Source organism: Hydrogeniiclostridium mannosilyticum (genome assembly GCF_003268275.1).
Taxonomy (GTDB): domain Bacteria; phylum Bacillota; class Clostridia; order Oscillospirales; family Acutalibacteraceae; genus Hydrogeniiclostridium; species Hydrogeniiclostridium mannosilyticum.
The window spans coordinates 115,155-172,825 of sequence record NZ_QLYR01000001.1 but is presented as its reverse complement, the minus strand read 5'-3'; the positions used below and the strand labels follow the sequence as shown (position 1 = coordinate 172,825).

Genomic DNA, 57,671 nt, shown 5'->3' with positions numbered 1-57,671 from the left:
TCCGATAATCACCGTTGTCGGCGGTAAAGTCAGCCTGCTTTTTTCGGGCAAATATCTTGACAAGGGTACGACCGGCTGGAATTGGTATCGGGACATGGACCGGCGGGAGTACATTGCCTTTGATTTGGAACTGTCCGAGCTTGCCGGCGAAGCACCGATCCGGCTGTTTAATCGGAACATTCTGATGACCAATTGTGCCTTTTATGAGATCGTGTATGCCTCGGAGCCTTTGGACGACAGCGACACAAAAGCGCAGCTTGCGCCGGACGCCTCGGTGTCTCCCTACTATCCCGCAGCGCAGCATCTCAACTGCAATGTAAAGCTAAGAAAGCTTGATCTGCTTACCGCTTTTTACAGCGATGTGCGCAACATCAGCACAAGCCACGTGATCACCGAGGACTATACGATGCTCCCCATCGCCGAGGTACTTACAGACGGATACGGTGCGTATCAAAAATACGATCCCTGCCGTTTCTATTGGGACTATGATCAGAAATAAGGAAAAGGAGAGAAACACGATGAATGCAAAACGAATCACGGCGCTTGCGCTGGCTTTGGTCATGATCTTGCTTCTTGCCGCATGCGGCAGCAAAACCGTTGTGAACGATGACGGCACAAAAACCGAACAAACAGAACGCGGAGTCAAGGTGACGCAAACGGCGGCAAAAGCCGTGCAGACCGAAAAATACGAAACCGCCGATTTCAGCATGACCATCCCGAAGGGCTGGACGGTAACGACCGGCGGAACAAATATCTACCACAGTATTCGGGTAAGCGACCCGAACGAACCGCTCAATCAGATGTTTGTGCTGCTCAAAGCAGAGGTGTTGCTACACAGTCAGGCAGGTAAAGATGCATGGCAGCAAAGCTACAGTATGGGAAATACACAGGCGGTGCTTTTTGCAAAGGCTCCCGTGCTTGAAAACCCCTCAACCGAAGGCTTTTACAAAATTTTCCCGCAGTGTGCGGCGTTTGTATCTGAGGTTGACCCCGATTATTCCGGATATACTTTCCCACAGTTTAATGACTTCACCGTCACCGACCGCTATCCCTCCGCCAGCCCATTGAAGTCCTCCGCCCTGGGCGATGAGCAGCTCCGCGCCACCTTTACGGATAACGGCAAAGAGGGCGAGGGCCTATTTGCCGCCAGTGTGGTGGACTTTGGCAGCTTTGCCATCTCCAACGGCAATGTGGTAGGCTATCAGCTCCAGGCGGTGGACGGCGGCTACTATATGGCTTACAACATCGTTGCTGTTACCGCCGCAAAGGACACCTTTATCGAGTGGGAAGGTGTGCTGACCGATTGCTTCAAAACCCTGCAGTATTCCGACAGCTTTGTCAGTGCCACCAATCAGGCAAGCAATGAAAAGGTTGCCCTTGCTCAGCAGATCAGCCAGAACTTTAATGCGACTATGGACGGCTTTATGTCATCATGGGAAAGCCGCAACAGGAGTCAGGACATTATGAGCCAGAAGCAGAGCGACGCCACCCTCGGTTACGAGCGCGTGTACGATACCGAAACCGGTGAAATTTACAAGGCCACCAACGGCTTTACCGATGTCTATGACGGCAAGCGGTACAAGGCTGTGACCGATGACAATATGTATGCCGAACCGATAAGCGGCTATATTGAAAAGCGATAAGAGAGCAAGAACGGTTTACCAATAAAACGAGAATAATAAGGAGGTTTCAGACGATGAATGTAGTGCCGCATTCCGTTCCGCCGGACAGTAATACGATGAAAACCACGCTTCCGTACAACCGGAAATATGTGATCTTTGCCGTCTATGAAGTGCTGGATAAAAACGGTGCCGAATATGAAAAAACAGACGCATCCACCATTTTAGCAGAGATGTCGGTATACGGTAATTTAAGCCGGTTTTCCGTCTCCGTAAATGAACAGGAAACGGGAACGGAAATCACCGTAACGATGATACATCCTTGCGAGGGACTCTCCGCCTCCGGCGTTCAGAGATCTGTAACCGCTGTCGCCGACAGCATTTTGCAATATCTGGAAAACGATCTGGAGATAAACAGGCTGAAGGCTTGATTTGTAATTATAAACGAAAGCCTGAAGCAAAGAAAAATCGGAGGAAATGTCTATGAGAAAATTCGGAGAATATGTCAGAGCGGCATATGGGTGTTTCTCGGCAAAATGGATTTTCGGTGCGCTTGCAGCACTTAGCATTTTGCCTAACTTAATAAAAACAATACTGTTGTGTATAACAAAAGAATCGCTTGGTACCGGCGCAGTATTTTTTGCAGATCTGCTTTGTGTTGTCTGTGCTTCTGCATTTGCTTTTTTTGCAATCCGTTCGGCAAACGGGCAGACAAAGCAAGCCGCTGTCATATGGGTGAAGGGCTACCTTCCCTGTATTGCGGCTTTGTACGGGGGCGAAATTCTGATAGAGCTTCTGGGCGGGCATTTCGGACTGACCGGAAAAATTATAGGGTGCGCTGCTGCCGGCATATTGCTTGGACTGTCTTTTCATCTGCTTAGATTTGCTATGAACGGTAAAGTCAAAAGAAAAGCAGGTCGGGAAATCGTCCGAATCGGAGCCACCATATTGCTTGCGATTGTCTGCTGGTACCTGCTTCCGTACCTTTTCGGTCTCGGCGTGCGAGCCGTCTTCTCCGGAAACAAGGTATGGAGCGCAAAGCTCGTGGCAGGACTTTTGAACACGATCTTCCGTTGGACACTCCTTATGCCTGTACTGAAATTCGTGTGCGGCAAAGAAAGACAGCCGGAATCAAACGAAGAAACTTTACAGACGGAAAACAAAAAATCCTTTTTGGCCTACATTCCGGTATGTGCCAGCGTTGCCGTATTGTTGATCTCCGCCGTACTGCTCTTTCCGCAAACGGTTTCGCCTGCCGACAGACTGAAGGATGAATATTATTCCCGCACGAACATGGCGTGCTATAACCTGCTGGGTGGCAACATCATAACGGCGGTCAACGAATACAGCGATATTCAGCGGGAGCTGGAGGTGTGGAAAAGCGTTGCCGACGGCGGCTGGAATGATATCAGCGAGCAGGAAATTGCTTCAAATCCGATGCTTGCCTATCTTGATACCTATACCAACCACACCGAAGACAGGCTGGAAGCAATGGAGAAGAATTACACGGCAGGCTACATTAAGGACACCGATTACTGCTTTGAAATGTTGTCCGAATATAAAAAAGCCGACACCCTGACGGCGGAACAGAAAAACCGGCGGACGGAGATACTGACGAATCTGGCGGCAAACGGACTGTTTGTCGGCGGACTTCCGGATGTGAAAGAAAAGGCCGCAGCAATGGCGGATGTTATAGAGAATGCGGCTTCTTATCGGAACAGTTTTGAATATGCCGAGCTGCTCGCAAAAATGCGTGTCGGCGTCCGAAACGGTACCAACATTGCCGATTCCGTCGGCACAGGTATTACCTATTCTATCGTGGACAACGCGATTGAAAAGGCGCTGAAAAATCCGGAGGACTTCGTGTGGAATTACATAGCGGTCATGCTGTATAACAATCAGGACCGTCATACCCTGTACCTTACTTCGGAATACTCAGCTGACTTTCAGATTCTCACTGTCGTTGAAAACTTTGAAAAGCAGTTTGAAAAACAGCTCGGAAATGATATTACCAAGGAAGAACAGCTTGGAATCAAGAAACTGGTCATGCAGACCTATCTGCGGGCGTTGGCGCTGGATAAATGCGCGGATTACGGATTGGAAGCGCTGAAAAGCCTTGATAATTCCTATATCCGGGAAAACACCATGTATGCGCTTTTGAAAACCGGTCGGTACGATGAGTGCTTAAAGCTTGCTAAGGAGACGGAAACCGGAACCAATCCTGCGCCTATCTACTATGCGGCGGCGGCTACGCTTGAAAGTGAAGACTTCGATGCTTCCGTAGAATATGCGCTGGAGCTTGCAAAGCAGGCAAAGCTGAGCGAATATCCTAAAAAGGCAGATGAGTTGCTACATTCCTGGCTTGCATTGCTGATCGTAGATACAGAAACCACAAAAGCGAAGTACGGTCAATTGAGCGAGGTACAGATAAGCAGGCTTGAAAGCGATGCGTTTTTGAAAAACTATCTTGAAGCATATGCGAATGCCTACTATTCGACCTACGGCGGGCACTCCGTTTACGGCGATTCCTATACAGCGGCACTCGACAAGGCGATTGCCGCTGCGGACCGGGTCCTGTCCGAGTGCGGCGAATTGTGCTATCCGTATTACCTCAAAGGTGTAGCGCTTGCACAGCAGGAAAAATTTGAGGATGCCGTGAGCGCTTACAAAAAAGCGATTGAGTATAAGAGCGATGATCCGATGATATGGTATGCACTATATTCTGCGTATGCAGAGCTGGAGGACTGGGAGAATGCATATACCGCCGCCGAAATTGCCATCGGTCAAAGCCCGTGGTTCAATTATTACAATGATTACGAGGGCATCGGTATTCATATGTATTCCTACCGTGATCGTGCAAAAGCAGAAATAGAAAAGCAGCATGAAGCGTCACAGAAGGGAGGAAACGAATAATGTTGATTATACTTTCATCTATCGTCTTTATTATTCTGTTCCTGCAAACCTTCTTTCTCGGCGGTACTGTCTGGCTTGGAATTATCGGAATGCTGCTTTGTGCGGCAGGAATTGTACTGTCAATTTTGCTGAAACAGAAAGAAAAACAACGCCTTGCCGCGATATCCGTTTCAGCGGGACTGATACTTTCGGTTTTATGTTCCGTATGGATTACGGCAGGCGGCGGTGCAGGAACGCTGGAACAAAAATCAGCACTTTTGAAGGAAATCGCATCTGCTGAAACTGTGCAGGTCGCTGAAGAAAAATATGATACTTACATTGAAGTTTACGGTGAAGATGACACTGCTGTGCTCTGCCTTGTAAAATACTACATCAAGGCGGATGAGGCGGATAAAAGCGAGTCTCCGCTTTGGAAACTTAAAGACGAAACAAGCACAGAGTATTATCTGACGAAAGTAGACTGGTACAACAAATTCAGCAATGACAGATACTATGTGATCGATACTCTGCTTGACGCTGTTGCCGAGCATCCTACCTGGGCCAAGGGACATCTGATGTTGGGTCTATCTTATTACGAAAGAGAAGACAATACATCTGCAATTTACTATTTGAAAAAGGCGCAGCTTCTTGATCCATCGGACGGCTATTCCCTGTGCTATCTCGGTGTGATTTCCTATGACAGAGGAAGCTATAAGGCAGCGGCGGAATATCTGAACAGTGCTGAGAAACTTGCGGGAAACGACAACTATTTACGGAAGATCATTGATACCTATCGGGAATGCGTAGCAAGGGAGGCGAAATAAATGAAAAAACAGATTTTATCTCTTCTGCTGTGCTGTTGTCTGCTTATAACGGTCTTGCCAATCACTGCTTCGGCAGAGGGAGAAACGCCGACAGGAGGAGCGATCACAAGACCGTCCATAAAAGACATAATCGGCCATATCGGTTCTTCCGCCTACGACGCCTACGACGCCTCACTTAATTTCTGGAATGACTACGGCAACAATATTTCCGGCGGATTCAGCCAGGCAGGGGAGAGATGGAACATTATAAAAAACACGCCTGACTTTGCATCCGATTACGGTGATGCGGTAAAGGTCGGCGACGGGATATTCACGGCAGCGGGTGCGGCGACCAATATCATGGATTCCGTTTCCGCGGCGCATCAGCTCACCCATCCGCAGGATAATCCCTACGCCGCTCATCCGGCTCTCTCCACCGCCTACGACACGCTGACCGCATGGCAGGCGATGATGAACTGGGCGGAGATGGCGGTCGGCGATAAAGACCCGACCGGAGGGGTGAAGTTTACGAACTATCTGCTTGGAGAGGCGGTGAAGGAATGGTCAAATACCGCCACGCAGACGGCTTTGCTGGATTACGCCGATCACAGCACATTGATCGGAACGTTTGATATCACCATACAGAATGTCAACGATTACTATACACATTTATTCCAGGATATGTTTTACCCATCGAGGGACGCGGAATGGTCATTGGAGGACTGGTGGAAAAAGAGCTATTACGACAAGCTGAATTTTTATGCGCAGATGGTAAAGGAAGGTCGCGAGAAGGAATTTGAATGGCTGCGTGATCAGCTACTGAACATGGCGCCGCATACCGGAGGCACAGTTCTTCCAAACAACACCGAGGCAAAAAAGCCGAATATTTATCTCTACCCCGAAACGGAAACCGAGATAACGGTCACCTTTGAAAAGCCGGAATATCTCACCTCGTCCATTCCGGACTATACGGGAGCGTGGACGGTAACGGCATCTCCCGACGGCAAGCTCACCAATGCCGTGGGCAACAGCTACAGCTATCTGTTCTATGAAGCTCTTGTGAAAAAGAAGGCGTTCCAAACCGAAGAGGGTTTCCTTGTTCCGGCAGACAAACGGGATGAAGTATTCCGCCGGGTTCTTACGGATTACGGATTCAATGAGCAGGAAACAGCCGACTTCATTGAGTATTGGTCGGATTATCTGACAAGCGGTGAGGACTACGTCATGTATCCGATACTGACGGACGGTGTTGACACCGCCATGCCGGTATCCTTCTCCGTTAAACCGGACAGCATAACCCGGATATGGTTCGGCTTTGCTCACTATGACGGAAGTGAAATAAAGAAACCCGAGATCACACCGATCGAACGAAAAGGATTTACTGTTGTTGAATGGGGAGGTGCTGTTCTGGATTGATTGACAGAGCAAAATAAAACCGTTCTAATGAAATGTATAGCAGAAAGAATGGAGGCAATCAAATGAATGAGTCGCGAGTATTTATGTTAAATGGCACGGATGTGCAAAAGATCGTTACCCGCTTAGAGGGTTTCTTTCGCACCGAGAAGGGTATGGAGGTGCAAAGCTCCGAGACTACGGAGGGCTATGTTATGCAGGCGAGCCAGCCGAAGGACGGATGGAAAACTCTTACGGGAATGCGGCTTGCCGTTACCGTGCAGATGACGGTTATGGGAAATCAATTGAATGTGAACATCGGCGAAGGACAGTGGTCGGATAAAATCGGCGCCGGAGCAATCGGTCTGTTTGTTGCATGGCCGCTGGCGATCACCGCCGGAATGGGTGCATTCAAACAGAAAAAGTTACCAGGCGAGGTGTTTCAGGTCATCGAAACTACCATTATGACCGGCGGCCAGCCTGTGGTTGTGACCGGCGCGGGTCAGACGGTGGCTGTGGGAATGATCGTGTGTCCGAGCTGCAAAGCGCAGCTCACCGCCGGCTCTAAGTTCTGCAATCATTGCGGAACAAAGCTCAACACAAAATGCCCGAATTGCGGTGCAGATATTACACAGGGAAGCGCATTCTGCTCCGAATGCGGACAAAAACTTTAAGAAAGGATTATTAAATTATGAAAGAACGCACACTTAAAACAAAATTGCTGACAGTTCTGCTGACTTTGTGCTTGGCACTGTCCATCGTACCGATTACGGCGTTTGCGGATTCCGGAGCGTATGCTGTTAAATTTTACCCCGGAGATTATGGAACCATGACTAAAAACGACCAGATTCCGTTTGTGTATTATGGCATTGACGATGACGTTAACAAGCCTTACTACTACAAGCTGCATGTATCCGAGACAGAGACTTTCGGCTTTGCCGGCAGCATCATGGATACTTTACTTCCAAATCAAGGATATGAGTTCGCCTACTGGACAGCCGATGCTACCGTATACCGGGTCGGCAGTGATACTGCAATTCCTGCCGGCACTGCTCTTTCCTCTGATCAAATACTGAACGGAGTTACCGTGAAAAGTGATGTGACATTCACGGCCCATTTTAGGCAGATTTCTGAATATCCTGAGGATTCAGAAATCACCACCGTTGAAATCATCGGCGCAACCCTTTCCTACAACCCCGGTGATGCGCCCCGGGCCACGGCTGCCGTAGCCGCCGCCGATCAGGGCAAGTACCGGATTGCAGATGAATGCTGGCAGGAGTTAAATGAAAACGATGTGGCCGTGGCTGTATGGCATTCCGACGACGGGGCATACAGCACCTTGCCGACCATTACTGCGTTTGAAAGCGGAAAAAAATATGTATATTCCATTCTGCTGATGCCGGAAAGGGAATATGACTTCGGCAGAGAAGTCGCCGCTACGGTGAACGGAAGCACAGTGACAGCGGTTCCCGCCACAGACGGATACCTGAGTCTTCCCAATGTTAAAACGATGATACCGACCGAGTCGGACAACCCAGCGGCAATTGACTTGATTGAGATAAATGATGTCACCGTCAGCTTTAAGGACGGAGATAAGCCGGTATTTACAGGATCGGTATCTGATGATGCAGCTTACGCATTCAGATGCGAATGGTGGAGCCTTGACAGCGACACAGGTATTCTTTCTACAGAGCCGGAGTGGGGTGGCGACATTTATAACAAAAAGATCACCGCTTTTGAAGCCGGAAAGACCTATCACTACGGTGTATATGTGACTGCCTATACTGCCGACATCTCCCCCGATGCCAAGCTAAAGATCAACGGCCGGGAAGTGGAGTACACTCGCATAGGCGATGAAAGTGACACCCAGAGCTTCTGGGTCGAAACCGACCTTACTATGACGCCTATCTCATACGGACATACACACAGCTACGGTACGGATTGGAAATACGATTCCACCAACCATTGGCACGAGTGCTCCTGCGGCGATAAGTCAGATTTAACTGCACACAGCTTTAAGTGGCTCGTTGACAAGGAAGCAACCGCAGCCGAAAAAGGCTCCAAGCACGAGGAATGCTCCGTCTGCGGCTACAAGAAGGCTGCCGTTGAAATTCCTGCGACCAGCTCCGGAAACGGCTCTGCCGACCGGCCCGCTAAGCCCGGTAATACATCTTCTCCGCAGACCGGCGATAACAGCAGACTTGCCTTGTGGTTTGCCGTTCTGTGCATCAGCGGCGGTGTCCTGACTGTGCTTGGCATTGCAAGCAGGAAGAAAAGTAAAAATGCCTTGAAATAAGGCTTAAATAAAGGAGGAAATCTTATGAAAAAATCAAAAAACCTTAACAAAAACTCAGGAGGGAAAGTCAGTATGAAATTGAAATCGGCACTTTTGTTATTACTCGTAGCAATATTCAGCATTTCAGGCATAATGACGGTCAATGCACTTACAATCAAGGACGACGGAAAATATACCCTGCTTCTTTCCTGTGTACCCAGCAGCGACGGCAAAATTGACGGCGATTATTCAAAAATGATAAAGTTTGACGTTGCAGACGGCGACACAACGGTAAGCTTATCCGAATTGACTGCGGGTGTCCTTCCGTTCAACGGCAAAACGCAATTTGCTTATTGGGCAACGGATTGGACAGGCGAAACAAGAGTCCCGGAGGATATACCCTTGTCCAATTTCAACTCTAAGGGTACCTTTTATGTAGAAGACGACGAGGTGGAATACACCAACGGTTTTGAGATTTACGCAGCATTCTCCGAGGAACCGTTAAAGGGAACAGGCACATATTACCTGACGCTTGACGGCGTCGGCGGCAAAGTAAACGGCAAGTATGAAATGACCCTGACAAGCAGCGCAAACGATTTTCAGACGGTTGATTTAACTCAATATGTTCCCGTAAGAGAGGACTTTACCTTTGTCGGCTGGGCTTTGAACGGCGAGTTTGTAACGGAAATATCGGCTGATTGCTTTAAGGAAAGCGACGCTGTAAAGGTTCTTGCAACTTTTACCGCAAATGCATTTTACGATAGCGATATAGTACTGACCTTAAATGCCAACGGCGGAACGCTTGACGGCAGCGAGGCTAAAAAGTACGACTATACAGGCGGCAGAGACTCGGGTGCAGAAATGTCACTTTTGCCCTATGTTCCCGTTAGAGAGGGCTATACCTTTAACGGCTGGAACACAAAAAGCGATGGCAGCGGAAACAATTATAAGTATCTTCATTGGAGACTTTGGGATAATAGCGAGGTAACAAATAATGAATTCGATAAAGATACTTTGATTAAATATGACGGCGGCTACGAACGATATAAAAATGTAACCTTGTACGCCTCCTGGACGAAAGCCTCCGGAGAGCCGGAAAATCCCGGTAAGGACACGGTGAAGGAACTCCAAAGCACGGGGGAGACAAAGGCAAAAATCGAATTTGCAACAGAGGTCAGCAAGGATTACAAGCTGGATATCAAGTCCATCGAGGTCAAGAAGGAATTGGCAGATAAGAATGTGAAATTCGTTGCGGACATCAATGTGCTGGACGGAAACAACAATGTTGTGAAGATCAGCAACACCAAAATGAAGATCAGAATTGCTCTGCCGGAGGATTTGAAAGGATATAAAAAATACGAGGTCGTTTATATTCTGAATGATGAAATTAAAGAAACCTTGCCTGCTGCAGTAGAAAATGGCTATATTGTATTTGAGACAAATCATTTGAGTCAGTACGGAATCGTTGGGACAAACACCGGCAATGAAACAATAAGCCCGAAAACCGGCGACAACAGCAATATGGCGCTTTGGATTGCCCTGCTGTTCGTATCCTGCGGCGGTGTAATCGGTACAACGGTTTACAGTAAAAGAAAGAAGCAGCAGGCTCGATAACCGATGATTGAGATTTTATCTCATTGACAACATCAGTTACAGGCGGTGACGGCTTAAAAACCGCCGCCGCCTTTTGCTTATCTAATCGCAGCTAACCATTTTTTACAAAAGAAAAAAGCAACTTCAAAGTGCAATGAAGTTGCTTAACGCTGTGCTTTCAGCTGTTCTGCCTGTTGGCACAATGCGATATATTTTTGAATTTCGGCATCAGACTTGCCGGAAAAGAAATCAATGACCAATTTAGAAATGTGCTCCGTAGTCATGTTTGAAAAGACAATGGAATCAAGACTGATATTTAGTTCCCGTGCAATTAGGAAAATGGTCTCCCCTTTGGGATTGCTATAGTTATTTTCCAGAGCAATGATGGTTCGGGTACTCATATTTAGTTTCGTTGCCAACTGTTGCTGTGTCAAATTTAACAGTTTCCGTTTTCTTCGCACTTCAGCGGCGAATTCATCAAGATAATTCGTCATTGTAACTCATCTCACATATATTTTAATGTGAGTTAAAGTTCCTATAAATATACTTGGGGTTCACATAAGATGAGGTTTAATTCATATTGTGTTATGTAGGAGTGTCTAAAATGAAAAAAAATATTGAAAGGGGTATCATATAAACTACAATACAGAATTGACTTCCTGCAAAACAACAATTCAGTTTCATCGTTATTTGCTAAGTTGAGCCGTGCTCATGAATGTGAGTTGCGGCTCATTTTATGTGTATTCCAGCTCTTTATAATACGATATTACTTTCCACCACCAAGAATATTACACTTTGTCTGTAATTATTTTGTAAGCACGCAGAGGGGCTTTTATGTCCTTATGCGTGCTTTTTCTTTTTATGTCCTGCAGAGAGCCCGTCCCCCGCCTCCGTGTTCAGTCTGTCACACGAAAACTCAGATTGAATTTACGGAGGAAAGCTATGTTTAATAAAAATAACGGCTCTAATGAGCATGACATATTACAGAACCAGTTCACATCCTATCTGTCTTTTGCAATCAGTAATGCAAGGATTGATTTCATCCGTGCGAAAATTGCAAGATTGAAACGGGAGCAGGCAACGGATCAGTATGAACTATTGTTTGCACAGGAGGTTTTTGAAATGGAGGTGTTCTTTGAAAATGAATCTCTTTCACAGGCGATCAAAGATATACGAGAAAAGGAACGCTATGTTTTTCTTGCCAGGGTTCTGGAAGAAAAGAAATTCAAGACGATTGCAAAGGAACTGGGTATGGGTGAAAAGGGCGTTGCCGCTATTTATTACCGCACAGTAAAGAAGCTGCGTGATATGCTGGGAGGTGAAGATTGATATGAATTTCAAGGAGTTATTGCTGCAGGCCAAAGCCGGAGACGATAAAGCGTTAACGGAACTCTTGCTGATGTACCGTCCGTTACTCTTAAAAGAATCGATAGTTGACGGTGTATTTGACGAGGATCTGTTTCAGGAACTATGTATAGTCTTTCTGAAATGCGTTCGTAGGTTTCGGGTATAGCCGTATAAAATGAAAAACAGCAGGGGCGGAGTACGCCGATCTGGTGGATATGATTATGGAAAGCACCGACTCGATAGCAAGAACCAATTGAGAAATGAAACGGGCTACTATATTCAGTATCCCCCTGCGGCCTGCAGCGCCCTGTTTTTTCTGTATATGGATATATTTTTCCTGAAACCGTCCTTTTCTCACGACACAGTCGTTTTCAGCATAAGCGAGTGCTTCTCTCGAACCTGTTTCCTGGTAGATATCTATTGTTGCAAAAAACGCGGGAGTATGATATTATAATTTTATATAAGTTTACAGAGTTGATTTTTGGGAAAAGGGCTTGATTTTTATGGCAGAGCAGAACATAATTTTATCAGGCAGGCAGGCAGGCAGGCAGGCAGGCAGGCAGGCAGGCAGGCAGGCAGGCAGGATAGTTTTGCCCATTTTTGCGTCTTTTTTACAATACAGAAACAGATAGGTGTGTTTCGTCCGTGGAATTACCACGGGCGGGATGCGCCTTTTTGCGTTCAGGCGTGAGAAAAATATTCAATGAAAGGAAGTAAAAAACATGAAAGCGAAACACAAATTTTTAAGCGTACTGTTGGTGCTCTGCATGGTTTCCTGTATGGTTCCGGCGGCGGTGTTTGCAGCGGACAATGTTCCTGACAGTGTATGGACGGACTATGCCGCAGCAGAATTTGCAGGCGGTACAGGAACCGAACAGGACCCCTATCAGATTGCGACTGCAGAACAATTAGCGAAGCTTTCGAAAGATGTAAGCGGGGGATCCAATTATCAGGGAAAGTTTTTTAAGCTTACGGAAAGCATTGATTTGAGCAGACATCGCTGGGTTCCCATAGGTATTTATAAATGGGGGTTAAGCGGAACATCTATTAACAAATCGTTTCAGGGTTTTCTTGATGGAAACCATAAGACGATCAGCGGCCTTATTGTAGATGAACGCACAGATAAGTATTCTGCCGGTTTCTTTGGAAACATTAGAAATATTGATGGAGGTACTGTAGGCGCAAAAGATTTAACCATTTCCAGTGCGAACATCTATGCCAATGAAGATGGGCTTGAGCAATTACATGCGGGTATTCTTGCGGGATATGCCCTGGCCAATCCGGATAAACAGATTGTATTTGAAAACATCTCCGTATCCGGTACGGTTGTAGTAGAAAGAACCGATGGCCATAACAATGTCGGCGGAATGATTGGGTATGGCGACCGGATCAAAGCAACAAACTGTAAAGCGGAAAATATATCGGTTACAGGCGCCAGCAACAGCGGCGGATTCATCGGCCTTGGCGGCGGCAGTTCTTTTGAAAATTGCAAGGCATCCGGAACTGTCTCCGGAACATGGGGGTTAGGCGGCTTTGTCGGATATAGCTATTCGACAAGACTAGATGGCACTGAACCATCTGTTTATGAAAAATGTGCCGCAGATGTAAAAATTGAAGGCTCTGACTGGAGGCTGGGCGGCTTCGCCGGTTATGCGGAGAGCGGAGAATTTGACAACTGTGTCGCTTTGGGCGATGTTGCCAGCACGGTCGATGGCTGGGAACCGAAGGTCGGCGGCTTTATCGGAGAGAGTGATAGTGTCGCCGCAACCGCTTGCCATGCAACGGGAACGGTAACCTCCGAATCCTCAACTTATGAAGCGGGCGGTTTTGTGGGCTGTTACACAGACGGCACATTTGAAGGCTGTTCGTTTGACAATGAGAAGAACAGCGGCTTGGCCGCTGCCGGTGATGGAACCATTTCGGCAGGAGTGGCAGGCGGCAACAGCGATGATGTGTTGGCCAATATCTGTAAAGATTACTATGGCGGCCATACCATGCAAAAGACCGACAAGGTGGAGGCTACCTGCACCACGGCCGGTAAGGAAGCATATTACACCTGTGAAGTTTGTCAGAAACACTTTGAGGACGAAGCTGGGAATACAGAGATCACAGACCTTGAAAACTATGGTGTGATAGAGAAAACAGGCCATACCATGAAAAAGACCGATAAGGTGGAAGCCACCTGCACCACGGCCGGCAAGGAAGCATATTACACCTGTGAAGTCTGTCAGAAGCATTTTTCCGATGCGGAAGGTAACAATGAAATTACCAAACTTGAGGAGTATGGTATTATCCCGGCAACCGAACATAAGGCAGGGACAGAGTGGAAACACAATGAAACCAGCCATTGGAATGAATGCATGAATAACTGCGGAGAAAAGCTGAATGAAGCTGCCCATAGTTATGAGTGGGTTGTTGACAAGGAAGCGACCGCCACAGAAGCCGGATCAAAGCATGAAGAATGCACTGTCTGCGGCTATAAGAAAGCGGCGGTGGAAATTCCAGCCACGGGAACGACAGACCCCACCGATCCACCAAAACCGACTGATCCTGATAAGGAAAATTCCGGCACGGGAACAGACAGCCCGCAGACTGGAGACACCAACCATATGATGGTTTGGATTGTGGTTATGCTACTGGCAGGTGCGGGGTTGACCAGTACAGTCCTTTATGGCAGAAAGAAAAAATATAGCAAATAACCTGGTATAAAAGAGCCGGGGAATGGATTTATTCATTCCCCGGCTCTTTTTTTAATATTTCATGTGCTGGGCTCTCATTGCAGCCTGCCGTGCCGTGTATCTTTCGGGATTGTTTTCTTGATTTTTTACCTTTAAAGAAGATATAGTACAATGAAATCGGTAGTGTATCAATATTTGGAGGTTTTAATATGAACGATACGGCGGAAATCAAACGCTTTCAGCAGCTTATGATTGTAGAAGAAAAGAGCGCGGCGACCATTGAAAAATATCTGAGAGATATACGATGTTTCTATGATTTTCTGATGGACAGACCAATCGGGAAAAGGGAAACCATCGCCTACAAAGAGCACCTGACGTCACGGTATGCTCCGGCCAGCGTCAATTCCATGCTGGTCGCACTTAACTGTTTCCTGCGGTTTATCGGACGGCGGGACTGCTGTGTGAAACCGCTTAGAGTCCAGCGGCAGATTTTTAGCAGAGAGGATAAGGAACTTTCTGTGAGGGAATATCAGCAGTTGATAAAGGCGGCGAAAAACACCCGGATATCGCTGGTCATTCAGACCATCTGCGGTACTGGTATCCGTGTGAGCGAGCTGCAATATATCACTGCTGAAGCAGTGCGGGCAGGCAAAGCAGTGGTCAACTGCAAAAATAAGACGCGGGTCATTTTCATCCCCACGTCGATTCAGAAGCTGTTAAAGCCATATATGAAAAAATCCGGCATTACGGCCGGAACAATTTTTGTGACCAAGAGTGGGAAACCATTAAATCGGAAGAACATCTGGAGGGATATGAAAGCCCTTTGCGAACGGGCGGGGGTATCTCCAAACAAGGTGTTCCCACACAATCTGCGCCATCTGTTTGCCCGGGCATTTTATTCGCTCGAAAAGGACATTGTGCGTCTGGCCGATTTGCTGGGCCACAGCAGCGTTGATACCACACGCATTTATACCATGGAAACCGGAAACGAACACAGATGCCGGCTGGAACGAGTCGAAAAATTACTGATGACATAAGACTGATTATGTCGTCAAGTCCACATAACTATACCATTTTATTTTATTCTATCATATCATAATCCGACCTGTTTCGCAATATATATCGTTAAAAAAGCCACGAAAACCAAGCCGGGATTACTTATCTTTTTCTTCCGGCTGTTTTTTCGCGCCCTTTTGATTTACCGAAGATATTTCGGGATCTTTTTTACACATATATAAGTTGATTCATTGTTCGATTTCCATTGCTGTCTGCGACATAATCAGTCTTATGTCGTCAAGCTACAGGAAAATAAAATAAAGGACGGTGATTGTCGGCTATGGGAGTTCCGGAGCAAGCAACGCCGAAATCTTCGCGGCTGAAAATCGTCATTATAATTCTGGCTGTCCTGCTGGTACTCAGCGCGGGCGGCCTTGCGGCGCGTTATATCTATCTTCAATTCTTTGCCCCGGCACAGTCTACGGCAACCGTGCCGGATAACCTGATCGGCCAAGAAGACGCGGAGCCGCAGAAAGATCCGGCAGAAAACAGCAGCCAGCCGGGAACAGCCTCCACGGCCGACGGCGAATCTGCCGCCAGCCGGACAGATACGTCCAATGGCGGTAATGGGGCTGGTGAAAACAACTCCGCCGCGGCGGACAAGCCCGTTGCCGTTAAGCTGGAACTATATGAGGGAAAGCCGGGCGACAACCAGCGGTTTGAAGTAAAAAACATGATGCCCGGCGATACCGAGACAAAGTATTTTTGTATCCGAGCGCACCATAACGCAGACTTAGAGCTGTTTTTTAAGACAGAAGTTACAGAGCAGACCAAAAACCTCGTTGATGTGCTGCATATCAAGGTCACCCATCTGGAAACCGGTAAGGTGCTGTGCGACGCGCCTTTTTCCGAAGTAAACGGCAGCGAGTTCTCCGAACTGCTCAAAAAGAATGCGGAAGGCAAGACGACCGCCTATTATCGGATCGACGTATCGCTGGACACTTCGGTCGGCAACGAGTATCAGGCGGCGGCGCTGAAAGCGGACTTTGAATGGTATGTCAAGGATGAGGGCGGACTGACCCCGCCGCAGACCGGCGACAATACGAATATTGTGCTATGGGTAGTTTTAGCAGGTTCGTCCTTGCTGTTGCTTGTATTGCTTTGGAAACGCAGAAAGGAGGACGGACAGCATGAGCAGGCCTAAAACCGCAAAAAAGCTGACGGCAAGTATTGCCACTGTTATAATCCTTGCTGTCTGTCTTTGCATCACGACTTTTGCGCTTGCCTATTCTATGGTGGCTGTAGACAATAACCTTTTTCAGACAGGCGAGATTAAGGTTAATCTTAATGACGGCAAACCGGTGATTGAAGAAGACGAATTCCTGTTTGAGCCGGGTATGACGGTGGAAAAGGATTTCTTCCTCGAAAATCAGGGAACATGGGATGTGTATTATAAGCTGTACCTCGACAATGTGGAGGGCGGCCTGGCCGATGTGCTGGACGTGAGCATCCGGAATGGAGATACCGTGCTGTACAGCGGTAAAGCTACTGATTTGCAGAAAGAACAGACCACCGCGGCGAACGATATTTTGAAACTGAACGAGCGCCGGGAGCTGACGATCACATTCCATTATCCCGAGGAAGCCGGTAACAGCGGACAGACCCAATATCTCTCTTTCGATTTGAAGGCTGACGCGGTACAGACCAAAAACAATCCGCAGCAATTATTTGACTGAAAATCCGGTGCCAACGGCAATGAGTTGATGACATAATGCCACAAGGCATACCCAATGTGCAAGGAGGAAAAAGCTATGCAAATTGCACAACTGGTGAAATTCACCACGGGGGGGGGTATAACAGCCCCGCTTTAGGCAATATGCTGAACCTTTCGGAAAAGTGGGGAAGAACCAAGACTTAATAGCCTCTCTGATTTTTGGCGGCATTTCTTCGGAGAGCGCTTATCCCGGAAAAAGCCGACAAAATTATATGGGAGTGTTAGAACAATGACACAGAGCAAACATACCAAGCGCGCACTGCTGGCGAGCATCCTGTCCGTCGTGCTGTGTGCGGCCATGCTGATAGGAAGCACCTTTGCATGGTTCACTGATTCCGTGACAAGCGGAAACAACAAGATCGTCGCAGGCAATCTGGACATTGAATTGGAGTACACTACAGATTTTGAGACATGGAACCCTGTACAGGACGCAACAGAGCTCTTTAAGAAAGACGCCCTTTGGGAACCCGGCCATGCGGAGGTTGTCTATCTGCGCATCAAAAATCTGGGAAGCTTGGCGCTTAAGTACAAATTCGCCATGAACATTGATTCCGAAACTGAGGCGACCAATGTAAATGGCGAGACCTTTAAACTATCCCAATACCTGAAATATGGTGTGGTAGAAGATCAGAAAATGGCTTTTGACAATCGTGATGCAGCGGTTAGCGCTGTGAAAAATCCTGCTGCGCTGACAGAGTACAGCAAGGAAGGGACTCTTAACGCGAAAGCGGAAGACGAATATCTTGCGATTGTTGTATATATGCCCACAGAGGTCGGCAACGAAGCTAACTATCGCGGTGATGTGATCCCCTCTGTTGATCTGGGCGTGAACCTTGTTGCTACGCAGACCCCGTACGAAGCGGACGGCTTTGGCAACGATTATGACGCAAATGCGGAATATCCGGTTATAGCCGATGCCCACCATGACGCAGAAACGAGTGAAGAACTCCTGACTGCTTTGTCTGAGGCTAAAGAAGGCGAAACAACCGCTATTCATTTGAAAGATAATATTGTGCTGGATCAAATCGGAAATCCCGGCGATACTTGGAAATATCACTATAAAATCAGCGGTGATAAAGAAGTAATTTTTGACCTTGCGGGGAAAGAAATTACCTTTAAAAAAGGTGTTAATGATTCATATTTTACCGGAGGAATACTGGCTGACGGCAGTGATGTTACGTTCCTGAACGGTACGGTGAATGTAAGCGACTGTACAGCTGTATATACGAAAACATCCAAAAGCAATTCAGTCTTTAGAAATGTCACCTTTAACGTAACGGGAAATTCTTCGAGTTATGGCGTCCAAGGCGTTGGCTTCACTGAATTTGAAAACTGTAAATTCAATGTAAGCGGCGATGGCTATGGGATATTCTGTTCAAGACCAACCTCTGTTGCTGACTGTTCCTTTAAATTGGAGGGCTCTGCGATAGGTATCCAGATGAACAACCATTGTAATGGAAATATTATCAGAAACAGCAAGTTTGAGGTTGCTGGCGGTACCGCTATTTATGTCAACAATCAGTCTGATACGGAGATCAGCGATGTCACGATTGCGCTGAGCGGTACAAAGTCTGCAACAGGCATACGGGTATCAGGAGATTGTTCTGCGGTCATAGGCGAAAATGTTGTTGTTACAAATAGTAATACGGCATCTATTGCGCCGGAGCTGGTTCGCGGAAGTCTGAATTTTGTAAATATCACGATAGCAGACGGCTTTAAGATTGAAACCGACAGTGAACAGGTTGATTATACAAATGGATATTCCCCTGCGTCTGCATACAAAAACGGAACGTATTGGAAAACTACTCCAGCATCCGGCAACTGATGCTATATTTTTAAAGTTGTCAGAGATACAACACGATCGCATGGAATCTGCCCCTCAGGGGTGGAAATATGCGGCATAGGAGTTACATACGTCCCATTGAAAAAGTTCACAAGGAGGATGAATAACAATGACACAGAGCAAACATACGAAGCGCGCACTGCTGGCGAGCATCCTGTCTGTCGTGCTGTGTGCGGCCATGCTGGTGGGTTCCACTTTTGCATGGTTCACTGATTCCGTGACAAGCGGAAACAACAAGATTGTCGCGGGAAATCTGGACGTGAAGCTGGAGTACAGCACAGACCTGCAGAACTGGGAGGATGTTGACACAAACACTAACGTATTCAAGGATGGAACCCTTTGGGAGCCTGGCTATACCGAGGTCGTCTATCTACGGGTATCAAACGCAGGCTCGCTGGCGCTCAAGTACAAGTTCGCTATCCATGTAGCGGATAAGGTGATTGGTCAGACGGCGGACGGTAAGGAGATCGACCTGTCGAACTTTATCAAGTTTGGTGTTGTGGCTGCTCCGGAAACTGCTTATTCTCAGGACGCGGCCGGCCGTGCAGCTGCGAGGGAGGCTGTTGCCACTGACGCCCAGCTTATTTCTGCCGGCTATTCCAAAGAGGGAGCTATGGTGAAAAACGCGGATCCCGAAGTTCTGGCGATGGTCGTTTATATGCCGGAGGACGTCGGCAACGAAGCCAACCATGGTACAGGCAAACAGGCGCCTTCTATTGATATGGGCATCAGCCTGGTTGCAACACAGGATACCGTGGAGAAAGACAGTTTTGGAAACGATTATGACGAGGATGCGGCTTATCCGATAGAGTATGCCGCGACAGAGGCGCAGTTGAAGGACGCCATTGCAAACGTGGAGAATGGCGGTGCTGTGATTCTGACCGATAATATTCAGCTGAGTGAGGCCGCTCCGATTACGGTCGAAGACGGAAAATCCGTTACCGTGGATATGAACGGCAAAACATTGACCAATGCGAAAGATATCTGGAATCAGCAGAAAAACAATTGGTCTGTTTTCTCTGTCAGAGGCGGCGAACTGACCATCACCGGAAACGGGACTGTTCAGGCAAAGGAAAATGATTCTTATGTAGCGGATCTTCAGTATGGCGGCAAGCTGACTATCGAGAGCGGCACGTTCATCGGAAATATTTCCGCCGTATATGTACATACCGGAGAACTGATTATTAATGGCGGAACATTTAACATTCAGCAGCTAGAGGACGGTACGGGTGCAGATCAGTATAGATTCATGCTGAATTGTTACGACCAGAACTATGAAAACGATACGGCCAAAATCACCGTCAACGGTGGCCGCTTCCATGTCTTCAATCCGGCTGACAATGCTGCAGAGGGTAAAGGTACCAACTTTGTGGCTGCTGGTCTTAGCGTAGTCGAGAACGATGGATGGTACACAGTCGGCAAAGCCGCTGCCAACGCCGAAGAACTGGGGGAAGCCGTTGAGCAAGGCGGCACTGTTATCCTGACGGAAAACGTCAGCCTGTCGAGTCCGCTGGCACTGTCGGATGAAAAAGTGCAAATCAACTTGAACGGCAAGGAACTCAAGAGCACGGCAACACTCAATTTAATTAATGCAACCGGCTCGGCGGACGTGACCGTGTCAGGCGGTAAGCTTTCTGTTGATAATAAAAATAAGGCCTCTGTTGTATTCGCACAGGATTCAGCCAAGGTCTGCATTGAGAACTGCGATATCATCTATCCTCAAGGCATGGGCTATGCTGTTTCTACAAACGGCAGTCAATCAAAAGATGCGGCCGTGGTTATGCGGAACACCAATATTACCGCTAATCAGAATTATGCCTGTTATTTTCCGGCAGGTACCATAACAATGGAAAACTGCAATGTGACGGGCGCGGTGATTATTTCCGGCGGCGATGTGACCATTGACGGCGGAACCTATACGGCGGACGGCTACAGCGGTCAGCCGAAAATCTGGCATAAAGACGATACAATCAGTTATATGAAGAACTTTGCCCAAAAAGACGGCTGTGGACATATGGGCGATGCTATTCTGATTATGGACCGCAGAAGCAGCGGCTATGGCGCACCCAATGTGACCATCCGGAATGCGACCTTTAATACGGAGCTGACCCTGAAAGATGGCAGCAAAGCGGCCGCTTATGCCATCAAGTATGTTGACTACAATAATATTCCCGACGCGGAGCGCGGAAGGCTGAATATTACAGGCAACACCTATAATCATAAATTGGCCGGCGGGCAGGAGCCACTTATGTTTATCGGGATTGACGGAACGGATATCGCATATCCTGCTCAGTAGTATGATTGAATTTTTCAGCGGCTTTTCGGAAAGGACGATAAAATCACACAGGAGGGATTACAAATGGCCAACAGCAAACATACGAAACGCGCACTGCTGGCAAGCATCCTGTCCGTCGTGCTGTGTGCGGCCATGCTGGTGGGTTCCACCTTTGCATGGTTCACCGATTCCGTCACCAGCGGCAACAATAAGATTGTGGCGGGCAATCTGGATGTAGAGCTGGAGTACAGGAACCAGGAGGGCAAATGGAACCCCGTTACAGAGACTACCAAGCTGTTTCAGGAAGACGCGCTTTGGGAGCCGGGACACACGGAAGTGGTCTATCTTCGGGTGAAAAATGCCGGAACGCTGGCGCTGAAATATCAGCTTGCGGTGACAGCGGCAAACGAAACCACCTTTACCAACGCGCTCGGCAAGGAGGGCTGCCGCCTTTCCGACTATCTGGTATTCGGGCAGGTAGAAAGCGATACGGAAATTGTCGAATATGCGACCCGCGAGGAAGCATGGGCAGCGGCGGGCGACACGTTGGGACTTTCCGATTATACCAAAGAAAGCGAACTGTATCCAGAGGAAATAGATGGCAAGCCCTCCGAGCAGTACATCGCCCTTGTGGTGTATATGCCCACAGAGGTCGGCAACGAAGCCAACTATCGCGGCGATGCGGTTCCCTCTATCGATCTGGGCGTGAACCTTGTTGCCACGCAGACCCCGTACGAAGCGGACAGCTTTGGCGACAATTATGACAAGGGAGTCGGCTCTGGCAATATTACCATTGCCGCAGGCGGAACCATTACAGACGCGGACGGAACAAAGATTGATATTCCGGCAAACGCTGTAGCCAAGGATATGAGCGCGGTGCTCTCGGTTAAAAAAGTGTCTTCTGCCGCTACGTCTGTTTCCTATGATATTTCCCTGTGTATGCCGGACGGTTCGCCGGTAACGCTGTCTGCTCCCGCCGTTGTCACAAAGACCATTGATAAAAATCTGACCAGCGTGACGGTATCCCATAACGGTACGGCTATGACGAAGGCAGACAGTGCGGAGAATTTGCAGGATCAGCAATTTCATTACGATCCCAACACCGGGCTCCTGACCCTGTCAACCTCTACGTTCAGCCCGTTCGAAATACGTTGGGGAACAATTTACACGGTCAAAAGCGCTAACAATTTATTGTCCCTCCAATATGGAGGCACCTTCCTTTTTGAAAAAAACCTTACCTATCCCAAAGCCCTGACTACTAAAAATGAATGTGTTATCGATCTGCAGGGACATACGCTGTCTATCAGCCATAAAAACGGCCTGACTGTAAGCGGCGGGAAATGCATTATTAAAAACGGTACGATTGTCTGCACAGCCGCAAGCGCATCCAGCGGCCCGATATTGGTAATGGGGGATGCGGATGTTACCATTGAAAACTGTACGCTTTTATCAAAAGCCAGTCAGGCGTTAACGATCTCCACCAATGGTTCGCAATCTCTTAATTCCAAACTGCATATTAAGAATTCTACAATCGGACAAACCGCGGACGCAACCGGGCGTGGCTATGCCGGATATTTCCCTGCCGGAAAGGTTGTTTTGGAAAACTGCGATGTGACCGGACATATCATGGTAGCCGGCGGGAGCTTTACCATTGACGGCGGCCAATACCACGCGACAGGTTTTAATAATCAGGCGAAGGTTTTTGATCAGCAGGCTACTATTGATTTTATAAAAACCAGCGAACAGCTTGGTGCGGCGAACACTTTTGGCGATTGTGTGCTGATCTATGACAGGCGTGACAGCGATAGCTATAAAATCACGGATGTTACCATTAAAAACGCGGTTTTCGATACGGAAATCACGCTCTCTGACGACAGCCGTGCATCCGTATACGCTGTCAAGTACGTCGATCTTGGCAAGAGCAGCGCCGATCCTATATCCTGCGTTTTGGAAAATAATACGTATCGCCACCAGCTGGCGGATGGAAAAACTCCTCTCATGTTTGTGGATCTTGAGGGGAATAATCTCACGGGAAATCAGATAATTCGCTGAAGTTCACAAGGTTAAACGATCGTTTCATCTGGAATGTGAAGGATGAGAAGCCCTCTCTCCATAATGGGGAGAGGCAATCAAAGGGCATAAGCATATGTTTGTGCCTTTTGACTGCCTGAAATTGGGCAGGCGAAAGGAGTGTTGGAATGAAAAAAGCGTTACATATCATTAAAAATATATTTGTCTGGCTGGTAGTGATATTAGCTGTTTGTATGATGATCTTCACTATTGTCTCGGTCAACACCTTTGACCGTGCCGACCGGAGCCTGTTTGGTTTCCACGCCTTTATTGTGCGTTCGGATTCCATGAGCGCGACTGATTTCAGCGCAGGCGACCTGGTGTTGGTAAAAGAGGTTGATCCTTCCACCCTACAGGCAGGGGATATTATTTCCTACCAGTCCACTAACCCCGAAAACTATGGCGAGGTTGTCACCCATAAGATTCGGGAATTGACGACCGACGCGGAGGGCAATCCTGGTTTTACCACCTACGGCACCACCACCGATACCAACGACGAAAGCATTGTAACATACAGCTTTGTGCTCGGAAAATACCAAGGCAGGCTGGCCGGGGTAGGAAACTTTTTCGCCTTTCTTAAAACCGTACCGGGATATATCGTCTGTATTTTTCTTCCCTTCCTTATTCTGATTCTCGTGCAGGGGATCAACAGTATCCGGCTGTTCCGGCAATATAAACGGGAGCAGCTTGCCGAACTGGAGGCCTTACGTGAAAAAGAACGGGCAGAAATGGCGGCGGAGCGGCAGCGGCTGGAGGAACAGCAGGCGGAATCGCAGAAGATGATGGCTGAGCTGCTGAAGCTGAAAAACGAATTGTCGGGCCGGGAATCGGCGGCGGAGGAACAGCAGGAGCAGTCGGAGGAGAAAGAATCCGTTCTATAAGGTGAATACGCGCTGAATGTGATTTTACATATGGTTAAAGTAAATTTAAGGAGGAAATAACAATGACAAACAGCAAACATACGAAACGCGCACTGCTGGCAAGCATTTTGTCCGTAGTTTTATGCTGCGCAATGCTCATCGGTTCCACCTTTGCATGGTTTACCGATTCCGTCACCAGCGGCAACAATAAGATTGTGGCGGGCAATCTGGATGTAGAGCTGGAGTACAGGAACCAGGAGGGCAAATGGAACCCCGTTACAGAGACTACCAAGCTGTTTCAGGAAGACGCGCTTTGGGAGCCGGGGCACACGGAAGTGGTCTATCTTCGGGTGAAAAATGCCGGAACGCTGGCGCTGAAATATCAGCTTGCGGTGACAGCGGAAAATGAAACCACCTTTACCAACGCGCTCGGCAAGGAGGGCTGCCGCCTTTCCGACTATCTGGTATTCGGGCAGGTAGAGAGCGGCACCGAGATTGCCAAATATGCGACCCGCGAGGAAGCATGGGCAGCGGCGGGCGACACGTTGGGACTTTCCGATTATACCAAAGAAAGCGAACTGTATCCAGAGGAAATAGATGGCAAGCCCTCCGAGCAGTACATCGCCCTTGTGGTGTATATGCCCACAGAGGTCGGCAACGAAGCCAACTATCGCGGCGATGCGGTTCCCTCTATCGATCTGGGCGTGAACCTTGTTGCCACACAGTATACATATGAAACAGATAGCTTTGGCAACGATTATGATGCAGATGCGGTTTTACCCGGAGGCTGGCAAAAGGTTGATTCAGCCGACGATATTAGTGGAGATGGAAAATACATCCTCTCGACTGATATTACCGAGACGGTCACATTAAATCCTGAGAACAACGCTGTTATAGACTTAAACGGGAAAAATCTCACCAACGGGCTTACAGTAAACGGCAACGTGACCATTATGGACAACAGCACGGGAGAAGAGAAAGGCACTACAAATGGGATAAGCGCCCGAAAGGATGCTGTTCTTACTATAGAATCCGGAACCCATACGAAGATAAGCTCCTCTTCCGCTACCGTTGTTATTAACGGCGGAACAATCACCGGCCAAAATACAGCGGGGCACTCTCATTGGATCATTAACGACGGCCACTTTTCCAGCACAGGGACATTATTTAATACAACACAGGGCGAAACAATTGAAATAAACGGCGGAACATTCGATGGAATAATGAACTTTGGCAATAAGGCAAATCCCGCCACTGTAACCATCAATGGAGGAACTTTTAACAGCGATGTATCTGCCACCTACGGAACATGGAATATCAATGATGGTATCTTTAACGGTCCTGTTTACGCTTCTGTATCGAAAGGATATGAATATGCGACCTGCCATATTTCAGGCGGAACCTTTAACCACACCGGAAATAAATGCGGCCATGGGGATAGCCATTACATGTTTTACGGAAATTCAAGCAATCCCCAAAATTATTACCAAGGCTACACTATCACCGGCGGAAGCTTTAAAACAGATCCTACAAACTATATGAATAATAATTCCGGCACGGTAACAGAGTCTGATGGCTATTTTATAGTCTCTAAATAAAGAACAAAAACATTGAAAAGTTCATAAGGAGAAAGAACAACAATGACACAGAGCAAACATACGAAGCGCGCACTGCTGGCGAGCATCCTGTCCGTCGTGCTGTGTGCGGCCATGCTGATAGGAAGCACCTTTGCCTGGTTTACAGACAGCGTTACCAGCGGGCATAACAAGATTGTAGCCGGTAATCTGGATGTGGAACTGGAGTATTGGGATGAAGAGACCCAACAGTATGTCAGTGCAAAGGACGCCGTCCTTTTTGACGAGACGACCCAGTGGGAGCCAGGCCATGCTGAGATTGTGTATCTCAAGGTGTCCAACAAAGGAAACCTGGCTTTGAAGTACCGGCTTTCCACGATTGATACCTTTGAGTATCGGTATTCTTACAACCGGGACGGCGAACCAATCCTTTTATCCGATTATCTGGAATTGGGAATTGTGGCTGACAAAAACGCGGCCAAGGGTACCTTTGCAAAAAGAGAAGACGCTCTGAAGGCCATCACCGAATCGGTTGATTATGATAGTTTCACGCAGGAAAAGACACTTCTGCCGGCGAAGGACGGACAGGAATCCGCGGATTATCTGGCGTTCCTGGTCTATATGCCGGAAACTGTAGGCAATGAAGCCAATCATGTGGGCGATGACGCTCCATGGATCCGTTTTTCTTTGGCTGTGACAGCTACACAGGTGGAGAGCGAATCGGATAGCTTTGGCAATGATTATGATAAAGACCTGCCTTATCCGCTGAGTGATACCGGTGATGCAAAGAAAAACGGCACCTTGTTGTACAATGCGTTGCAGTCAGAAAAACCAGCGTATCTGCTGGGTGGAGACGCTGACCGTTACTATGGCTGGTCTATAGGGTTCCAGACAAAACTGGATTTGAATGGAAATACATTGACTACAACCGGTCAAAATGCTTTGATTCATGTGAATCAGGGCGGTAATTTGACAATTACAGGAAACGGTACAGCGGACGCTTCTAAAGCAAAGGAAAAAAATGGAACAGCAGTGACTGTGGATGCCGGCGGTAAGCTGACTATCGAAAGCGGTACCTTTATCGGCCGAAATAATGCCAGCTGCATTTTCAACGACGGCGGCGAAATTGTGATTAAAGGCGGATTGTTCAGCTGCGATGGAATTGATGCGGACGGCAGGCCTTACGTCCTGAATCAGCGGGATAACAGCACGGGAACGATTACCGTTTATGGAGGAACCTTCATTAACTGTGATCCGTCTCATACTGGCACGGAGCCGGCCGGACAAAACGATAATTTTGTGGCGGATGGTTACAAGGTTATTTCTGAAACTAAGGACAATGGGGATATCTGGTATACGGTTGTTCCGGATCCAGAAGCAGGAACGCAGGTTTCCAACGCTGACGAATTGATGAAAGCCGCAGAAAACGGCGGGAAAATCCGTTTGACAAAGGATATTGCCCTGAGCGCCGACCTCCGTTTTGCTGACGGCACCGTTCTGAATATGAATGGCAAGACGCTGACCGTCAACGATGGAAAAGGCTCCCTGAAAACAACGGAGGGGACAGGGACCTTAACCATTGAGGGCAACGGCGTTATAAACGGCGTCCTCTATGCAGACAGAAAATTCAATAACGGCGGCACTCTGATTGTCAATGCGGGTGAAAACTTTATGGTTAATTCCAAGTCAGAGAATGGTTGGGCTGTGTATGGCGGTATGGGCTCCAAGATTGTACTCAATGGCGGTGCCTACAATATCTCGGTAAAAGGAACGGCCGGTACAATCCATACGCTGGGCTCTTCCTTGACAGTAAGCAATGCTGTTATAAATGTAGGACCGGATTCGGTAATGAATGCTTATGGGATTTACTCAAATGCTTCTGAAAACGCTCTGACCGACGTTACGGTAAATGGTAAATACAGCATGGCGGTAAACCTGAAAAACGAAACAGGTAAAGCTGTGATTCAAGGCGGAACCTTTATTACCGACCGTACTGCTGATGGTTGGGCGCCTAACCCAACAATCCGTTATGCGGGTACCCTGGCTATTTCTGATGCGGCTATTACCCGCGTTGGAACGGGCATTGAGTACAGCAAAACGTGGTCGAAGCCTACAGCGGTAGAGGGGCTGACCATGGGCGGCTGTACGTTTACGCCGATTGGAACGGACAATAGCTACCTTGATACGGATTTTTCTAAATAAGGAATGAAAATCCGGTGCCAACAGCAATGAGCTGATGACATAATGCCGCAAGGCATACCCAATGTGCAAGGAGGAAAAAGCTATGCAAATTGCACAACTGGTGAAATTCACTACGGGGGGGGTACAACAGCCCCTACTTTAGGCAATATGCTGAACCTTTCGAAAAAGTGGGGAAGAACCAAGACTTAATAGCCTCTCTGATTTTTGGCGGCATTTCTTCGGAGAGCGCTTATCCCGGAAAAAGCCGACAAAATTATATGGGAGTGTTAGAACAATGACACAGAGCAAACATACCAAGCGCGCATTGCTGGCAAGCATATTGTCAGTTGTGCTGTGTGTAGCCATGCTGGTGGGCAGCACCTTTGCGTGGTTCACAGATTCCGTGACAAGCGGAAACAACAAGATCGTCGCGGGAAATCTGGACGTGAAGCTGGAGTACAGCACAGACCTGCAGAACTGGGAGGATGTTGACACAAACACCAACGTATTCAAGGATGGAACCCTTTGGGAGCCTGGCTATACCGAGGTCGTCTATCTACGGGTATCAAACGCAGGCTCGCTGGCGCTCAAGTACAAGTTCGCTATCCATGTAGCGGATAAGGTGATTGGTCAGACGGCGGACGGTAAGGAGATCGACCTGTCGAACTTTATCAAGTTTGGTGTTGTGACTGCTCCGGAAACTGCTTATTCTCAGGACGCGGCCGGCCGTGCAGCTGCGAGGGAGGCTGTTGCCGCTGACGCCCAGCTTATTTCCGCCGGCTATTCCAAAGAGGGAGCTATGGTGAAAGACGCGGCTCCCGAAGTTCTGGCGATGGTCGTTTATATGCCGGAGGACGTCGGCAACGAAGCCAACCATGGTACAGGCAAACAGGCGCCTTCTATTGATATGGGCATCAGCCTGGTTGCAACACAGGATACCGTGGAGGAAGACAGCTTCGGCAATGATTATGACGAGGATGCGGTTTTTCCGTGGGATGGTGTGACCATGACTGAAGTTGTGCCGGACGAAGAAGGCAACTATCCTGTTTCCAGTGCTGCGGAGCTTGCATGGATGGCGCATGAGATCAATGAACTGAACATAAATGAAGTTACAATTGTGCTGCAGAAGGACATTGACTTAAATGGTAAGGCATGGACTCCTATTGGAGGCGACGGATATTTTACCGGAACATTTGACGGGAACGGGCATATCATCAAAAACCTTACGGCATCCAAAAATGAGGCGTCTTCAGATCCTACACGTGGGATCGCTCTGTTTGGCTATGTTGAGGATGCTGTTATAAAGAATGTAAAGTTCGAGAATGTCCAAACACAGGGACGCTATTCTGTTGCCGCAGTTGTTGGCGACGGTGCAGGAGAATTGACTTTTGAGAATATAGAAATCCTCAGCGGCTCCATTCAGTCCAATCAAAATGATTCCAGAAAAACGGCGCAGGTTGCCGGAGGTATTCTGGGACAGGGTTGGGGAAACAGCTCTTCCGGACAGAAAATCATTTTTAAGAATTGTATCAACTGGGCAGATGTTACGGTGAACAAACAGCATGCTGGCGGTTTATGGGGATCGATTACGACGGCATCATACGTTGATGTTACGGTTGAAAACTGCCATAACTATGGGAATATTACCAGCTTAAGCCAAGATAACGGTGGCTATGCAGGCGGGCTGGGCGGATATTTTTCTGCCAAATCACTCACAATCACTGGCTGCACAAACAACGGCACAGTTAAAGCAGACCAATATCTGGGCGATTTTGTCGGGTATTCTACTTTGGCGAATGGTTCAGTCAACGAATAAATACTATGCCTTTCGCAAGGTAATCAAAGGGCATGAGAGACAAGAACGGTCGCTAAAAGATTTTCATTCTAAGGTGTAAACGCATGGTATGCGGATTACATACAGCCATTGAAAAAGTTCATAAGGAGGAATTACAAATGGCCAACAGCAAACATACGAAACGCGCACTGCTGGCAAGTATTTTGTCCGTAGTTTTATGCTGCGCAATGCTCATCGGTTCCACCTTTGCGTGGTTTACCGATTCCGTGACAAGCGGCAAAAACATTATTCAGGCGGGTAATCTGGATATATCCGCAACCTATCAGGATGTGGATATGGACAAGGGAACGGTCAGCTATACCATTCCCGGCTTTGACCGTGTTCCGGATGGCACTGTGAATTTTTCAGCCGACACAACGGACATCAATGAAAGCAACGCCATCATCAGCGAAAACCTTTGGGAACCGGGCGCAGTGGGCGCAAAACTGATTACTGTGAAAAACGACGGTAATTTGGCGGCAAAGATCAAGCTAAGCTTTGCTGTGGAGGACGGCGGCCTGCAAAATGCACTGTGGTTTGACTTCGTGCAGGTAAAGGACGGTGCAGTAGCCGGTACATTCATCGAGCGTGAAATGAGTACGCTCACCGCAGTTGCCAACGCTGTTGAACTTCCGCTGGCATCGAAGGGCGAAGTTTCCTTTATTCTCCTTTACGGAATGAAAGAGGAAGCCGGCAACGAGTATAGGGGTAAGTCTTTCTCGGCCGATGTTGCTATTTTGGCTGCGCAGGATACCGTGGAGGAAGACAGCTTCGACGATCAGTATGATAAGGATGCGGAATATCCGGTATATGTCGCAACAGCGGAAGAGTTGAAGGATGCCCTGGCAAACGCCGAGGATGGAGATACCATTGCTCTGACAAAGGACATTGAATTAACAAATCCTGTAAACACGCTCAATAAAAACATCACATTAGACGCGAAAGGAAACACACTTTCCGGTGTTCCCATGCATATCACCGGCAACGATGTGACAGTAAAAAACGCTGTGTTTGATAATGCCAAGAACGGACAAGAATCCTGTGTATATATACACAATGTGGGAAAATATGTTTTTGAAGGCTGTGAATTCAAGAATACAAAGTGGGACGGCATTCAGATGACCGGGAAGATTGCAGGCTCTGAATTGATTGTCAACAATTGTACATTTTCTAATGCTGAGCAGCGGTACATCCATGTGGAGGCAATTGTAGACGACAAACCGGCTATTAATACAGATGTAAAGGTTACTATTACCAATAATAAGTTTGGCGAGAACCCGAATAATGACGCCATCGGTTTGTATTACATCCTTACTGATGGCATCACTGCGTATAACAACACCTTTGCAGCGGAAGAGCCTACCATTTATATTTGTAGCTCTAGCACATCTCCATCCATCTCGCAGGAAGACGCAATCAAAATGTTTACTGCTAAACAATAACAGCTGGTTTTCGGAACAAGACCGCTCTCCCTTTAACTGGGAGAGCGGCAATCAAAGGGCATAAGCTATGGTTTGTGCCTTTTGATTGCCGTAAAAGAAAAGGAAGATAAAATTAGAAAGGAGGCGGTCGCTTTGAAACAGTGGATAAAATCCGCGTTATATGTTCCCAAGCATTCAAAGCCCACCGATGAAAATATCTTGCGGCTGCTTATGCCGTCGTTTCTTGGAATGATCCTGTGCATGGTTTTTCTTGCAGGGACAACATGGGCGTGGTTTACCGCCAGCGTCCAAACGCAGCCGCAGACCATAGAGGCGGCAAATTATGATATAACGGTTCTAATTAAGGATGGAAATAATCAGCCTCTTGAAAAAACAGAGAAGGGTTATCTTCTTTCTGCCAATGCCGAATATACCATTACACTGACTGCCGGTGGCACTGCGAAAGAATTCGGCGGTTATTGTATCGTCCGCTGTGAGGAAGCGACGCTGTATACCACACAACTGCGCCCCGGTGACACGCTGCCTTTTACCTTGATTCCCGAAAAAGAAGGAATATATACTTTCACCGGCGTGTGGGGCAGTTATTCTGGTAAGCCGGACATCACAAACGGCTGCACGATTGGGCGGAAAAAGGAGACACAGCGTGTACCCGAAGTCTCTGAACCGCAGCAGAACAGCGCGGGCCGGAAAGATGTACACATTGTGCAGGCTGAGGATTCTTTGTGGGGGATTGCTGCACAGTATGGCATAACTGTGGAAAAAATCGCTACATATAATGACATTGCTCAGGATGCAGTATTGCAGATCGGACAGGAAATCAAAATCCCACCGCAGGATTATGAGGTTCCGGCGGCTTCTTCTACGTCTTCCATATTGCCGGAGGAATCATCCTCAAAGCCGGGGGAAGCAGCCGAATCAAGGGGGGACGAATCCGCAGAAACAAGCTCCGACTCTGAATAAAACAGGATTTTGCCAAACAGACCGCCTATTCCATGGGCTGGAGCGTCAACCCCGTACGGAAGATATGCCTTGCATAAAAATGCAATTGTAATAAAGTCGGTTGCGTTTTTCGCCAAAATTTGATATAATAAAATAAAAATAGTTTCATAGGATAATGTAAAATTGCAATTTGGGTGCAATAAGGGGTTGACAGGGGATGGCTCTCGAAAATATAATACCTAACAGACAGACAGACAGACAGACAGACAGACAGACAGACAGACAGACAGACAGACAGACAGACAGACAGACAGACAGACAGCGATAAGAGCCTGCTTTTATAAATATATTTTTGATTTGGAAAAGGCACAGGAATCCATTGCGGATTCTTGTGCCTTTTTTTGCATTTTTGAGATGTAATTTCTGGAAAGGAGGGTGTCATTATGATTAAGATTGCGGTATATCACCATGACAGCCAGCTTCGAAAAAAAGTATCGCAGGATTTTATGGACGGTTTGAAACAGTCCCGGCTTTATGGGAAAGTGTACTCCGTTCAGAATTTGCAGAAGTTTTCTGAGAATCTTCTGGACGGGAAATACCGATTTGATATTATTTGTATCGATACGGATGAAAAAGAGCTGGTTCAAAGGCTGATGGGACACAGCTACCCCAATATCGAATATATTTTGCTGGATACGCCGGCAGAGGATGTGTCAGGATATATGCGGTATAAGCCGGCGGCGTGGATACGGTCAGACGGAAATGGGGAAGCGGCCCAGGCGCTGCAAGCGTGCCTATATCATCTGCATAGAAAACGCGAAGAATGTTTTTGTATCCATACAAAAGCAAAGAGCGTCCGGATCCCATACCGGCAAATCCTATATCTGGAAAGCCGGCTTCACCAGGTAATTGTCCATACGGTACGGCCGCAGGATATGTGCGCCTTTGCCGCCGTCCTGGACGATGTGGAAAAAGCGCTTCCGGAAGAAACGTTTTTCCGGTGCCACCAAAGCTTTTTGGTAAATATCGACAGCATCTGCCAGCTTGACCGCACAGATCATAATCTGATACTGAGCAGCGGAGAAACGCTTGGCATCAGCAAGCGGTATTACAAGGATATCAACCGTATTTTCCCATGGGAAGCCACAATATAAGAGCAAAATTTACAGGATAAGGCCAAATCTGCAGTTTGGCCGTCCAATACGGCAAAAGGGGTGGCAGCCTGTCCCTGTAACGATATAATGGAGACAGGCTAATGATACTGAAAAGGAGGAAACAGATCATGAATGATTTTATGGATTTTTTGGGGAACTTAGACGGCGAGGATCCCACCATATCCCAGGGAGCGGACAGCCTGACCACAGGAACGGATTATAACGGCGATGGAATTACAGATGGGGAAGCGTTATACGAAGACCTGAACGGAGACGGCGTGTTCGATACCATTACCGCGTCGGTAGACACAGATGGGGACGGCGTTGTGGATTTTGTCTCTGTGTATCAGGACACAAATGGCGACGGGTTTACCGATTATTCCGCCGCCCTTATGGATGTTGATACAAACGGGGATGGAATCGCGGACAGTGTGTTTTTTGGCGAAGACGCCAACGGCGATACTGTTTTTGAAACAACACAGATCATGGACGCAGAGGAATGGGCCATGTTTACCGGAAGTCCGGACAGCGGATATGTCCCGGTAGACGAAGGCGGAGGCTTTGACGCGGGATATGAGCAGTTTAATCCCGCGGAAACCGATATGTCCCAGGTAGTGGGAACACCTACTGCGGACGAGCAATGCTGGGACTATCAGGGAGAAAGCGGCCCCTGCGCGATTTATGCGCAGGTGATGGCGTATGAAGGCATGACCGGCCAGGATATTGACCCCGAGCAGATGATAGACGTCGCCACAGAGCAGGGCTGGTACGATGGAAGCGGGACTACCATGGAGGATATGGATAAGATTCTGAATTATCTCGGCGCTGATACGGAGAAAGACTTTGGCGGGGATATAGAGGACCTTCATAACTGTCTTGAAAACGGGGGAAGAGTCGTCGTGGCAGTGGACGGGAATGAAATCTGGTACGGGAATACGGAGACCTATGCGCCGAACGATCCGAACCACGCGGTAGAAGTTATCGGGATCGATTATTCCGGTTCGGAGCCAATGGTTATCATCAATGATTCCGGTACGATGGACGGACATGCGATCACAGTACCGGCCTCCCAGTTTATGGACGCATGGGAAGACAGCGGCTGTTATTATGTGGAAGCATACGCTTAATCCGGAAAGGAAGCGGAATATCGAAAATAAAAGAGCAGGAGGATAAAACAATGCTTTCAATACAGGAGTTTTTAAAGAAAATCAATACGGGCAGCGCCGTCCGTGAAAATATCCCGATGGGGTTGGGAATGGGATTTCCTGTGCTCAATATTACAGGGGACCGGCTTCTGGTTTCCGTCTTTTACTACCGATCCGTGCTGCGGCCGAATGACCAGACTTTGCTGATGCCCCCGGAATATAAGCTCACGTTGGACTATCCGAGTGGCAAAATGACCTCGTTTGAAAACCTTCGGCTGGATTCCCGGTATGCAAAGGTGAATTTTGATAAGCCGGTGGGGACATTCCGCCATGAAGCAATCAAGCATTTGGACCGGGATGGATACAAAAAAGCAAAAGAGGATTTATATGAAGCTCTGAACCGCTTAATCGCGTTTTTAGGGGATGAGGGCGAGTTTACGAAAGAGGATGAGGAAAAGCTGTCGGGACTGTATACCATGATGACGGAACCGCCCCTGCATCCGTTTTATAAATCCCTTTCGCCGCAGTTCTTTGAACGGTATATCGAGCAATAAGGAGGCGGGATTTGTGTTTCTCAAAAATAAAAATTTTTTTGACGACCCGGCTCCTCTGAAAGAGCGTACGGAGAAAACGGACGTTCAGGAGGAAAACGCATCCTCTGGAAAAGAGCAGAAGGATTGGGAGGACGTAAATCTCAGCTTCTATGACGAAGCTTTTATGGCGCGGCTTCAGAAGCTGGAAGGGTATTGCCGTGAGGCCGGCAGGAAGGACTTACTGGAACAGCTGGCTTCCATCAGAGCGTACTTGGCTTCGGAAAAATTCAGCGTGGCGGTAGTCGGCGAATTTAACCGGGGAAAAAGCACCCTGGTCAACCGGCTGATCGGTCGGGATATTATCCCGACCAGCGATATCCCGACAACCTCCCTTCCGATTTACGTGTCGGGCGGAGAGCAGGAAAGCATCACTTTAAAAACAGTAAACGGGCAGAAACGGTACCCGGTCGCGGAAAAGAGCTGGGAAGCCATTGAAGAAGAGAAGAAAAAACTCAGGGAGACTAAAGGCGCGATCCTTTTAAAGCGGAACTGCAGTCTTTTGATGGAGAACGATCTGGAGTTGGTTGATACGCCCGGCGTAAATTCGCAAATCCGCGGGGATCTCAGCATGGCGGAGCAGGCGCTGAGCGGATGCGACTGCGCCATCCTGCCAATGGCCGCCATAGCGGCGTTCAGCGAATCGGAAAAGCTGTTTCTTCAGGAGCGGATCCTGATGAAAAAAGTCCCGCGCATTATGGTTGTTTTGACAAAGCTTGACCTTGTGGAAGAAAAACAGCGGTTAAGCGTTGTGGAATCTGTGCAGAGAAAACTGGAAGCTATGGAAGCAGAGATCCCGCTTTACCTGTCCGCAGAGAACATGGCGGAGGGCTGGGAAGAGCGGTCCGGGACAGAGGCGATCCGGAAGCAGATCCTTGCATGGCTGCATGAATCCTCCCATATCCAGCTGAAAAAAGAGAGGGCCAGCCAGGAAATAAAGGCGGTTTCCGCAGACCTGGCAACGGTTTACCAATGCCAGCTGGATATTATCGCGGAAAAGGAAGAAAAGCGGAAGGAAACGGCGGAACAGAGCAAACAGAAGCTGCTCCGCAGCGCACAAATCCAATGGGATGCATTGGAAACCGATATGCTGAACCGCTGCAATCAGAATTTTGAGTGGATCCGCAGCATGACGGAGGAACGCCAGCAGGACGTCATAGAAAAACTGACGCTGGAGCTTACCCATGTGGCTAATCCGAAAGACTGGTGGGAGAAGGACTACCCATACCGGATGAAAATGGAAATGATCTCCTTGGGGAATATTCTGGAAAACAACCTTCAGGGCTTTTATACCCGTGACGTCAACTGGCTGAACCATCTCCTTGAAGAGAAATATGGTTCCGCTATTCCGCCGCAGAACCAGCGGATTGCGGAGAAGGGCGTTTTCCGTGCGCCGATGGTGCAGCAAGCGGTTGAACTGGAGGATATGAAACGTTCCCGGCTGATTTCCCGCGTGGGGACGGGCGTCGCTACAGTCGGAGGATACCTGGTAGGCGGGCTTATCGGGCTGTCGCCCATCGGGATGGCCGTAGGCATTGGCGGAGGTATTATTTCCGAGGTCTTTATGAATAAGCGCGTGGAATCGCAGAAACGGGAGCTTACGAGGATTATCCGCGAAGAACTGCCGGGCGTTTTCAGCGGCAGTATTGAAACGGTTGAGAGGAATATCCGGGAGGTTTATATCTCAACGATCCGCACAATGAAGCGAACCTGTTCGGATTGGGTAAAGGTAAAATGCGACGCCATCGACGCGGCGCAAAAACAGGCGGATGATCCGAAGCGTGAGGAAGCCATCCGCCAAAAGCTTGCCGAACTGAGAGGGATCGGCATATAGCATCAGCAGGTGATATCAGAGTAGGAGGAAAATACAATGACGAACGATCAGCTCAAAGAATATGCGGCAAGGCAGAAGCGTCTGACCGGCATCATCCAGGAAGCGTCCGGTCTGGTACAGAAATTGGATATGGAGCACTGTGCGCAAGTATTGCAGCAGCTGCGGCAGAAGATTTCATCGGATACATTCAAGATCATGGTGATGGGAAATTTCAAAAACGGTAAGAGCACGTTTATCAACGCGCTTCTTGGGCAGGAGATCCTGCCGGCCTATGCCGTGCCGACAACCGCGATTATCAATGAAATCAAATATGGCGAAAAGCCAAAAGCGGTCCTGCATTTTCTGAACCCGCTGCCGGAAAAGATGTACGACGGGATTCCGGAAAAGGCGCTTACCCATATGCGGCGGTTCCAAATGAAGGACGTCCCGCCGATTGAGATGCCTGTGGATGAAATCGAGGATTATGTGGTTATTCCGATGGGCATGGAACATAAAGAGGCGATTAAGCAAAGCCCCTTTGAAAAGGTGGAACTGTTCTGGCCGCTGGATCTGCTCAAGGACGGCGTGGAGATTGTGGATTCCCCGGGCCTGAATGAAAATCCGGTGCGCACCCAGGTAACCATGGAATACCTGAGCAAAGCGGACGCTATCATTTTTGTGTTCAGCGCTTTGGCGATGGGTTCTGCGGGAGAGATTGCGTACATAGACGATACGCTGCGGAAAAACGGGTTTGGAGAGCAGAGCCTGTTCTGCGTGGTAAACCGGTTCGACCAGCTGACCAGCGAGCGGGAACAGCAGCGTCTGCGCAAATTCTCGGACAACCTTTTGGCGCCTTATACCAAGCACGTATATTATACTTCAGCCTATAAGGGGCTTGTGGGTCAGCTTCAAAACAATCCGGCAATGCTGGACGAATCCAAAATCCCGGCGGTGGAAACAGCTTTGGCGGATTATCTGGCCAATGAGCGCGGGAAGATCAAGCTGGCGACGCCGGCACGGGAACTGATCCGCGTTATCCGGCAGGACGCGCTGGAAACGACAATTCCCCAGCGGCGAAACGCGCTGTCCACAGATTTGGATGTGCTGAAGCAGCGGTACAGCGAGGCGCAGCCGGAAATCGAAAAGCTCAGGCAGCAAAAGTATTTGATTACCAGCCGGACGGAAGCCTTTATTGCAAACCTGCTTCCGGATATCCGGCGGAGCGCTGTCAATTACTTCAATAGCCTCCCGGGGCAAATCCGCGTATGGGTTGAAGAATATGAACCGGAGACAAAGGTTTCGGCGCTTCATCCAAAGCGGGATGCGGAAGCGTTGTCGGACGAGCTTGTGAACTTTATACAGAATAAAATAGACGGTGAAACCAGAGAATGGCTGTCCGGGCCGTTTACCAATCTGGTCAATGATAAAGTAGAATCCTTGAAGGATTCTCTGGAAGGCCGTTTGGAGGAATTCTTTGTTTCTCTGGATCAGGTCAAGGTGAGCGTAACGGGGTCTCACAATATCGATACAGAAGATATCCCGGTTTGGAAGCGCGTTGTAGCCGCTGGCGGCGGACTGCTGATCGGAGATGTCGGCGTTGCAGCTTTGGGCGCTACGACAGGGCTTTCTTCAGAATTTGCGAAGGGCATTGCCTTACAGCTTGGCGCTTATATTGGGCTGGCTATCTTGGGCATTTTGAATCCGTTTACGATTATTGCGGTAATTGCAGCTTCCGTCATCAGGGGCGGGCTCAAGGTATCCGAAAAGGCTGTGAAGAATGCCAAGGAACAGGTGGCGGCAACGTTCTGCGAAGAAATCAGCGGCAAAAGCATGCAGCTGGTCGATACCGTTGTCAGCGGGGCGACAGAGAATTTTGATAAAATCAAGGATATTATTTCCAACTCAATGGACGTGGAAATCGGAGAAATGCAGAAACAGCTGGAAGGCATTATCCGCGATATGGAACAAGGCAAAGAGGTTGTGGAACAGAAGTCAGCGCAGTTGTCTGAATATGAAAAGCAGCTGAAGGGAACTGCGGAGAATCTCGATACCTTTATTTTTGAACTGTTGAAATAGCAGTTTGGAGCGGTTGAAAACATCCGCTTCCTCCCAAGCGTTTTTTACTGAAGAATAGTTCCTATTCAAAGTGTTTTTCAGGAGTCGGGGAAAATGATTGTTTTGCACTGGCATATCTGGAATATATCGGGGGCTCCTGCCTTTGGAAGGAATTGACGGCTATAGAATCCGAGAGTGTCAGCGGAGCCTCAAATAGTGGAAATAATTGATGAGAAGCTATCTCAGGAGAAAATTGAATCGGGTGATTACCAGTTTGAATGATACGCTTGAGAATATGCCGAATCAGCAGGAGAGAAAACGAAAATGAAAGCACGTGTATGTACAACAGAGAGCACAACGCCTGTATCCCTTGATTTCAGGACACAGCAGATAATCCAGCTGGCGGATATTGACGGGCATATCCGGTTTATACAGGCCTTGATGGGAAAATATAGTTTCCCATCCGAACAAGAAGCACAGCTTCAAACGGAGTTGAAGAAGATCCAGGACCGTCAGAACGAAAAAGCGTTGAATATGGCGGTAATCGGCGAATTTTCTTCCGGAAAGAGCAGCTTTATCAATGCCCTTCTGCGGGAAAACCTGCTGGAAGCAGACGCGATACAGGGGACGACGGTAGCCTCTACCCTGATTGGCTACAGCCCGGAAAGAATGTTCTGCACCTATGGAAGGGGCGGAAAAGGCAAGCAGACGAGAAGTGTTGAAAACGCAGCGGCACTGGCGAAACTTCTTGCAGCATATACCTCCGGTAATCGGAAGGATGAAAATGCGCAGCACCTGGAGGTGGGATACCCATCTGATTTTTTGCAGCAGGGTATCCGCATTATCGATACCCCGGGAACCAATTCGTTGGAGCAGTGGCACGAGGACGTCACAAAAGAAGCAATCCGGGAACAGGCGGACGCCTGTATTATCCTTACCAGCGCTGAAAAGCCGTTCCCGGAAAGCTTCTGCCGCTTTTTGGAGGATAACCTTGAAGACGTTTTGCAAACCTGTGTTTTTGTAGTGACAAAGATCGACTTGGTTCCGCCGAAGCAGCAGGCCAGACAGCTGGAGTATATCCGAAAAGTCCTGAAAGAGAAGCTGTCTGTTCACGATCCGTTGGTATTACCCTATTCCGCCCTGCCGGTCATAAATGGGACCGGAACAGAATATATTGAGGGAAATCGTGAAACAGAGGAAAGAATCCTGAAATTTTTGCAGGAGCAGAGAATCCGGATCCAGCTGCAGCGGTGCATGGCCTTGTCAGAAAACGCAATGGGACGGCTGAAAGAAAGCATGGAGCAGATATCCTCGCAGCAGGAGCAGCGGCACCTTCAGCTTATGCAGGCTGTTACAACGGACCTGCAGGGCTTTGTCATGAGAAAAAAGTCGGAAATCAGCTTATCCTATCAGGAAAACACAAACGAGAAATTAAAGGCGATTGGAGAAAACGTTGATGTCTGGATTCGGGATAAAAAGATAGAAGTATATGAAGCGTTTCAAAAACCGGCAACGGAAAGCGGCATACGGGATTTTTTACAGACAAAGCTGAATCCTTTGCTGGAGGAAAAGAAATCGGAAATTTTGAAAAATGCCGGCATATCCGCAGAGAGCTCCTCGAAGTATTTGAGTGAGATACAGTCAATAGCGGAAGGGCATTGCAGACGCTTTGAAGCGGATTTTAAGAGAGAATACCGGCAGCTGGAACTGCTTGCGCATGATCTGGTGCAGGAGGTGGATAAAAGCGTCCGCCTGGATGATTCCTTGATGACAAATATACAGGCTAACATTGCCATCCGTCAAAAGGTTGAGGCCAACGTCAAACAGTCAAACCGTGGTTTTATGGGATATGCGGGCGCGGGAGCGGCAGCCGGGGCCGCGATCGGTTCAGTTGTCCCGATTATTGGAACAACAGCGGGAGCTGTTATTGGCGCCGTTGCCGGCTTTATGCGGTTTAGCAAAAAGTCGGACGATTCATCCAGAGGGACGGCTTTCCGCAATCAGGTGGCCGGAGATGTCAACGCGGTGGTAGAGCAGTATTTCAGAAGCTTGAAAGATAGTGTGCTGCAGTTTTTTTATCAAAATGCAGCAAATTGCTGGATGCAGGTCGAGCGTGTTATGGATCAGTATCTCACGCAGTATACTGGTATAGTTCATGAAATGAGAAAACGCGATCAGCATGCGCAGGAAGAGGCCGCATTAAAAATCCGGGCCATTCAGGGCGATATCAGCTTAACGCAGCAGCAGCTTGAACAAATAAAGTCAGTAAGATACAAAATCAGTCAGCTGTAAGTAAGAGAGGAGTAAAGCAGTGATGGATACAATCCGGGAATTTGATTCCGTATGGAAAAAGTTTATGGTGATGTGCCGGGCAAAGCTGATGGAAAAAAGCAAACAATGCGCATTAAGCGGTGCTGCGGCGGAGATGTCGGTTCAAGATGCGGCCTCCATGTGGTTCGATCCATACAACGCATGCGGCCAGTGGCTGAAACAGTTGGAAAAGGAAGAACCGCAGACGGCTGAGAAAGTCAAAACGATTTTACAGGAAATCAAGCTGGAGGAAATCCCAGGGAAAAAAGGTTTCCCGGAACTTGGCGTTATCGGGATTGCGGCAGGAGGAGCGGCGGCCGGCGCCGGTGTCGGGGCGTGGATTCTCCACTTAGGGACATGGGGGACCCTCCTGTCAGCGGCAATTCCAGCGGTGGTTTTGTACCCGGCAATGAAAGGGTATCAGAAAAGCGAAAGGGAAAAGGCGGAAAGAGAAGGGATTACAAAATATCTGGAACAGCTTTCCCTTGTCCGGGAGGAAATTGACGGGGTATTGAACTGTTCTGCCTGCTAAATCTATAACCCTGCATAAGACAAAAACGGCCTGGTCTGCCTTTTGAAAGCTGCGGACTGGGCCGTTCTTAAAACCTTATTTTTGAAGTCAGAGCGGAAAGAAAGGGAAAATTATGATTGATGTTAAAATTTCAGTGAACAATGTTGATTATGAAGCCGCTTTGGATACACTGCTTCCAGTGCTGCTGGAGCATTTGTCAAAAAAATCTGAGAACGCTTTTTTGGCTTCCGTCTTGTCGAAGACCAAAGGTGTTTCGTCAATAGCGGCAAAAGCGGCTTTAAAAGCGCTTCCGCAGGATACGAGGGATGAGCTTGCCGTGGCGTGCTTAAACCATTATAAGGAGGATATTCAGCGTCTGCTTACCGAAGCGTCGAAACAAAAGGGGATTGCGCTGCAAATTGAAGGGATTGATATCGCTGTGGCACAGAATTCTGAAGCCGGTCAATAACAGAGCGCCAAAAAAGCGGTTTTGAAGGTGAAAAATGCAGACAAGAGTTATTTTTGAGAATGATATGATAAAATGGCGATAGGTCGGTTAAGGCAATACAAAGGAGGATGTGAAATGGAACGTACAGTTTATAATGCGGACAAAATGTATACATATATCCGCGGATATGCATCGGGGGTTGGTATGATCCAGACGCTTAAGGCACTTTCTTTTGCCAGGGAAAAGCATAATGGACAGAAACGTAAAAATGGCGACCCGTATATTGTGCATCCTCTTACTATGGCTTGTAATGCGTTGAGCATGGGAATTCGAGATGACAATACCATAGCAACAATTCTTCTGCATGATGTTTGTGAAGATTGCGGTGTGGCTTTAGAAGAACTTCCGGTAAACGATATTGTCCGCAGGGGCGTTCAGCTAATGACTTTCGAAGTTTTGCCAGGAGAAACAAAAGATATTGCCAAGACCAGATATTATAATATGCTCATTCAGAGTAAGGAAGCTGTGATTACCAAGTTGATCGACCGGTGCCATAATGTTTCAAGTATGGCAGGTATTTTTTCTGTTGAAAAGCTCAAGTCTTATATAAAAGAGACAAGAACTTATGTACTCCCACTGTTGAGACAAGCTAAGGATCATTATCCAGAGGAATCAGACAGGCTGTTTATGCTGAAATATCATATCACAAGTGTGGTTGATGCAATCGATTTGACAATGCAGGCATACGAAAGCAGAAATGAAGATACTGAAACAATAGAATAAAATAGCGTTTTTAGATGTGTGTATGAATAGATATGTGGAGGATTAACAATGTTTAACAAATCTATTGAACGCGATTTCGGTAAGGGCTTTCTCTTTTCAATGGAGACTTTAAACGTGACAGAGGAAGATCTGGAGAAATATCAAAGCGGCACCCCCCTTGACGCGGACAAATTCAAAGACTGCAATGTGAGGTTTTTTACCGATGGTTATTATCCGAGGGTTGTTCGGCTCTCTAAGGATATTCCGACTTTTGATTCAGGAGATCGGGAATATGATTCATGGCATGACTTGTATTTAGTACAAGAGCAAAGCGGAAATATTCATGCTGTTTATTGCACCGGTGGTTATCGCATTGCAACAATTCAAGGATACGCCAAAGTGCATCAATTACCAAACATATTGAAGAAATATTTTTTCTAATTAGTGAAACGGCGATAGCATACCTACAAATAAATATAATCCTAAATAAAAGAAGGAGTCCTTTGCTATGAGAAACGATTTTGATGATTATTGCCCAGCCTCTGTTTCGAGAGGTGAATTGGAAGATATAGCTAGCATTACAGTTAGATTAATGCCATATTATGGCCGTGATATAGAGAAAATGCGGGATATGCCCAGAGAACAGGCAGTCGCTTATAGGCAGGAATTGAGAGAAAAAGGAATGTTCTATGATGCCGCTAAGGCAGTAGATATTTATTCGCACGGTAATTTTTGTGCATCTCATCTCAGTAATTTTTGTAAGACAGATTTTATATTTGAGGGTATAAACATCAAGTCAATGGAAGGTTTTTTGCAATCACTAAAAACTTCAAATCAAGAAGAACAGATTCATATATGCTCTCTTGCAGGCAAAGAAGCAAAAAAGGCAGGTCTGGCAGTTGCAGGCTTTGATGGCAAACATCTCTATTGGCAAGGAGAAACGATTGATCGTTTTTCCGAACAATATCATGTTCTTGTTCGCAGAGCGTATCATGCAAGATTTGAACAGGATAACCTCTTTAGAAAAGCGCTGATGGAAGCGAAAAACAAACAGCTTTTACATACAATTGGGAATAATGATCCTAAAGTAACGATATTGACCGTAGATGAATTTATTGGCTTTTTGCAAGAACTTCAGGAAAAATTGTGAGCTCGCGCAGTTTAGCAAACAATACGTTTGATTGTATGCTCCTCTAGCGTAAATGACAGGAGCATATGATCTAAAGAGGTAGTAAATTGAAAACAATGAATATTTTTGACGATACCATGAGAATAGTCCGCCAAGGCTATTATAAAAGATGGCAAAAGAATCAACTTAAAGCTTAAGGACAGTGAAATGAAAACGGTAAGAGTGTTTTTATCTGAAGAAGTCCATGCATTAAGCGAGTATAAGTTTGAAAAACATATTTTTTATATTGGGAAATGCGGTCATAGCTGTGTGGATATGGATTCTTTTGTTGTGGCTCGCAGAAATTATAGGCAACCTTATTTAATCAGTAATATGTTATATGTCAAAAAAATAAAATAATAGAACTAGGAGGATATTTAAATAGTACAATAGTGATTATTATTGTAAATATGGGAGTAGAAAAGTGTTCGTTACATAATAAATCACCTTTTTCATTTGACAGCTTTCTTCTGTAATTTTCCTTTATCTTCTTTTTTTGATAGAATAGTCGTATTATGCGCATTCGCCTTTTTTATTTCTGCAAAAGGAGGTCATGGCTAAGAACTCATAGCGGCAGGCGGCATAAACATATGCTCGAAGAAATTGTTTTTGGCATATTTTAAGGTGCTTAGATTTTATTCCCTTTTGTTTCATGACTTCTACCGTCATACTAAAAGCAGAAACGATATAAAGACGAAAGGAAGTATGGGGGTTGGATAAGGGAAGGAAAAAAGAAGATCGAGTTATGGTTGAAGCGCTGAGAAAAATTCCGAGACTACTGGATGAGACGTATGCTGCATAATCAGAGTGTCGCGACAATATCCCGAAAAATTTGAAAAAACCCACCAAAGGAACTGGCATATACGCTGTCTTTCCTTGATAAGAGGCTGGGCTTGTTATATAAAGCAATTGAAAATTTAGAATTTGTAATAGTCGAAAGGTGGGGAAAAAGAGTTTTATGGTCAAAAAGAAAAAATGCAGAATTTGTGGGACCCCCATATATCCCATTCGTGTCGGGGGAAGTGCTATGATTCAGATAGAAGATAACGTTCTGCAAACCTCAGAAGTACTAAGGATGAAAAAATGTAAGGATAGCGCTGTCCGCTTTGAAACCCGAAATACCCGATACCGCTTAAAACTGCCTGTAAAAAGCCAGTAAGAAAGGGTGTTAGAATGAGCAGCGAGATTTTATATGACATAGCATTTATCGAAGTTGGGGAACAGTATATCCCGATTATCAATCAGGGCTCTTCCAATTGTTATGAATATAACCAAGATGGCCGGAAAGTTCGGGAAAGGTACTGGCATGTTCTAAATTTAGGATGCCGGGGCAAAATCCTTTTTTCAAGGGACGACATTGAAAAGACGGCGAAGTATTTTGAGGCCATCAATGAGGACAACAAGGGATTGCTCAGACCTAGCCGGTATATGGAATTCAAAACAGGAGAGCTTGAAAGATGGATCCTTTCCGGTATAAAGTCGGCGCTCACAGTAGAGGAATATCACGATGCCGGGAACAGAGTTCTTGTAACGGACTGTAGCCGGGAGCCATACAAGACGGTCTATGTGAAAACGACCGATCAGCTGCTGGAGGCGCTGGGAAATTTTAAAGGAGCCAAGGAAATCCATGTAGGCTTTCTGGATTCGCGTCATGTATATCGTCCGTTTCAGAGGAAGGTGAGGCCGGTAAAGGAACGCGAAAAGTTCTATGTGCTGAGGGGCATATGGGGATATTTTCAAAGGTACCGCGGTCAAAAGGTGTTTTTTACATCCGTACTTTCAGACCGGAGCGTGCGGAAATTTTCTACTGAAAAACCTTTGAAACCTTCTGCATATTTTGCGGAAGGTTTTTTACTTATCTAACATACTACCTTTAGAGGTGATAAAAATGATTAGCGAAAATATGTGTCGAAAAAATATTAAGCCAGGAATCACAGTGGACATTGTTTTAAAGCAAGACCAAGGTACAGCCCGTCTGGTCAGAGGAAATGTGAAGAGAGTTCTAACAAACAAATCCTATCATTCGAGAGGTATCAAGGTTGAATTGCTGGATGGACAGGTGGGCAGGGTTCAAAGGATTATTCCTGATATTAAATGAATAGAGAAATTTACATACTATTCTTAGAATAAGTCTGAGAAAAGGAGTTGAGAATCATTGAGAAAGAGCCACTGATGGAAACTGGACTTTATGTAACAGTGATCATATCGCTCATAGACTCATACTTAGAAGCAAAGCAGAAAAGAGAATACTTTTGTTATAGAGGATAGCAGACGGCTTTAAATTATCAAAAATATGATGCTCGGAGAATTTGTTCAGGCAATTTTGTATATGACAGATGTTGTTCCTTGCTGTTACAGGATTTATAATTTGGAAAAATAAAAACAAGGCAGTAAAGAAGAAAACAACAATCTACAACGAGAAGCCCCGCCGGGATTAACCCGGCGGGGCTTCTTATGTTAAATTCAGATATAAGATTTTATCTTTGAGAAAAAGTTATCCTTTGAGCGTGGTTATGCTTGTAGAAATAGCAAACAACTAATTATCCGTTATTTTCGTTTGAAACGGCGATGTTGCAGTACCATCGGTTTGCAGCATAAGTGATCCCTATACCGATATAGCTATATTCACTGCTGCCGACGTAGGCCCAATGACCTGAGCTGTTAAAAAACATATTGGCGATGTGCTGTGCGACTTCATCGATCGTGCCTATTTTTCCGAATTGTCCGATGGCTTCTCTTGCACAGGGTCGATAATAAGGTTCGCCGTCCAGACCGTGAACAGATGGATCGACATATTCGCCATATTTTAAAGCAGTTGCAGCTGCGCGCACATCATTGGTATCATGTGCAAAATTGGTGACAAGCTGCTTGCTTCGATATTTGGCATATTCGCTCAGCCCTGGCAATTGTGTGGCGGGGGAGGCTCCTTGTGAAGCGCGGTATTCGTTGATATACTTGACAACCTCTTTGGCAATCTCCGCATGGTCATTTTCTGTTGCATAAACAGTTGGCGTCCAGGTGCTGCCGGAAGATGGTTCTTCAGATTCAACAGGGGACTGGGAAGATATATCGGCGGGAGGGGTTGAGGATGCTGGACTTTCTGTGTTTTTTGAAGCGCTGCTCGAACTGGCGGGAGAAGGGTCGTCAGGTTCCGATATATCGGTTCGCGCAGAGGAGGAAGACACATTTTCCGATTTGGAAGAGGTATCCTTTGGTTCGCTACTAACATTGGCTGATTCAGAAGATATGTTCGTTTCAGAGGAAGTCTCGTTGTGATGAGATTCGGATTCTGAAGACTGCAGAACGGTAGAGACCGAATCGGATGAAGAGGAAGGGATTTCTGACGTAGTGCATCCGTTCAGAAGCATTATTAAAAGTAGGGAAAGAATAAAAAATTTCATACGCATTTTAAAACCTCCTGTTCCGTTTATTTTTTATCAATTGTATTTGTTTGATAACTGGATACGGTTATCTATCCAATAATTTGTTTCCTTCGTTATGACAGCAGAATAACATTCCAATTTTTCTTTGTCAAACTCGTATATAGCGAAATAGGACATTTAACACCCTTATCCCGGCACAGTTTTTTGGTCTCAAAAGCTTTTATCATACTATATGCAGGAACACATTTGACGAACGGAGAAGCAGCAGAATGAAATTATGGAGGGATAACAGATGAAAAGTGAATTTATCATTGAAATGGTGAACGGGATCCTGAACGGCGTTTATAGCGTGCGCCCAATATCCTGTGACGTAAGGGTGTACGACAGGGAAGATCTCTATGATGAGGAGCGGACAGAGGAATACTGGCGCAACTGCGTTCTCATTGAAAGCGGATGTGTCAACGATATCAACGGAGAGACTGTCTCTGAGGCGCCGCAGCCCCTGTATAAGAACAAGCAGATAGAAGACTTTCAAAGGCTGTTTGCGGATAATCCCACAGGGGAAAGGAAGCTTGCTTTTCTGGAAGGCTTTTTGTATGCTTGGGCGCTGGTCAACCGGAACATCCGTGATATGTGGCGGTCGGAAGATGAAAGAGAAAGGGAGCAGGGGAGAGAAGGATTTGAACTTTTCAAGCCGATGCTGTACGACTGGCTGAACATCTACGATCAGTTGTTTAAGGACCTGTGGAAATACGCAGAAGAAAGGAAGGGTTGCTGAATGCGTGAAAGCAAAGCTGCTGTAGCGGAATGGGATGAGATCAATCGTATGGCCGAAGTATTCGCAGGGCAACACGCCTGCGTTCAAAAGGGCGCGGCCCTCATGTCGCATGGCGAAGTTTGTTTTGCATTCCAATTGGGAAAAGGAGAATCTGCCAAGAAAGCTTTTTACGCCTTGATGCAGCCATTTGATACGGCCGGATTCTGGGAAGCTCTGCCGGAATATAATGAAAACGGCTGGATTGTGCTTCCGGAGGATATGACGCGTCGGGTAATGGATTCGGTGGCAGGACTGAGTTTTTTAATCGGATCCGTCATGTTCCTTCTTGATGGCGTATTGCTTCTGGAAGCCGAAGCGCAAAAAGGACGGTGAAAAAATGAGAAAAATACAATACGGGCTGATTCACACGCACACGGACAACTCCTTGCACGATTCGGTTTTGTCGCCGGAACGGCTTGTAGAAAAGGCGGCCGAACTGGGGGCGCCGGCAGTTGTCCTGACAGACCACGGGACATTGACCGGCGTATTCGCCTTTATGAAGGCTGCGGACGAGCATAAAATCAAAGGGATTCCCGGCATGGAAGCGTATATGCAGGAGGAAGAGGCGTCAGCCTATGCCCGAAGCCATCTGGTGTTGATTCCGACCGATTATACCGGCTATCGCGCCATCTTCAGGACGGTAACAAAGTCCAATACGCGCATCTTTTCAGGAAAGCCCTGTATGGATCTTAATATCCTGCGGGAGTTTTTTGCTCCCGGCACAGAAGGGCATGGACACGTTATTGCCACCAGCGCATGTATGGGCGGAATTCTGTCCAGCACACTGCTGATGGACAGAAAGCTGAAAGAGGACAAGAAAAAACAGGAGGAAAAGCTCCGGAAATATAACAATCCAAACGACCCGGCGTATTTGCAGAAAAAGCGTGAACTGGAAAAAACAAGCGATGGGATCGTCGTTTTGATGAAAGAGCGGGATCGGCTGAGCAAAATAGCCTCCCGAAAATTCACCGTCAAGGAAAGATCCGTGGAAAAGCTGCAGGGAGATGAGCGTGACGAGGCGCAGAAGACGCTGAACGCCGAGCGGCAGGAAACTGAGCGGGCGGCCAAAGAGCTTGCCCGCATCAAAACCGAAATCGTTCAGGAAAGGCAGAAGGAAACAAGGCTGCGTCAGGAATGCAGAGAGCTTGAGAAGACTCATCCACAGTGGAACAGTACGCAATCGCTGATTGAAGGAATTGACGCCTTGCTCAAGGGAAAGGACGTACTGTATCACGAGATGAAGCTGCAGGCCAAAAACCTTGAAAGCATCTTTGGAAAAGAAAATTTCTACATAGAGCTTCAAAACCATGGCATTGCAGAAGAGAAATATGTCATGCCTCTGCTCGCCAAGGCTGCCCGTGAGCTGCATATGCCGACAGTGGCTTGCAACGACGTCCATTATGCGGAGAATACGCCTGAGCAGGTACGGGGCCGGCAGCTTGTGCAGTCTATGCGTTTCAACAAATGGTGCCCGCTGCGCCCTGGCGATACAGAATATTATATCAAGGACGATGAAGCTCTGGCGGAGGCGCTTCTTGAGATTCTGGAACCGCAAGATGTCGAACGGGCTATGAAGGGGATCGGAAAGATTGTAGACCGATGCAGCGTGGAATTTCCCTCAGAAAGCCATCTGCCGAAGTTTAAAGACGGTGTTCCGGGAGAAAGCCCTAAAGACCGTCTTCGCAGACTGGCCGAGGCGGGGATCAGCTGGCACTATCCCGGCAAAGGGAAATTTACGCAGCAGCACAGAGACCGTATGGAATATGAGCTGCAGGTGATTGACCAGCTGGGCTACAGCGACTATTTGTGTATTGTTCAGGATTTTCTCGATTACGGGCGAAAGCTTGCAATGGATAATCCGGAAAAGCTCGGATATAGCGTAGGCCCAGGACGCGGATCGGCGCTTGGCTCGCTGGTTTGTTATCTTACGGGGATAACGGATTTGGATCCCCTGCGTTACGGCCTGCTCTTTGAACGATTTCTCAACACTGACCGTGTCAGTATGCCGGACATCGATTCCGACTTTGATATGGAGGTGCGGGGAAAGGTAATCGAGTACGTCAAGAAAAAATACGGCGAAGAGGCGGTGTGCTGCATCCTTGCCAAAGGTACGCTGGCAGCTAAGGCGGCCGTCCGCAGCGTAGCACGCGTTCTTGGCGACGAGCTGTACGGGGACGGAAGGCGGCTCTATGAAAAAGGGGGAGCGATTGCGGAACTTATCCCGAGCATCCCGGGTATTCAGCTTTCGGAAGTGAGCGAGCAGCTTGAAAGCAGCTTTGCCGGCGACGAGGACGCATTGAAGATTATCCATGACGCTAAGCTTGTGGAAGGCGCCGCAATCAATCATTCCATGCACGCAGCAGGCGTCATCATATCGGACAACGAACATGTCGGCGACTATATCCCGCTGATGTACAATGAGGAAAAGCAGCAATGGATGTCCCAATGCGACATGGTGGAGGCGGAGAAACAGGGACATTTGATGAAAATGGATTTTCTGGGTCTTCGCACGCTGAACATCATTTCCGATACGATTCGCGCCGTGTATCGCAATCATGGCGTTCGGATCCAGATGGAGCAGGTTCCGTTCCGGGACGAGGTGTTTCAGAATATTTTTTCCAAAGGGCAAACGACCGCCATCTTTCAGTTCGAAAGTGATGGGATGAGACGGATGCTGAAGCAGTTCTGTCCGAAAACTATTGAGGACTTGATTTTGCTGGTCGCCGTTTATCGCCCCGGTCCTTTGCAATATCTCAAAGAAATCATTTCTAATAAGCAGGGAGCAACAAAACCGCAGTACCTTGTTCCGCAGATGGAAAGCATTTTAGCAGTAACTTACGGAAAACCTGTGTATCAGGAGCAGATTATGATGATTGCCCATAAAATTGCAGGCTTTACCATGGGGGAAGCGGATGTCATCCGTGCGGCAATTTCAAAGAAAAAGCTCGGCGAACTCGCAAAATACGAGAAGAAATTTATTGCAGGGCTGGTCGCTGCAGGAGCAACACAAGCCGGAGCAGAATCGTTCTGGAAGGAGATGCAGGATTTCGGACGGTATGCCTTTAACAAGTCGCATGCCTGTGCCTATGCGCATGTGGCGTATTATACGGCCTATCTCAAGGAATTTTACCCAACAGAATTTTTCTGCGCCACGCTCAACTATACGCCGTTGGAAAAACTGCCGATGGTGCTGAAGGATTGTATGGATTTTGGAGTAACGGTACTACCGCCGGACGTCAATGATTCTTCCAAAGATTTTGTCGGAAAGGATGGAGCAATTCGCTTTGGGCTTGGAAACATTAAATCTGTAGGCGAGTCTGCAAACGCCGTTTTGACAGCCCGGGAAAGCGGGGGTTTTCTGTCCGTTCCCGATCTGCTGTCCCGTGTGACGCTGAAAAAGAATGTGGCGGAAGCGTTGATCCGAAGCGGCGCTATGGACTGCTTGCATCCAAACAGAGAGGCGATCCTGTATGCCCTACCGTTGTTCCTTGAGGATTTAGCATTGATTCGGAAAAAAGAAGCAAGACTCAACGAGCTGGAAGACCAGGATACCACAGAGTTTACAGAAGAGGAGTTGAAGTCTCATAAGCGGAAAACGGACAACGCTAAAAAGAAGCTGGAAGAATTTCGCTACCGCTATGCAAAAACGGAAATTCCCGAAGAAATGTTGGAAGATAACCGTATCAGGCTGGAAAAAGAACGCGAACTGCTTGGAATCTATCTGTCTGGAGACCCGTTGGAGAATTATCCGGATGTAAAAACCAGGCGCACATGTCCCATCAAAGAAGCAAAAGAAAACCAGTATATGACGTTTTGCGGCATCATAGGGGATTTAACGATTAAAAACCGTTCCTCCGACAATGCGCCGATGGGATTCTTCAAGCTGTCCGACGAGAGCGCGTCGATGGATGTGTGCTGCTTTGCCAAGCCGTACGCTAAATACGGAAAGCTGCTCGAAAACGGAGCCGTTGTAGCCATCAAAGGGAAATGCGTTTGTGAGAAAGCATACGGCGACGATACCGAGGCGGAAGCGGTTTTCAAGCTGATGGCCTCAGAAATCGAGCCGCTCTCATATGTTCGCTCCAGCATTGTGCTGGCGGTTCCGCATATTGGCGTATGGGCGGATGAAATCTACCCGAGGATATACCCTTATTACGAACAGGATGGATACTCCCTTGTTGTCTATGACAAGGCGTTGAAGTCAATGCGCAAGACCTCGCTGAAGGTCAGCGAAGACGTCCTGTATTTGCAAATTCCAAGGGTGGAGATTACAAGCAAAATCGTCCCTTAAATGATGATTCTCTTGCAAAAAATCGTTTGAAAGGAAGCGGACAATTATGCATACGCACGCAGATAAGAAGGATAAACTGGAACTGACCTTTATCGGCGAGGATTTTTGGTCGTGTCCTGTATATAAGGATCAATTCGGATGTTTATGGAAGGATATCAACCTTGGAGAAGGGAAACCGGCGCTTTACAAGTCCAGCAACAACGATGCCGACGGAGAACCGGAGTGCCCGATTGACAGAGAGTTTGTCATCGTTGTGCCGCAGATGAAATCCGACAAGAGCTTTCAGTATATGATGCTGGACCGGCTGCGGACGGACTGCGACTATTATTTAACATACGGCGGGAGATATGCCGGAGTTTTGGCACACAAAGATGAAAGACAGCAAATAGAAGAAATGAAAAAGCTTTGGCTTGCTTTCTCAGAGGAGGAGAAACCGGAATGGCTGACGTGGGAGCAGATCCTTGCGTATGAAAAACAGATGTGCAAAGATACGGAAGCAATAAACGAATAAGAGTGAAAAACACCCAGCGAGCAGTTTCCGTGATGTTCTTAACGGAAAATAGGTGAGCGGTAAGTAACCGGAAGGCATTTTGCCTTCCGGTTACTGCTTTTTAGGCAGTCTGTTGTATGGGACGCATCACATTTTCTAAGGCGGGCATACCGTTTTGTTCGGGCAGTTGAAACGCATAGTGGATCACGATTGGGTTTCCGCAAGTACGGGAATACTTTTCGGGTTTTTCGTACACCTCAATCCTGCGGATAAATACCCGCAGCAGCTCGGGTGTCAGTTTTGGTATCTCAACATAAGATTTTGCCTTATCCATAAATTTCCGTATGCATCTTTCACGCATATCCATTTCACTAATGCGTTCGGTAATGGAAGTCAGCTTCTGCCGCAGTTCTGGTTGCTCTTGCTCATACCCGTTAGCCATGATATCGTATCGTTCCGGTGTTAACCGACCGCATACTCTGTCCTCATACAGGCACCGAATGATGTTGTCAAGCTCCTTGATCCGCTTTTCAATCTGTACCTTGAACATCCGCATAATGAGTTCCATTTCCACAGCGTAGCGGAACATATTTTTCGCGATCTGCAAGGTCTGCGTTTCGCTCGTCTCCGCGATTGTTCTTGACAGCTTTTCACTGATGACCGTATCGTTTTCACCCAGCAGTTTGTCCGCAATCAGGTTATCTACGGCAGAGGAAACAAAATCATTGCGGGAACGATAACCGTATTTTTTGATTGCTTCATCTATTTTCTCTACCGTTTCTTTGTCCAGATACAGGCTGATTCTCTGCTTGTATTCCGAATCCATATTTTTTACTCCTTTCCGGCGTTACACCAAACGGTAACGCCGTATTTTATTGTTTAAAATGCCTTTGTTTAGGGCTTTTCTCATTTTAGCAGCCCTGTTTTTGATGCCAAAGTTCAAAACAGGTGCACCTACAACCCCGAATTTCAGTGAATGTGAAAACCTCCGGAAAACACCGTAACCACGCTGTTCATCGGTCGGCATTGCCGTCCGATGTGAACCGCAGCGAGGGGTTTCAACCCCGCTGCTTTCTCCTGCAATTAAATAGACACACTCAAACCGTACCTGCAACCTCGCATTATCTGCCGACCGAATTCATGCAGTTTTTGCCGAGGGAATGTCTTTGCCATGTTCGGCTCGGAAATCGCCCACAATCGTTTTTATTCTGCTGGGTCGGGTAGTCCTTGAACATAACTTCCGTCCGCTGCGCCAAGTAGCTCGGTCGAGCCTGTCATCATATTGTGCGGATCGCTATCTAACTGTTTTCTCAAATGCTGTACGACTACAACGGCAATACGGTATTTATCCGCAAGTGCTTTTAACAATCCGATGTTTTTGTAGTCGGTCGCATACAGATTGGACTCTCCGCTGTGCTCACGAATTTTCTGCAGGGTATCAATGATAACGAGATTGGTGTCGGGATGCTCTGTGATAAATTCTTCGATCTGCTCACACAGTCCGTCCGATCAAGATTTTGACAGAGTTGCGAAGTGGAGGTTGTCCGGTGCCTCCTCAGTCAGATCCATCAACCGTTGCTGGATACAGTTGAGGCTGTCCTCCAAACACAGTAACAGCACTGTTCCTCTTTCTGTTTGTAAATTCCAGAACGGCTTGCCCTGCGCTACCCGCAGAGAGAGCAGAAGCAGCAGCCACGATTTTCCGGTTTTAGCGGCTCCGGCAAGAATGTGCAATCCTTGCGGTAACAGACTGTCCACCACAAACCGAATCTGCGGTAGCTGCATATCCAGCAGGATTTATCCGTCTATTGTTTTGATTTTTTCTTTTTTCATCCTGTTTTCCTTTCCTGAGTTTTGGTTTTCATTTGACTCCGATTGCAGAACAATCATATGCGCATCAGCTCCTTCCTAAATTTCATGTACGCTCTGTCAGAAAAAAGTGCGAGTATTCATTTGATAGACAAAACAAAAAGCCGTTACATACGCAAACGAATACAGCGGGAGGAGTTCCTCTCGTTTGGCATTCGCCTATGTATGTAACGGCTTCAGCAAAACTAAACCGTGGATGCAGACCGGAACCCGGCTGCGAAAAATCAATAAATATGTGCTTTGGCGGTTATTCAATTGTGTGGATTCAGACAACATCTACATCCAAATAAAGTATACCATAAAGAACAAATATTCGCCAAGGCCTTTGCATATTTCTTTTCTAATATGGGCATACTATTTAATTTGACATAAAAAGCTGACTGAGTATTTACACTTAGTCAATTTTTCTGCAGTATTCTGTTTTTATTCTTCAGCGATGTACTTGAACTTTTTGCCGGTGTTGACAAGCTTTCCTTTTTCTTCGGGAGCAAGGATATTCTTGCTCCGATTTTCTTCCTGTTGCCTTGCATAATTTTTAACCTTTTTTCTGCGTTTGGAAACACAAATTGATGCCATAAAACATCGAAAAAGTCCAGATAGAATTGAAAGAATGAGTTCAGATACTGGCGAAGCATATTGTTGATGGCGGCTATAGCTGCGACAAGGCTAACCTGGGAAAGGAAGCTGGTAATTCCAAGAGTCAACATTCTGCCGCAAATATTTCCCTGCACTTTATAATCGCCGTGTCCGGGTTTGATGTCCTCATATGCAGAAGGTACCATACGGAAAGTACGGCTGTGGCAATCCGTCCCAAGACTGTAGCAACTGCAGCCCCCATCATGCCCCATCGGAAACAGAAAATAAAGATTGGGTCGAGGATAATATTAATAATTGCGCCAATCAGCGTGGAAATCATAGCAAATCCAGGATTCCCATCCGCCCGGATGATCGGGTTCATTGCCTGCCCGAACATATAAAACGGAATCCCCAGAGAGATATAGAAGAAATATTCTTGCAAATATCGAAATGTGCCCGCATTGACCGTACCGCCAAACATTGCAATAATCGAGTCAGCAAAAATAAGATAGATTGCGGTCAGAACGAAGCTGTTTGCTACAGAGAGAACTACAGCGTTCCCCACATTGCGCTTTGCTTTGAACATTTCTTTTCTGCCCAGACCGATGCTTACGAATGCACAGCATCCATCGCCCACAAGAACTGCGATTGCCAAAGCCACTACAATCAATGGGAATGCCACTGTATTAGCAGCATTGCCATAGGAACTAAGGTAGTCTGCGTTTGCAATGAAGATCTATTGTATAGAGCGCCGACCAGCAACGAAATGATGCAAGGAGCAGAATATTTCTGCATTAGTTTTCCAATACGTTCCGTTCCCAAGAATTGATTTGCAGTATCCATTGAAATCACCCTTCTTTCATAAAATAAAAAATGCGCAAGCCCAAATCCGGACTTACGCATTACCGTTGCACGATTTTCAATAAAATTATAGCCATAATTATTTTTAAGACTCACGCATGGCTTTATAAAAAGCATGTGGCGCACCTGCAGTTGGATTTCTGCGGATACGCCACACACTGTATTTATATTATATAGGAAATTTTTTAAAATTTCAAATGGTTTTACTTAAAAATCGTCGAATTTTTGATTGTGATTTTATTTCTATTTAAACTTCAGCATTTATGATATAATTACTTTATAAAAGCCGATTTTTTCTTCAAATAATTGTAATAAAGAGGAGTATATAATATGAGACTTTTGCTGGCAGAAGATGAACAGGCGTTGTCAAAGGCGCTTACAGCTATATTAGAAAGAAATAATTATTCTGTAGATGTAGCTTATAATGGACAGGAAGCCTTGGAGTATCTGGAGGTAGACAATTATGACGGCGTAATTCTTGACATCATGATGCCCAAGGTGGATGGGATTACAGTGTTGAAAGAGATTCGAAAAAAAGGCAACCTGATTCCAGTGCTACTGTTGACGGCAAAGTCTGAGGTGGATGATAAAGTTTTAGGGCTTGACGCCGGTGCAAACGATTATTTGACAAAACCTTTTAATTCCCGGGAATTGTTAGCACGCATCCGCGCCATGACCCGAACCCAAACAACTCAGGCAAATTCAGAGCTGCAGGTCGGCAATGTAAAGTTGGACCGCGCGACTTATGAACTGTCTACCACATCAGGAACCTACCAGCTGGCAAACAAAGAATTTCAGATGATGGAAATGCTGATGAGCAATCCGAAACATTTGATTTCCTCAGAGCGATTTATGGAAAAAATATGGGGATACGACAGTGAAGCGGAAATTAATGTGGTCTGGGTATATATTTCTTATTTGCGAAAAAAACTGGCAGCACTTCATGCAAATATCCAGATTAAGGCTATTCGGAATTCCGGATACAGACTGGAGGAAACAGAATGATACGGAAACTTCGGATAAAATTGATCCTTGCTTCCA

46 protein-coding genes and 2 pseudogenes (2 of these 48 cut by a window edge) are annotated in these 57,671 nt (G+C 47.1%); 43 read left to right on the top strand and 5 right to left on the bottom strand.

The window, feature by feature from the left end:
• The 9 genes from DPQ25_RS00825 to DPQ25_RS00785 form a co-directional block, all read left to right on the top strand.
• Positions 1–499: the end of a hypothetical protein gene (locus DPQ25_RS00825; protein ID WP_112331281.1), read on the top strand. Its footprint begins 647 nt before the window's first position; only the last 499 of its 1,146 coding nucleotides appear in the window; the start codon falls outside the window, past its left edge; the stop codon is at positions 497–499.
• Between the two features lie 19 nt (positions 500–518).
• The gene (locus tag DPQ25_RS00820; protein WP_112331280.1) at positions 519–1,643 is read left to right on the top strand and encodes a hypothetical protein; all 1,125 of its coding nucleotides are present in this window, start codon (positions 519–521) and stop codon (positions 1,641–1,643) included.
• Between the two features lie 53 nt (positions 1,644–1,696).
• Entirely contained in the window at positions 1,697–2,050 is a 354-nt protein-coding gene (locus tag DPQ25_RS00815) for a hypothetical protein (RefSeq protein ID WP_242978175.1), read from the top strand.
• Between the two features lie 52 nt (positions 2,051–2,102).
• On the top strand, positions 2,103–4,532 hold the full coding sequence (locus tag DPQ25_RS00810) for a tetratricopeptide repeat protein (protein WP_112331279.1): 2,430 nt from the start codon (positions 2,103–2,105) through the stop codon (positions 4,530–4,532).
• Positions 4,532–5,335: a tetratricopeptide repeat protein gene (locus DPQ25_RS00805; protein WP_112331278.1), complete on the top strand. Its 804-nt coding sequence runs from the start codon at positions 4,532–4,534 to the stop codon at positions 5,333–5,335. The genes DPQ25_RS00810 and DPQ25_RS00805 overlap by 1 nt, the downstream gene beginning before the upstream one ends.
• The gene (locus tag DPQ25_RS00800) at positions 5,336–6,730 is read left to right on the top strand and encodes an SGNH/GDSL hydrolase family protein (protein ID WP_112331277.1); all 1,395 of its coding nucleotides are present in this window, start codon (positions 5,336–5,338) and stop codon (positions 6,728–6,730) included.
• A gap of 62 nt (positions 6,731–6,792) precedes the next feature.
• The gene (locus tag DPQ25_RS00795; RefSeq protein ID WP_242978174.1) at positions 6,793–7,380 is read left to right on the top strand and encodes a zinc ribbon domain-containing protein; all 588 of its coding nucleotides are present in this window, start codon (positions 6,793–6,795) and stop codon (positions 7,378–7,380) included.
• Between the two features lie 17 nt (positions 7,381–7,397).
• Positions 7,398–9,002, top strand: a complete 1,605-nt coding sequence (locus DPQ25_RS00790; protein WP_112331275.1) for a hypothetical protein — start codon at positions 7,398–7,400, stop codon at positions 9,000–9,002.
• Between the two features lie 72 nt (positions 9,003–9,074).
• Positions 9,075–10,595 (top strand): InlB B-repeat-containing protein, encoded by a 1,521-nt coding sequence (locus tag DPQ25_RS00785; protein WP_177576776.1) that lies wholly within the window; start codon positions 9,075–9,077, stop codon positions 10,593–10,595.
• Between the two features lie 143 nt (positions 10,596–10,738).
• Here the strand turns inward: DPQ25_RS00785 and DPQ25_RS00780 are convergent, their stop codons facing one another.
• Positions 10,739–11,068, bottom strand: a complete 330-nt coding sequence (locus DPQ25_RS00780; RefSeq protein WP_112331273.1) for a helix-turn-helix domain-containing protein — start codon at positions 11,066–11,068, stop codon at positions 10,739–10,741.
• 448 nt (positions 11,069–11,516) lie between these two features.
• Here DPQ25_RS00780 and DPQ25_RS00775 point away from each other — a divergent pair, with 448 nt between their 5' ends.
• The 28 genes from DPQ25_RS00775 (at position 11,517) to DPQ25_RS00630 (ending at position 46,441) form a co-directional block, all read left to right on the top strand.
• Complete coding sequence (locus tag DPQ25_RS00775) at positions 11,517–11,903, top strand: sigma-70 family RNA polymerase sigma factor (RefSeq protein ID WP_177576775.1); 387 nt, start codon at positions 11,517–11,519, stop codon at positions 11,901–11,903.
• A 1-nt stretch (position 11,904) separates the two neighbouring features.
• A complete protein-coding gene (locus DPQ25_RS00770; protein WP_112331271.1) occupies positions 11,905–12,087 on the top strand; it encodes a helix-turn-helix domain-containing protein in 183 nt (60 codons plus the stop codon).
• Between the two features lie 556 nt (positions 12,088–12,643).
• The gene (locus DPQ25_RS00760; RefSeq protein ID WP_112331269.1) at positions 12,644–14,620 is read left to right on the top strand and encodes a GLUG motif-containing protein; all 1,977 of its coding nucleotides are present in this window, start codon (positions 12,644–12,646) and stop codon (positions 14,618–14,620) included.
• Between the two features lie 188 nt (positions 14,621–14,808).
• Complete coding sequence (locus DPQ25_RS00755) at positions 14,809–15,636, top strand: tyrosine-type recombinase/integrase (protein WP_112331268.1); 828 nt, start codon at positions 14,809–14,811, stop codon at positions 15,634–15,636.
• A 299-nt stretch (positions 15,637–15,935) separates the two neighbouring features.
• Positions 15,936–16,799 (top strand): LPXTG cell wall anchor domain-containing protein, encoded by an 864-nt coding sequence (locus DPQ25_RS00750; RefSeq protein ID WP_112331267.1) that lies wholly within the window; start codon positions 15,936–15,938, stop codon positions 16,797–16,799.
• On the top strand, positions 16,786–17,331 hold the full coding sequence (locus DPQ25_RS00745; RefSeq protein ID WP_112331266.1) for a TasA family protein: 546 nt from the start codon (positions 16,786–16,788) through the stop codon (positions 17,329–17,331). Before DPQ25_RS00750 ends, DPQ25_RS00745 begins: the two co-directional genes overlap by 14 nt.
• Positions 17,332–17,598: 267 nt before the next feature.
• Complete coding sequence (locus tag DPQ25_RS00740; protein WP_112331265.1) at positions 17,599–19,194, top strand: right-handed parallel beta-helix repeat-containing protein; 1,596 nt, start codon at positions 17,599–17,601, stop codon at positions 19,192–19,194.
• Between the two features lie 127 nt (positions 19,195–19,321).
• Positions 19,322–21,508, top strand: coding sequence for a TasA family protein (locus DPQ25_RS00735; RefSeq protein ID WP_112331264.1), 2,187 nt, complete (start codon positions 19,322–19,324; stop codon positions 21,506–21,508).
• A gap of 63 nt (positions 21,509–21,571) precedes the next feature.
• Positions 21,572–23,539: a TasA family protein gene (locus DPQ25_RS00730; protein WP_112331263.1), complete on the top strand. Its 1,968-nt coding sequence runs from the start codon at positions 21,572–21,574 to the stop codon at positions 23,537–23,539.
• 146 nt (positions 23,540–23,685) lie between these two features.
• Positions 23,686–24,438: a signal peptidase I gene (locus tag DPQ25_RS00725; protein ID WP_112331262.1), complete on the top strand. Its 753-nt coding sequence runs from the start codon at positions 23,686–23,688 to the stop codon at positions 24,436–24,438.
• A gap of 62 nt (positions 24,439–24,500) precedes the next feature.
• Entirely contained in the window at positions 24,501–26,015 is a 1,515-nt protein-coding gene (locus DPQ25_RS00720; protein WP_112331261.1) for a TasA family protein, read from the top strand.
• 42 nt (positions 26,016–26,057) lie between these two features.
• Positions 26,058–28,193 (top strand): SipW-dependent-type signal peptide-containing protein, encoded by a 2,136-nt coding sequence (locus tag DPQ25_RS00715; RefSeq protein ID WP_112331260.1) that lies wholly within the window; start codon positions 26,058–26,060, stop codon positions 28,191–28,193.
• Positions 28,194–28,467: 274 nt separating this feature from the next.
• Positions 28,468–29,988 (top strand): TasA family protein, encoded by a 1,521-nt coding sequence (locus tag DPQ25_RS00710; RefSeq protein WP_112331259.1) that lies wholly within the window; start codon positions 28,468–28,470, stop codon positions 29,986–29,988.
• A 137-nt stretch (positions 29,989–30,125) separates the two neighbouring features.
• Positions 30,126–31,448, top strand: coding sequence for a right-handed parallel beta-helix repeat-containing protein (locus DPQ25_RS00705; protein WP_177576774.1), 1,323 nt, complete (start codon positions 30,126–30,128; stop codon positions 31,446–31,448).
• Between the two features lie 132 nt (positions 31,449–31,580).
• The gene (locus DPQ25_RS00700) at positions 31,581–32,408 is read left to right on the top strand and encodes a LysM peptidoglycan-binding domain-containing protein (protein ID WP_146740505.1); all 828 of its coding nucleotides are present in this window, start codon (positions 31,581–31,583) and stop codon (positions 32,406–32,408) included.
• Between the two features lie 422 nt (positions 32,409–32,830).
• Positions 32,831–33,541, top strand: a complete 711-nt coding sequence (locus DPQ25_RS00690) for a LytTR family DNA-binding domain-containing protein (RefSeq protein ID WP_112331256.1) — start codon at positions 32,831–32,833, stop codon at positions 33,539–33,541.
• A 128-nt stretch (positions 33,542–33,669) separates the two neighbouring features.
• The gene (locus tag DPQ25_RS00685; protein WP_112331255.1) at positions 33,670–34,668 is read left to right on the top strand and encodes a C39 family peptidase; all 999 of its coding nucleotides are present in this window, start codon (positions 33,670–33,672) and stop codon (positions 34,666–34,668) included.
• A gap of 50 nt (positions 34,669–34,718) precedes the next feature.
• A complete protein-coding gene (locus DPQ25_RS00680; protein WP_112331254.1) occupies positions 34,719–35,240 on the top strand; it encodes a hypothetical protein in 522 nt (173 codons plus the stop codon).
• Between the two features lie 13 nt (positions 35,241–35,253).
• On the top strand, positions 35,254–37,110 hold the full coding sequence (locus DPQ25_RS00675; RefSeq protein WP_112331253.1) for a dynamin family protein: 1,857 nt from the start codon (positions 35,254–35,256) through the stop codon (positions 37,108–37,110).
• A 36-nt stretch (positions 37,111–37,146) separates the two neighbouring features.
• Complete coding sequence (locus DPQ25_RS00670) at positions 37,147–39,165, top strand: dynamin family protein (protein ID WP_112331252.1); 2,019 nt, start codon at positions 37,147–37,149, stop codon at positions 39,163–39,165.
• A gap of 303 nt (positions 39,166–39,468) precedes the next feature.
• A complete protein-coding gene (locus DPQ25_RS00665; protein WP_112331251.1) occupies positions 39,469–41,436 on the top strand; it encodes a dynamin family protein in 1,968 nt (655 codons plus the stop codon).
• A 22-nt stretch (positions 41,437–41,458) separates the two neighbouring features.
• Positions 41,459–41,986 (top strand): hypothetical protein, encoded by a 528-nt coding sequence (locus DPQ25_RS00660; RefSeq protein ID WP_112331250.1) that lies wholly within the window; start codon positions 41,459–41,461, stop codon positions 41,984–41,986.
• 112 nt (positions 41,987–42,098) lie between these two features.
• A complete protein-coding gene (locus DPQ25_RS00655) occupies positions 42,099–42,434 on the top strand; it encodes a hypothetical protein (RefSeq protein ID WP_112331249.1) in 336 nt (111 codons plus the stop codon).
• 114 nt (positions 42,435–42,548) lie between these two features.
• A complete protein-coding gene (locus tag DPQ25_RS00650) occupies positions 42,549–43,196 on the top strand; it encodes an HD domain-containing protein (protein WP_177576773.1) in 648 nt (215 codons plus the stop codon).
• A gap of 48 nt (positions 43,197–43,244) precedes the next feature.
• On the top strand, positions 43,245–43,616 hold the full coding sequence (locus DPQ25_RS00645) for a hypothetical protein (RefSeq protein WP_112331247.1): 372 nt from the start codon (positions 43,245–43,247) through the stop codon (positions 43,614–43,616).
• 67 nt (positions 43,617–43,683) lie between these two features.
• Positions 43,684–44,325, top strand: coding sequence for an NADAR family protein (locus DPQ25_RS00640; RefSeq protein WP_112331246.1), 642 nt, complete (start codon positions 43,684–43,686; stop codon positions 44,323–44,325).
• Positions 44,326–45,516: 1,191 nt separating this feature from the next.
• A complete protein-coding gene (locus DPQ25_RS00635; RefSeq protein WP_112331245.1) occupies positions 45,517–46,206 on the top strand; it encodes a hypothetical protein in 690 nt (229 codons plus the stop codon).
• Between the two features lie 25 nt (positions 46,207–46,231).
• Positions 46,232–46,441, top strand: a complete 210-nt coding sequence (locus DPQ25_RS00630) for a YwbE family protein (RefSeq protein ID WP_112331244.1) — start codon at positions 46,232–46,234, stop codon at positions 46,439–46,441.
• Between the two features lie 442 nt (positions 46,442–46,883).
• Here DPQ25_RS00630 and DPQ25_RS00625 read toward each other — a convergent pair whose 3' ends face one another.
• Positions 46,884–47,750 carry a CAP domain-containing protein gene (locus DPQ25_RS00625; protein WP_112331243.1) on the bottom strand — a complete coding sequence of 289 codons (867 nt, stop codon included), beginning with the start codon at positions 47,748–47,750 and terminating at the stop codon, positions 46,884–46,886.
• A 268-nt stretch (positions 47,751–48,018) separates the two neighbouring features.
• Between DPQ25_RS00625 and DPQ25_RS00620 the strand changes: the two genes are divergently transcribed.
• From DPQ25_RS00620 to DPQ25_RS00605, 4 genes are read left to right on the top strand one after another with little or no spacing between them, the layout of a single operon-like run.
• A complete protein-coding gene (locus DPQ25_RS00620; RefSeq protein WP_112331242.1) occupies positions 48,019–48,504 on the top strand; it encodes a hypothetical protein in 486 nt (161 codons plus the stop codon).
• Positions 48,505–48,876, top strand: a complete 372-nt coding sequence (locus DPQ25_RS00615) for a hypothetical protein (RefSeq protein ID WP_112331241.1) — start codon at positions 48,505–48,507, stop codon at positions 48,874–48,876.
• A 4-nt stretch (positions 48,877–48,880) separates the two neighbouring features.
• Positions 48,881–52,834, top strand: coding sequence for a DNA polymerase III subunit alpha (gene dnaE / locus DPQ25_RS00610; RefSeq protein WP_177576772.1), 3,954 nt, complete (start codon positions 48,881–48,883; stop codon positions 52,832–52,834).
• Positions 52,835–52,880: 46 nt separating this feature from the next.
• Positions 52,881–53,345, top strand: a complete 465-nt coding sequence (locus tag DPQ25_RS00605) for an LPD11 domain-containing protein (protein ID WP_112331239.1) — start codon at positions 52,881–52,883, stop codon at positions 53,343–53,345.
• 100 nt (positions 53,346–53,445) lie between these two features.
• Here the strand turns inward: DPQ25_RS00605 and DPQ25_RS00600 are convergent, their stop codons facing one another.
• From DPQ25_RS00600 to DPQ25_RS00580, 3 genes and pseudogenes are all read right to left on the bottom strand, one after another.
• Positions 53,446–54,150 (bottom strand): DUF4368 domain-containing protein, encoded by a 705-nt coding sequence (locus DPQ25_RS00600; RefSeq protein ID WP_112331991.1) that lies wholly within the window; start codon positions 54,148–54,150, stop codon positions 53,446–53,448.
• 377 nt (positions 54,151–54,527) lie between these two features.
• A pseudogene (locus tag DPQ25_RS14960) lies at positions 54,528–55,109 on the bottom strand (AAA family ATPase).
• A gap of 704 nt (positions 55,110–55,813) precedes the next feature.
• Positions 55,814–56,612, bottom strand: a pseudogene (locus tag DPQ25_RS00580) (MATE family efflux transporter); the annotation flags it as partial.
• A 348-nt stretch (positions 56,613–56,960) separates the two neighbouring features.
• Between DPQ25_RS00580 and DPQ25_RS00575 the strand changes: the two are divergent.
• Together DPQ25_RS00575 and DPQ25_RS00570 are read left to right on the top strand one after the other, a co-directional pair.
• On the top strand, positions 56,961–57,635 hold the full coding sequence (locus tag DPQ25_RS00575) for a response regulator transcription factor (RefSeq protein ID WP_112331235.1): 675 nt from the start codon (positions 56,961–56,963) through the stop codon (positions 57,633–57,635).
• A gap of 35 nt (positions 57,636–57,670) precedes the next feature.
• Position 57,671, top strand: a 1-nt sliver of a protein-coding gene (locus tag DPQ25_RS00570; RefSeq protein WP_407928119.1) for a sensor histidine kinase. The gene runs 1,208 nt beyond the window's last position; a 1-nt sliver of its 1,209-nt coding sequence is all that appears in the window; the start codon is cut by the window's right edge — 1 of its three bases falls inside, at position 57,671; the stop codon falls past the right edge of the window.

What these genes read in the sequence shown, in the direction of transcription:
- DPQ25_RS00720 (WP_112331261.1), top strand. Translation starts at nt 24,501, where the DNA reads ATGACAAACAGCAAACATACGAAACGCGCACTGCTGGCAAGCATTTTG.
- DPQ25_RS00660 (WP_112331250.1), top strand. Translation starts at nt 41,459, where the DNA reads ATGGATACAATCCGGGAATTTGATTCCGTATGGAAAAAGTTTATGGTG.
- DPQ25_RS00780 (WP_112331273.1), bottom strand. Translation starts at nt 11,068, where the DNA reads ATGACGAATTATCTTGATGAATTCGCCGCTGAAGTGCGAAGAAAACGG.
- DPQ25_RS00705 (WP_177576774.1), top strand. Translation starts at nt 30,126, where the DNA reads ATGGCCAACAGCAAACATACGAAACGCGCACTGCTGGCAAGTATTTTG.
- DPQ25_RS00615 (WP_112331241.1), top strand. Translation starts at nt 48,505, where the DNA reads ATGCGTGAAAGCAAAGCTGCTGTAGCGGAATGGGATGAGATCAATCGT.
- DPQ25_RS00810 (WP_112331279.1), top strand. Translation starts at nt 2,103, where the DNA reads ATGAGAAAATTCGGAGAATATGTCAGAGCGGCATATGGGTGTTTCTCG.
- DPQ25_RS00740 (WP_112331265.1), top strand. Translation starts at nt 17,599, where the DNA reads ATGACACAGAGCAAACATACCAAGCGCGCACTGCTGGCGAGCATCCTG.
- DPQ25_RS00755 (WP_112331268.1), top strand. Translation starts at nt 14,809, where the DNA reads ATGAACGATACGGCGGAAATCAAACGCTTTCAGCAGCTTATGATTGTA.
- DPQ25_RS00620 (WP_112331242.1), top strand. Translation starts at nt 48,019, where the DNA reads ATGAAAAGTGAATTTATCATTGAAATGGTGAACGGGATCCTGAACGGC.
- DPQ25_RS00815 (WP_242978175.1), top strand. Translation starts at nt 1,697, where the DNA reads ATGAATGTAGTGCCGCATTCCGTTCCGCCGGACAGTAATACGATGAAA.
- DPQ25_RS00605 (WP_112331239.1), top strand. Translation starts at nt 52,881, where the DNA reads ATGCATACGCACGCAGATAAGAAGGATAAACTGGAACTGACCTTTATC.
- DPQ25_RS00775 (WP_177576775.1), top strand. Translation starts at nt 11,517, where the DNA reads ATGTTTAATAAAAATAACGGCTCTAATGAGCATGACATATTACAGAAC.
- DPQ25_RS00575 (WP_112331235.1), top strand. Translation starts at nt 56,961, where the DNA reads ATGAGACTTTTGCTGGCAGAAGATGAACAGGCGTTGTCAAAGGCGCTT.
- DPQ25_RS00790 (WP_112331275.1), top strand. Translation starts at nt 7,398, where the DNA reads ATGAAAGAACGCACACTTAAAACAAAATTGCTGACAGTTCTGCTGACT.
- DPQ25_RS00635 (WP_112331245.1), top strand. Translation starts at nt 45,517, where the DNA reads ATGAGCAGCGAGATTTTATATGACATAGCATTTATCGAAGTTGGGGAA.
- DPQ25_RS00665 (WP_112331251.1), top strand. Translation starts at nt 39,469, where the DNA reads ATGAAAGCACGTGTATGTACAACAGAGAGCACAACGCCTGTATCCCTT.
- DPQ25_RS00770 (WP_112331271.1), top strand. Translation starts at nt 11,905, where the DNA reads ATGAATTTCAAGGAGTTATTGCTGCAGGCCAAAGCCGGAGACGATAAA.
- DPQ25_RS00670 (WP_112331252.1), top strand. Translation starts at nt 37,147, where the DNA reads ATGACGAACGATCAGCTCAAAGAATATGCGGCAAGGCAGAAGCGTCTG.
- DPQ25_RS00805 (WP_112331278.1), top strand. Translation starts at nt 4,532, where the DNA reads ATGTTGATTATACTTTCATCTATCGTCTTTATTATTCTGTTCCTGCAA.
- DPQ25_RS00630 (WP_112331244.1), top strand. Translation starts at nt 46,232, where the DNA reads ATGATTAGCGAAAATATGTGTCGAAAAAATATTAAGCCAGGAATCACA.
- DPQ25_RS00625 (WP_112331243.1), bottom strand. Translation starts at nt 47,750, where the DNA reads ATGCGTATGAAATTTTTTATTCTTTCCCTACTTTTAATAATGCTTCTG.
- DPQ25_RS00800 (WP_112331277.1), top strand. Translation starts at nt 5,336, where the DNA reads ATGAAAAAACAGATTTTATCTCTTCTGCTGTGCTGTTGTCTGCTTATA.
- DPQ25_RS00760 (WP_112331269.1), top strand. Translation starts at nt 12,644, where the DNA reads ATGAAAGCGAAACACAAATTTTTAAGCGTACTGTTGGTGCTCTGCATG.
- DPQ25_RS00730 (WP_112331263.1), top strand. Translation starts at nt 21,572, where the DNA reads ATGGCCAACAGCAAACATACGAAACGCGCACTGCTGGCAAGCATCCTG.
- DPQ25_RS00685 (WP_112331255.1), top strand. Translation starts at nt 33,670, where the DNA reads ATGAATGATTTTATGGATTTTTTGGGGAACTTAGACGGCGAGGATCCC.
- dnaE (WP_177576772.1), top strand. Translation starts at nt 48,881, where the DNA reads ATGAGAAAAATACAATACGGGCTGATTCACACGCACACGGACAACTCC.
- DPQ25_RS00710 (WP_112331259.1), top strand. Translation starts at nt 28,468, where the DNA reads ATGACACAGAGCAAACATACCAAGCGCGCATTGCTGGCAAGCATATTG.
- DPQ25_RS00600 (WP_112331991.1), bottom strand. Translation starts at nt 54,150, where the DNA reads ATGGATTCGGAATACAAGCAGAGAATCAGCCTGTATCTGGACAAAGAA.
- DPQ25_RS00785 (WP_177576776.1), top strand. Translation starts at nt 9,075, where the DNA reads ATGAAATTGAAATCGGCACTTTTGTTATTACTCGTAGCAATATTCAGC.
- DPQ25_RS00645 (WP_112331247.1), top strand. Translation starts at nt 43,245, where the DNA reads ATGTTTAACAAATCTATTGAACGCGATTTCGGTAAGGGCTTTCTCTTT.
- DPQ25_RS00795 (WP_242978174.1), top strand. Translation starts at nt 6,793, where the DNA reads ATGAATGAGTCGCGAGTATTTATGTTAAATGGCACGGATGTGCAAAAG.
- DPQ25_RS00690 (WP_112331256.1), top strand. Translation starts at nt 32,831, where the DNA reads ATGATTAAGATTGCGGTATATCACCATGACAGCCAGCTTCGAAAAAAA.
- DPQ25_RS00820 (WP_112331280.1), top strand. Translation starts at nt 519, where the DNA reads ATGAATGCAAAACGAATCACGGCGCTTGCGCTGGCTTTGGTCATGATC.
- DPQ25_RS00650 (WP_177576773.1), top strand. Translation starts at nt 42,549, where the DNA reads ATGGAACGTACAGTTTATAATGCGGACAAAATGTATACATATATCCGC.
- DPQ25_RS00745 (WP_112331266.1), top strand. Translation starts at nt 16,786, where the DNA reads ATGAGCAGGCCTAAAACCGCAAAAAAGCTGACGGCAAGTATTGCCACT.
- DPQ25_RS00735 (WP_112331264.1), top strand. Translation starts at nt 19,322, where the DNA reads ATGACACAGAGCAAACATACGAAGCGCGCACTGCTGGCGAGCATCCTG.
- DPQ25_RS00750 (WP_112331267.1), top strand. Translation starts at nt 15,936, where the DNA reads ATGGGAGTTCCGGAGCAAGCAACGCCGAAATCTTCGCGGCTGAAAATC.
- DPQ25_RS00680 (WP_112331254.1), top strand. Translation starts at nt 34,719, where the DNA reads ATGCTTTCAATACAGGAGTTTTTAAAGAAAATCAATACGGGCAGCGCC.
- DPQ25_RS00725 (WP_112331262.1), top strand. Translation starts at nt 23,686, where the DNA reads ATGAAAAAAGCGTTACATATCATTAAAAATATATTTGTCTGGCTGGTA.
- DPQ25_RS00640 (WP_112331246.1), top strand. Translation starts at nt 43,684, where the DNA reads ATGAGAAACGATTTTGATGATTATTGCCCAGCCTCTGTTTCGAGAGGT.
- DPQ25_RS00715 (WP_112331260.1), top strand. Translation starts at nt 26,058, where the DNA reads ATGACACAGAGCAAACATACGAAGCGCGCACTGCTGGCGAGCATCCTG.
- DPQ25_RS00655 (WP_112331249.1), top strand. Translation starts at nt 42,099, where the DNA reads ATGATTGATGTTAAAATTTCAGTGAACAATGTTGATTATGAAGCCGCT.